Annotated in this window: 49 protein-coding genes and 1 tRNA gene; 25 read left to right on the forward strand and 25 right to left on the reverse strand. The window is 36.1% G+C overall.

The genetic code is table 11. From position 1 onward, the window contains the following. Positions 1 to 1,045: 1,045 nt before the first annotated feature. Entirely contained in the window at positions 1,046 to 3,919 is a 2,874-nt protein-coding gene (locus ACHZAX_RS17140; protein WP_320019958.1) for a tetratricopeptide repeat protein, read from the reverse strand. A 436-nt stretch (positions 3,920 to 4,355) separates the two neighbouring features. On the opposite strand from ACHZAX_RS17140, the gene ACHZAX_RS17145 reads away from it, so the two are divergent. Beyond that, positions 4,356 to 5,018 carry a phosphoadenylyl-sulfate reductase gene (locus ACHZAX_RS17145; protein WP_101308069.1) on the forward strand — a complete coding sequence of 221 codons (663 nt, stop codon included), beginning with the start codon at positions 4,356 to 4,358 and terminating at the stop codon, positions 5,016 to 5,018. 39 nt (positions 5,019 to 5,057) lie between these two features. Continuing rightward, positions 5,058 to 5,975 carry an NAD-dependent epimerase/dehydratase family protein gene (locus ACHZAX_RS17150; protein WP_101308068.1) on the forward strand — a complete coding sequence of 306 codons (918 nt, stop codon included), beginning with the start codon at positions 5,058 to 5,060 and terminating at the stop codon, positions 5,973 to 5,975. A 93-nt stretch (positions 5,976 to 6,068) separates the two neighbouring features. Here the strand turns inward: ACHZAX_RS17150 and ACHZAX_RS17155 are convergent, their stop codons facing one another. From ACHZAX_RS17155 to ACHZAX_RS17185, 7 genes are all read right to left on the reverse strand, one after another. Then, positions 6,069 to 7,169, reverse strand: coding sequence for an AI-2E family transporter (locus ACHZAX_RS17155; RefSeq protein WP_101308067.1), 1,101 nt, complete (start codon positions 7,167 to 7,169; stop codon positions 6,069 to 6,071). Between the two features lie 125 nt (positions 7,170 to 7,294). Beyond that, positions 7,295 to 9,748 carry an endopeptidase La gene (lon, locus tag ACHZAX_RS17160; protein ID WP_101308278.1) on the reverse strand — a complete coding sequence of 818 codons (2,454 nt, stop codon included), beginning with the start codon at positions 9,746 to 9,748 and terminating at the stop codon, positions 7,295 to 7,297. A gap of 189 nt (positions 9,749 to 9,937) precedes the next feature. Next, the gene (locus ACHZAX_RS17165; RefSeq protein WP_101308066.1) at positions 9,938 to 11,128 is read right to left on the reverse strand and encodes a GlmU family protein; all 1,191 of its coding nucleotides are present in this window, start codon (positions 11,126 to 11,128) and stop codon (positions 9,938 to 9,940) included. Positions 11,129 to 11,230: 102 nt separating this feature from the next. Next, complete coding sequence (locus tag ACHZAX_RS17170; protein WP_101308277.1) at positions 11,231 to 11,494, reverse strand: type B 50S ribosomal protein L31; 264 nt, start codon at positions 11,492 to 11,494, stop codon at positions 11,231 to 11,233. Between the two features lie 86 nt (positions 11,495 to 11,580). After that, positions 11,581 to 12,795, reverse strand: coding sequence for an N-acetyltransferase (locus ACHZAX_RS17175; protein WP_180327165.1), 1,215 nt, complete (start codon positions 12,793 to 12,795; stop codon positions 11,581 to 11,583). Positions 12,796 to 12,844: 49 nt separating this feature from the next. Further along, positions 12,845 to 13,594 (reverse strand): Bax inhibitor-1/YccA family protein, encoded by a 750-nt coding sequence (locus ACHZAX_RS17180; RefSeq protein ID WP_320019959.1) that lies wholly within the window; start codon positions 13,592 to 13,594, stop codon positions 12,845 to 12,847. Between the two features lie 129 nt (positions 13,595 to 13,723). Beyond that, positions 13,724 to 14,398: a DNA alkylation repair protein gene (locus tag ACHZAX_RS17185; protein WP_320019960.1), complete on the reverse strand. Its 675-nt coding sequence runs from the start codon at positions 14,396 to 14,398 to the stop codon at positions 13,724 to 13,726. A 135-nt stretch (positions 14,399 to 14,533) separates the two neighbouring features. On the opposite strand from ACHZAX_RS17185, the gene ACHZAX_RS17190 reads away from it, so the two are divergent. Then, a tRNA-His gene (locus tag ACHZAX_RS17190) sits at positions 14,534 to 14,609 on the forward strand. A 526-nt stretch (positions 14,610 to 15,135) separates the two neighbouring features. Here the strand turns inward: ACHZAX_RS17190 and ACHZAX_RS17195 are convergent. Continuing rightward, a complete protein-coding gene (locus tag ACHZAX_RS17195; RefSeq protein ID WP_101308063.1) occupies positions 15,136 to 15,405 on the reverse strand; it encodes a hypothetical protein in 270 nt (89 codons plus the stop codon). A 142-nt stretch (positions 15,406 to 15,547) separates the two neighbouring features. On the opposite strand from ACHZAX_RS17195, the gene ACHZAX_RS17200 reads away from it, so the two are divergent. Then, positions 15,548 to 15,940 (forward strand): terminase gpP N-terminus-related DNA-binding protein, encoded by a 393-nt coding sequence (locus tag ACHZAX_RS17200; RefSeq protein WP_156195621.1) that lies wholly within the window; start codon positions 15,548 to 15,550, stop codon positions 15,938 to 15,940. A gap of 360 nt (positions 15,941 to 16,300) precedes the next feature. Here the strand turns inward: ACHZAX_RS17200 and ACHZAX_RS17205 are convergent, their stop codons facing one another. Together ACHZAX_RS17205 and ACHZAX_RS17210 are read right to left on the reverse strand one after the other, a co-directional pair. Further along, positions 16,301 to 16,525, reverse strand: a complete 225-nt coding sequence (locus ACHZAX_RS17205) for a helix-turn-helix domain-containing protein (RefSeq protein ID WP_101308061.1) — start codon at positions 16,523 to 16,525, stop codon at positions 16,301 to 16,303. 12 nt (positions 16,526 to 16,537) lie between these two features. Further along, a complete protein-coding gene (locus tag ACHZAX_RS17210; protein WP_101308060.1) occupies positions 16,538 to 17,176 on the reverse strand; it encodes a DUF2975 domain-containing protein in 639 nt (212 codons plus the stop codon). Positions 17,177 to 17,556: 380 nt separating this feature from the next. Between ACHZAX_RS17210 and ACHZAX_RS17215 the strand changes: the two genes are divergently transcribed. The 10 genes from ACHZAX_RS17215 to ACHZAX_RS17260 all read left to right on the forward strand — a co-directional run bounded on the left by ACHZAX_RS17215 (position 17,557) and on the right by ACHZAX_RS17260 (position 29,880). Continuing rightward, on the forward strand, positions 17,557 to 18,063 hold the full coding sequence (locus ACHZAX_RS17215; RefSeq protein ID WP_101308059.1) for a YkgJ family cysteine cluster protein: 507 nt from the start codon (positions 17,557 to 17,559) through the stop codon (positions 18,061 to 18,063). Between the two features lie 55 nt (positions 18,064 to 18,118). Beyond that, on the forward strand, positions 18,119 to 19,144 hold the full coding sequence (gene porQ, locus ACHZAX_RS17220; protein ID WP_320019961.1) for a type IX secretion system protein PorQ: 1,026 nt from the start codon (positions 18,119 to 18,121) through the stop codon (positions 19,142 to 19,144). A 148-nt stretch (positions 19,145 to 19,292) separates the two neighbouring features. Beyond that, the gene (cmk, locus tag ACHZAX_RS17225; protein WP_320019962.1) at positions 19,293 to 19,985 is read left to right on the forward strand and encodes a (d)CMP kinase; all 693 of its coding nucleotides are present in this window, start codon (positions 19,293 to 19,295) and stop codon (positions 19,983 to 19,985) included. A gap of 23 nt (positions 19,986 to 20,008) precedes the next feature. Continuing rightward, a complete protein-coding gene (gene pfkA, locus ACHZAX_RS17230) occupies positions 20,009 to 21,856 on the forward strand; it encodes a 6-phosphofructokinase (RefSeq protein WP_101308056.1) in 1,848 nt (615 codons plus the stop codon). Between the two features lie 95 nt (positions 21,857 to 21,951). Beyond that, positions 21,952 to 24,426 carry a replication restart helicase PriA gene (gene priA / locus ACHZAX_RS17235; protein WP_101308055.1) on the forward strand — a complete coding sequence of 825 codons (2,475 nt, stop codon included), beginning with the start codon at positions 21,952 to 21,954 and terminating at the stop codon, positions 24,424 to 24,426. A 137-nt stretch (positions 24,427 to 24,563) separates the two neighbouring features. Then, positions 24,564 to 25,565, forward strand: coding sequence for a bifunctional heptose 7-phosphate kinase/heptose 1-phosphate adenyltransferase (locus ACHZAX_RS17240; protein WP_218972978.1), 1,002 nt, complete (start codon positions 24,564 to 24,566; stop codon positions 25,563 to 25,565). Positions 25,566 to 25,780: 215 nt separating this feature from the next. Further along, complete coding sequence (locus ACHZAX_RS17245; RefSeq protein ID WP_101308054.1) at positions 25,781 to 26,584, forward strand: ParA family protein; 804 nt, start codon at positions 25,781 to 25,783, stop codon at positions 26,582 to 26,584. 15 nt (positions 26,585 to 26,599) lie between these two features. Next, the gene (locus ACHZAX_RS17250; RefSeq protein ID WP_320019963.1) at positions 26,600 to 27,478 is read left to right on the forward strand and encodes a ParB/RepB/Spo0J family partition protein; all 879 of its coding nucleotides are present in this window, start codon (positions 26,600 to 26,602) and stop codon (positions 27,476 to 27,478) included. 29 nt (positions 27,479 to 27,507) lie between these two features. Further along, complete coding sequence (locus ACHZAX_RS17255; RefSeq protein ID WP_143470804.1) at positions 27,508 to 28,167, forward strand: DUF5683 domain-containing protein; 660 nt, start codon at positions 27,508 to 27,510, stop codon at positions 28,165 to 28,167. Between the two features lie 9 nt (positions 28,168 to 28,176). Continuing rightward, on the forward strand, positions 28,177 to 29,880 hold the full coding sequence (locus ACHZAX_RS17260; RefSeq protein ID WP_320019964.1) for a lytic transglycosylase domain-containing protein: 1,704 nt from the start codon (positions 28,177 to 28,179) through the stop codon (positions 29,878 to 29,880). A gap of 383 nt (positions 29,881 to 30,263) precedes the next feature. Here the strand turns inward: ACHZAX_RS17260 and ACHZAX_RS17265 are convergent, their stop codons facing one another. The 3 genes from ACHZAX_RS17265 to ACHZAX_RS17275 are packed head-to-tail and all read right to left on the reverse strand — an operon-like array spanning position 30,264 to position 33,444. Then, complete coding sequence (locus ACHZAX_RS17265) at positions 30,264 to 31,778, reverse strand: GldG family protein (protein WP_320019965.1); 1,515 nt, start codon at positions 31,776 to 31,778, stop codon at positions 30,264 to 30,266. A gap of 10 nt (positions 31,779 to 31,788) precedes the next feature. After that, positions 31,789 to 32,508, reverse strand: coding sequence for an ABC transporter permease subunit (locus tag ACHZAX_RS17270; RefSeq protein WP_101308049.1), 720 nt, complete (start codon positions 32,506 to 32,508; stop codon positions 31,789 to 31,791). A 6-nt stretch (positions 32,509 to 32,514) separates the two neighbouring features. Next, a complete protein-coding gene (locus tag ACHZAX_RS17275) occupies positions 32,515 to 33,444 on the reverse strand; it encodes an ABC transporter ATP-binding protein (RefSeq protein ID WP_320019966.1) in 930 nt (309 codons plus the stop codon). 168 nt (positions 33,445 to 33,612) lie between these two features. Between ACHZAX_RS17275 and hxpB the strand changes: the two genes are divergently transcribed. Continuing rightward, positions 33,613 to 34,266 carry a hexitol phosphatase HxpB gene (gene hxpB, locus ACHZAX_RS17280; protein WP_320019967.1) on the forward strand — a complete coding sequence of 218 codons (654 nt, stop codon included), beginning with the start codon at positions 33,613 to 33,615 and terminating at the stop codon, positions 34,264 to 34,266. Here the strand turns inward: hxpB and ACHZAX_RS17285 are convergent. From ACHZAX_RS17285 to hpt, 6 genes are all read right to left on the reverse strand, one after another. Further along, positions 34,253 to 34,765 (reverse strand): shikimate kinase, encoded by a 513-nt coding sequence (locus ACHZAX_RS17285; RefSeq protein WP_101308046.1) that lies wholly within the window; start codon positions 34,763 to 34,765, stop codon positions 34,253 to 34,255. The genes hxpB and ACHZAX_RS17285 overlap by 14 nt on opposite strands. A gap of 48 nt (positions 34,766 to 34,813) precedes the next feature. Continuing rightward, positions 34,814 to 37,414 (reverse strand): DNA gyrase/topoisomerase IV subunit A, encoded by a 2,601-nt coding sequence (locus ACHZAX_RS17290; RefSeq protein WP_320019968.1) that lies wholly within the window; start codon positions 37,412 to 37,414, stop codon positions 34,814 to 34,816. A 50-nt stretch (positions 37,415 to 37,464) separates the two neighbouring features. Next, a complete protein-coding gene (locus ACHZAX_RS17295) occupies positions 37,465 to 39,297 on the reverse strand; it encodes a DNA topoisomerase IV subunit B (protein ID WP_101308044.1) in 1,833 nt (610 codons plus the stop codon). A gap of 380 nt (positions 39,298 to 39,677) precedes the next feature. Continuing rightward, a complete protein-coding gene (obgE, locus tag ACHZAX_RS17300; protein ID WP_320019969.1) occupies positions 39,678 to 40,667 on the reverse strand; it encodes a GTPase ObgE in 990 nt (329 codons plus the stop codon). 16 nt (positions 40,668 to 40,683) lie between these two features. Continuing rightward, positions 40,684 to 41,289: an adenylate kinase gene (locus tag ACHZAX_RS17305; protein WP_320019970.1), complete on the reverse strand. Its 606-nt coding sequence runs from the start codon at positions 41,287 to 41,289 to the stop codon at positions 40,684 to 40,686. After that, the gene (gene hpt / locus ACHZAX_RS17310; protein ID WP_101308041.1) at positions 41,290 to 41,832 is read right to left on the reverse strand and encodes a hypoxanthine phosphoribosyltransferase; all 543 of its coding nucleotides are present in this window, start codon (positions 41,830 to 41,832) and stop codon (positions 41,290 to 41,292) included. 294 nt (positions 41,833 to 42,126) lie between these two features. Between hpt and purE the strand changes: the two genes are divergently transcribed. From purE to ACHZAX_RS17330, 4 genes are all read left to right on the forward strand, one after another. Next, complete coding sequence (gene purE, locus ACHZAX_RS17315) at positions 42,127 to 42,633, forward strand: 5-(carboxyamino)imidazole ribonucleotide mutase (protein WP_101308040.1); 507 nt, start codon at positions 42,127 to 42,129, stop codon at positions 42,631 to 42,633. A 286-nt stretch (positions 42,634 to 42,919) separates the two neighbouring features. Then, entirely contained in the window at positions 42,920 to 43,732 is an 813-nt protein-coding gene (locus ACHZAX_RS17320; protein ID WP_320019971.1) for a PorV/PorQ family protein, read from the forward strand. A 99-nt stretch (positions 43,733 to 43,831) separates the two neighbouring features. Further along, positions 43,832 to 45,781: a helix-hairpin-helix domain-containing protein gene (locus tag ACHZAX_RS17325; protein ID WP_320019972.1), complete on the forward strand. Its 1,950-nt coding sequence runs from the start codon at positions 43,832 to 43,834 to the stop codon at positions 45,779 to 45,781. A gap of 125 nt (positions 45,782 to 45,906) precedes the next feature. Beyond that, positions 45,907 to 46,380 carry a PaaI family thioesterase gene (locus ACHZAX_RS17330; RefSeq protein ID WP_101308037.1) on the forward strand — a complete coding sequence of 158 codons (474 nt, stop codon included), beginning with the start codon at positions 45,907 to 45,909 and terminating at the stop codon, positions 46,378 to 46,380. Positions 46,381 to 46,382: 2 nt separating this feature from the next. Here ACHZAX_RS17330 and ACHZAX_RS17335 read toward each other — a convergent pair whose 3' ends face one another. Further along, the gene (locus ACHZAX_RS17335) at positions 46,383 to 47,288 is read right to left on the reverse strand and encodes an RluA family pseudouridine synthase (RefSeq protein WP_320019973.1); all 906 of its coding nucleotides are present in this window, start codon (positions 47,286 to 47,288) and stop codon (positions 46,383 to 46,385) included. Between the two features lie 362 nt (positions 47,289 to 47,650). Between ACHZAX_RS17335 and ybaK the strand changes: the two genes are divergently transcribed. The 6 genes from ybaK (at position 47,651) to ACHZAX_RS17365 (ending at position 52,538) form a co-directional block, all read left to right on the forward strand. Continuing rightward, on the forward strand, positions 47,651 to 48,139 hold the full coding sequence (ybaK, locus tag ACHZAX_RS17340; RefSeq protein ID WP_320019974.1) for a Cys-tRNA(Pro) deacylase: 489 nt from the start codon (positions 47,651 to 47,653) through the stop codon (positions 48,137 to 48,139). After that, the gene (locus ACHZAX_RS17345; RefSeq protein ID WP_320019975.1) at positions 48,136 to 48,774 is read left to right on the forward strand and encodes an HAD family hydrolase; all 639 of its coding nucleotides are present in this window, start codon (positions 48,136 to 48,138) and stop codon (positions 48,772 to 48,774) included. Before ybaK ends, ACHZAX_RS17345 begins: the two co-directional genes overlap by 4 nt. A gap of 51 nt (positions 48,775 to 48,825) precedes the next feature. After that, on the forward strand, positions 48,826 to 49,479 hold the full coding sequence (locus tag ACHZAX_RS17350) for a DUF5020 family protein (protein ID WP_101308033.1): 654 nt from the start codon (positions 48,826 to 48,828) through the stop codon (positions 49,477 to 49,479). Between the two features lie 24 nt (positions 49,480 to 49,503). Further along, a complete protein-coding gene (locus ACHZAX_RS17355) occupies positions 49,504 to 50,826 on the forward strand; it encodes an NCS2 family permease (RefSeq protein WP_320019976.1) in 1,323 nt (440 codons plus the stop codon). A gap of 841 nt (positions 50,827 to 51,667) precedes the next feature. Continuing rightward, the gene (locus ACHZAX_RS17360; protein ID WP_320019977.1) at positions 51,668 to 51,976 is read left to right on the forward strand and encodes a hypothetical protein; all 309 of its coding nucleotides are present in this window, start codon (positions 51,668 to 51,670) and stop codon (positions 51,974 to 51,976) included. Continuing rightward, positions 51,966 to 52,538: a hypothetical protein gene (locus ACHZAX_RS17365; protein ID WP_320019978.1), complete on the forward strand. Its 573-nt coding sequence runs from the start codon at positions 51,966 to 51,968 to the stop codon at positions 52,536 to 52,538. The genes ACHZAX_RS17360 and ACHZAX_RS17365 overlap by 11 nt, the downstream gene beginning before the upstream one ends. A gap of 98 nt (positions 52,539 to 52,636) precedes the next feature. Here the strand turns inward: ACHZAX_RS17365 and ACHZAX_RS17370 are convergent, their stop codons facing one another. The 4 genes from ACHZAX_RS17370 to lipA all read right to left on the reverse strand — a co-directional run bounded on the left by ACHZAX_RS17370 (position 52,637) and on the right by lipA (position 57,437). Beyond that, entirely contained in the window at positions 52,637 to 53,869 is a 1,233-nt protein-coding gene (locus ACHZAX_RS17370) for a uracil-xanthine permease family protein (protein ID WP_320019979.1), read from the reverse strand. Between the two features lie 226 nt (positions 53,870 to 54,095). Beyond that, positions 54,096 to 55,805 carry a single-stranded-DNA-specific exonuclease RecJ gene (recJ, locus tag ACHZAX_RS17375; protein WP_320019980.1) on the reverse strand — a complete coding sequence of 570 codons (1,710 nt, stop codon included), beginning with the start codon at positions 55,803 to 55,805 and terminating at the stop codon, positions 54,096 to 54,098. Between the two features lie 23 nt (positions 55,806 to 55,828). Beyond that, on the reverse strand, positions 55,829 to 56,533 hold the full coding sequence (gene lipB, locus ACHZAX_RS17380) for a lipoyl(octanoyl) transferase LipB (RefSeq protein WP_156195645.1): 705 nt from the start codon (positions 56,531 to 56,533) through the stop codon (positions 55,829 to 55,831). Then, entirely contained in the window at positions 56,526 to 57,437 is a 912-nt protein-coding gene (lipA, locus tag ACHZAX_RS17385; RefSeq protein ID WP_320019981.1) for a lipoyl synthase, read from the reverse strand. Before lipA ends, lipB begins: the two co-directional genes overlap by 8 nt. Between the last annotated feature and the right edge of the window lie 234 nt (positions 57,438 to 57,671).

The raw sequence follows: 57,671 nt of genomic DNA on the forward strand, positions 1-57,671 counted from the left end.
GTATGGTTAGATGTTCTACACTTTGATTATCTGACACTTAACTTTTTGGATTTTGACATAAAACAATTATTCTCTACTTCCATAGGGGATCTAATTAAGAGAAGAAATAAGCTTGCTGGTAGCGGAGAAACCTATTAATCAAAAGGTGTTTTAAACAATAAAAAGATAGAGTTTACAGGCATTACCGCCGATAGGAGATTTGTTTTTCGGGGCTTGATGTTCCCTTAAATCTGGATTTAGAATTGCACGAATGAAAACATCAGTATAAGAAATGTTCCAAAATCTGCTATGAATGTTCCAATAGTAGTATAACCTTCTGATAATATGCTTTATATCATCTAAATATAAAACAACTTATTCTTTAAGATTGTAGTGCTTTGTGTTTTAAATATTCGCAAAAACATCTTTTACCGATAATTTTTATTTTTTTCATTTAAAAGGAGGCTATTTTAAAATGTGAAATTTGGCTTGAAGATAGGCAAGTGGTAAAATTTAGGTAAGTACAATTCACAGTCTACTTTCTCGAGTTGCCTACTGCATAATTCCCTTACGAAAAAAAACAATCCGAGTAAGTCATTTTGCTTTCCTAGTTCAACTCTGCAAGCGAATTCCCTTACTCGTGAATATAAAAACTCTACTCGGATACTCGAACCATTAACTCGTAAGCAAAAAACAGCTACTCGCTCTACTTATTTATTACTAGGCTTACAATTTAGCTTACTCGATAAATGAAAATAAATACTCGCTAAGTAGATTGCCTCGCCATACTATAAAACTTTTCTTTAAAAGCGAAGGCTATTCCATTTTAAATCGATCATAAACTATTACGAACATTATAGGTATAATGCCTTGTGAAGAAAGAAAAATAAAATGAGGGTGTCCAAAAAGTATAGTTCCATTGTCATTCTGAGCTTGCCGAAGAATCTTTCACTCTGAAAAACAGATGTTTCGACTTCGCTCAACATGACAATCCGATACAAAATATTACTTTTTGGACACCCTCAGTATTATACTATTTAGTGTCGCACCTAGCTTATTATCGAGTTTAGATACATGTTTCGCTATGTGATTTCACATATTCAGAAGGAGTGCAGCCTTGAATCTCTTTAAAACATTTGGAAAAATACGAGGTGTCGTTAAATCCGGTGGCAAAACAGATATCACTAATAGTCACATCTGGCTGTAATAGCATTTCCGCTGCCACTTTTACCCTTTGAGTTCGAATAAAAGCGGTAGCCGACAGTCCGGTTAATGCTTTTAGTTTTCGATGAAGTTGAGTTCTACTCATAAGCGCAAGTTCGCAAAACTGATCGACACTAAAATCGGGATTCGCTAATTGATCCTCCAAAACTTGCTGTAATGTTCTGGCAAATTTTTCTTCTTCGGATGGAAACACAATATTTAAAGGACTGATAACTATTTCATTTTGATACTTTTTCTGCATCTCTTTTCTTGTGGCAATTAGTCTTTCCACCTTAACGATTAAAGCCTGAGCATTAAATGGTTTTACGATGTAATCATCTGCGCCGGATTTAAGACCATCCAATTCATTGTCATCACCAACTTTGGCAGTCAATAAAATAATGGGTATGTGATTGGTTTTTACATCTGCTTTTAAGCAGGAACAAAGTTCAACACCACCAACTTTTGGCATCATTACATCCGAAATAATCAAATCAGGAATATATTCGATTGCCATCTTAACACCAATTTCCCCGTCATCAGCTTCTAAAATTTTGTATTTATGAATAAAGTACGTTTTGATGTATTTCCGCATATCTAAATTATCCTCAACAAGCAACAATACGGGCAAATCTTCAATTTTCACCTCGTTTTCTTCTTCCGGGTTCAAATCTGAATTTACTTCATAAAACTGCTCCTCTTTTTTTGCCAGAGGCAAAAGTGATATTTCGTTTGCCTTAAAATGATCTTTAGATGTTGGCAACAACAATTCAAATTGAATGATTTGATTATTGGAACAACTAACCTTTATGGGGGCGCGGTAAAGAGTACACAGTTCCTTCACTAAAGAAAGTCCAATTCCCGTTCCCTGCGTTTCATTTTCACCGGCACGGTAAAAACGATCAAAGATATGCGGCAATTGCTCTTTGGTTAATGTGCAGCCTGAATTACTTACGGTGATTTTAATATGATCATTAAACGCAGCAAGCTTCAGTTCCACATTGCCATTTCCAGGAACAAACTTAAATGCATTGGATAATAAATTGGTAATTATTATTTCGACAATATTCGTATCGAACCAAACATCTCCTGATTCATTTATTTCCAATTGATAATTTATCTTTTTCTCAGATGCCTGATAAGTAAACGAATTTGAAATTCCTTTTAGTAATGTTGACAAATTGCCTTCCTGCGCAGCAATAGCAAAATGACCTGCATCAATTTTAGAAAGGTTTAACAGTTGATCGACCAATGCAAGTAATCTATTGGTGTTACGCAGAATCAGTTTCATCTCTTCCTGCTCCTCATTACAATGAGGCCTTGCCAAGTGCTTTTCTACCGGACCTGTAATTAAGGTTAAAGGTGTTCTAAATTCATGGGAGATACTACTAAAGAATTTTGATTTCATCTGGTTAACAATCTGTAACTCTCTTGAAACCTTTTGTTTGTTCTTGTATAAATAATAAAAAAATGCAGCCAATCCTCCAAAGAGCAACAGCAGAACTCCAAACTGATTTCTCTGCATTTTTTTTGATTCTCCAATCAATTGATTTCTGGTATTCAACAGCTCAATCTGGTGTGTTTTATTTTCCGATTGATATTTAAACTCCAAATCGTTCATTACCCGAACAGATTCGCTGTTGTATAACGAATCGGTATAATTTTTATGCAATAACAGAGCATCACTTGCCTCCCTATATCTTCCTGTTGCATAATAGATTTCATACAAAATCTTATTCGCAAACATGAGATTATCAACAGAATGAATTTCTTTTGAAATTAATCTTCCTTCCAACAAATTCTTTTCAGCTTCCTTGTATCGTTTTAACTTCGAACAAACATTACCATGTTGAATTAGTATCGTACTTAAGTAACGCTTATCATTTCTTGTTCGTTGCAAAGCGAGTGCCTGCTCAAAATACACATAAGCTTTCTCATATTCATTTTGAAACATTTTCACTTGCCCCAAAAGCTGATAACAAATTCCCTCACCAATAGGATTCCCACGTAATTTTGACAGCTCCAGCGATTTATTAATATAGTAATTGGCCGAATCAGCTTCCTGCAAATCAAGATAGGCTTCGCCAACATTCCCATAACTAATCTCTAAATGATATTTATTGTCGCTGCTTACTCCATATTTTAAAGATTCCCGAAAATAGGATAAGGCCTTTTCATATTCTTTTTGCACCAAATAGATATTTCCAATTCCATTTTCGGCAATTGCCTTCCCATATAAATTGTTAGTAAATTTTGTTGTGCTGATTGACGAAACAAAATAATTAAGAGCCTCTTCGTTACGATCGGTTTTTCGACAGACAACCCCCAACTCATTATAGATTCTGCCTAATTTATAGTAATCTTTTATTTTATGAGCAAAGGGCAGTGACTTTTGATAGTAATATTTAGCAGAATCGTAACCGTGTGTATATCGATGGTTTACTCCTATCCGATAATAAATTTCTGCCAGGCCTGTAGTATCCTCATCAGTTTTAATTTTATTCAACAGCAGATGCAAATAAGACGGATATTCATCTTTTAAAATTTTCCGGTTATCAGATACAAGGCCAATTACACTATCAGAATTTTTCATGTTTCCTTCAACCATAACCAGCCCATTTATGGTTGCTTTCAAGCTGTCTAAATCATGAAACCGGGCTTTCTTATAATCATCCTTAGCATAAGCTTCAGTAATTAATATCGTGAAAAGAAAGAAAAGAAAAATTTGTTTTATCATATTATCAATTATAAATCCTCATGAAAAAAAAACGACAAAAAATATCCGTTAAATATAACACCAATCCTAAAAAGCAACCAAACTCCGTAAAAAATTGCCCTAAACATTCTGAATGAGTGAATTTAAGCCAAAAATAATGCACATGCAAATATATCACAGAACTTAACAAAACAATAATCTTAACGTGAATTTTAAACCTAAAATATTCCAAATTCATCAAACATTAATCCCAATTAAATATTTACCCCACTACTTTTAATAAAATTGACTGAAACCTTACACTGCAACTTATTTTATAAGTTCAGATTTTACCGGTTACCCGAACTTACTCTCCGATCAAAATCTCCCTGATTTGGAATATTTATTAGTATCTTTACCATCCTTTACATACACATTTACCCGCCTTAGGATTTAGCAAGGCAAAAGGATTTTTACAATGGATTTTGAAAGCATAAAAAGGAAACTGAAACAATACAAAGCCGAAGGAAAGACGATGTTTACCACATCTTCTTTTCAATCGCACAGTCTTGTTTTACTTCATATCATCAGCCGAATAGACAATACAATACCTGTTTATTTTATCAATACCGGATTTTTATTCCCTGAAACCATTCAGTTTAAAGATCAAATCGCCGAAGAATTTGGATTGAAAATTATCGATGCAAAATCTTCAATACCAAAAGCACAACAAAAAGATGCAAAAGGAAATTTTCTTTTCACCTCTGATCCTGATTACTGTTGTTTCCTAAATAAAGTGCAACCTCTGGATGGTGTTTTGGCTGATCACGATGTTTGGATCAATGGTGTTCGGGCAGATCAGTCGGCTGTTCGAAAAGCGATGAACATAGAACAGGATGCTCCTCATGGTGTCATCCGGTTTCATCCGATGTTAGACTGGAGCAAGCAGGAAATTTACAAGTACATTAAAGAGCACAATCTTCCCCGTCATCCGCTCGAAGCAAAAGGTTACGACAGCATTGGCTGTGAACCCTGCACACGAAAAATGACTTTGGGAGATGATCGGTCGGCACGATGGTTTGGAATGAAAAAAACCGAATGCGGTTTAAATACCGATTTGGTGATTAAAAAAGACAAATAATAATTGAAGCTAATAATCCGAAATTAAAACACAGATACAATGAGAGTATTAATTACAGGTGGTGCCGGTTACATTGGCACCGAATTATGCATAAAATTGAATCAGAATCCTGATGTAAAAGAAATTATTGTATTGGATAATCTGCATCAGGCCAACTTCAATCTGTTTTTACACTCCCAAATAAAACCTGGTAAACTAACTTTTGTTAGAGGTGAACTTTTGGATTCAAGAACTCTCGATAAAATTATTAAGGATGTAGATGTTGTTTATCATCTTGCTGCTGAAAATTCGGACAACGATAAGCTTCATCATCTTCATGAACAGGTTAATAACTGGGGAACCGCTGAGTTGGTTTATGCCATAGAAGAAAGCAACGTAAAACAGTTGGTATACGTTAGTTCAACAGCTGTTTACGGTTATTCTGATAATGAATTTGATATTTACTCAATTCCTGAACCAACTACTTCGTTAGGAAGTTCTACTTTAAGAGGCGAACAGCATGTTGAGCGAATCATGTCGAAAATAAACACTCAGATTATTCGTTTGGGAAATGTTTTTGGTTACGGCGTAAGCATGAATATGAAAGGGATTCTAAACAGCTTACTTTTCGATTCTCACTTTGTTGGTCGTATTTCTATCCACGGAAGCGGGAACCAAAAACGTCCGTTTATTTCTTTGGAAAAAACCAGTAGTATTTTAGCCAACCTTTTGGGTGGAAAATTAGATTCAGGAGTTTACAATTTGGTGGAATACAACAAATCAATTATGGATTTAGTGGAAGTGATGCAAGTGCAAAATCCAGACATGGAAATGATTTTCACCAACCAGCATCTTGAACTGCCACAACAATTGGTTACTGTTGATGAGCGAATTATGAAATTGTACGAAGGAGAAAAATTAGGATTTGAAGAAGAACTAAAAATACTAAAAGAGCATTTTGAGGCTTCAAGCCTTTAAAAGCTATTGATATACTTTTGTTGTCAGATACAAAAAAGCTTGATTCGAGAATGAATCAAGCTTTTTTTGTTTTATGGATAACCTGCATCCCAACTAAATTTTTTCCGTCAGTTTCTTTACAAACCGGTATTTGTTAAAAAACTCTTTTGCAATAACACGCATAATTGTGTAAGATGGTATTGCCAGCATCATTCCTAAAATACCTGCCATACTTCCTGCCATGATAATCACAATAAATATCTCGAGAGGATGAGCATTTACACTATTGGAATAAATTAAGGGCTGAAACAAAATATTATCGATCACCTGAACCGTTGCAAATACAATCGCCATATATCCTAACAAAGGAACAATTCCTGTATAAAAATCAACATCTAAATTGGTCGCAATTCCGATAATCATACCAAAACAGGCTCCGATGATTGGCCCAATGTAAGGAATCACATTCATGATACCTGCAAACAAGCCGATTACAACTGCGGTACTAAAAGGCAAACCAACAATGGTAAGACCAATGGTTACCATAAAGCCAACGAGTATCACCTCAAAAAACAATCCTACAAAATAGCGCATTAACAATTTTTTGATCGAATCCAATACATGGCGAACGCCTTCTTCGTTGCGGGCCGGAACCAAAACCACAACTCCCTCGGTAAACAAACTGCTGTCCTTCAAAAAGAAAAAAGTAATGAAAGAGATCGAAAACAAAGCAATAAATGCATTTCCCAAAGTACCAACCAGCGAACTAAAAATATCTGAAACATCAGATATTTTCACAAATGATGAAATATTTTTAACCAGAACTGCTTTCAGGTCAAAAGCCTCGCCATTAGCAGAATACTTTACCACAAATGCTTCTATTCTTTGCATTGGTTCTTCAAGACTTTGAACTGCCGCATTCACATCTATATTTGATAGATCCTGGGCCTGCGATGCAATCATTGGAATGAAGGTGCGGAAGAACATGATCATGACCATCCACAAAAGAATGAGTGTTATCCCCGCCGATAAAACCGAAGGGAATTGCCATTTCTTAATTTTTAAACCATTTAAAAAGTCGACAACCGGACGTCCGATGAAAGAAAGAACAACCGAAATTAAAACGTAAGTTACTATGTTACTGAAATACCAAAACAATAGCCCTAACAAGATTAAACCAAGAGCTACAATAAAATATTTTCCTTTTTCATTCATAGGTAGACAATGTGTTTTGAAATTAAATTGGTATATCAGTTTAAAAGTAAGAAATTTTATGGTTTCAAGGAACCGAAACAAAAAAAGGCTTTCTTTCGAAAGCCTTTTTCTAAATCTACTCCAAATTATAATTTTATGGGATTATCTACCTTTTGCTTCATCAAGGCAATATCCAAAACTTCCATAATCTCATCAACAAAGTGGAATTTAAGACCTTTTAAATAAATCTCTTTAATTTCCTCAATGTCTTTTTTATTCTGGTTACAAAGAATAATTTCCTTAATTCCGGCTCTCTTAGCTGCCAAAATTTTCTCCTTAATTCCTCCTACAGGCAATACTTTTCCGCGAAGTGTTATTTCACCTGTCATAGCCAGATGTTTTTTCACTTTACGCTGTGTGAAAATTGAAGCCATTGCAGTTACCATAGTCACACCAGCCGAAGGTCCGTCTTTTGGAATCGCCCCTTCGGGTACGTGAACATGAAGGTTCCACTCATCAAAAGTTTCCTTTTTAATTCCCAATGCACCACAGTGCGCTCTCAAATATTCTTGTGCCAGTAGTGCCGATTCTTTCATTACATCGCCCAAGTTCCCGGTAAGGGTTAATTTCCCTTTTCCAGCCGACAGACTCGATTCGATGAACAAGATTTCTCCGCCAACCGAAGTCCAGGCCAAACCTGTAACTACACCGGCATATTCATTCCCTTGATATTTATCGCGGTTAAAGATTGGTGCACCTAAAAATTCTTTCAGATCTTCAATCTTTATGTTAATATCATATTCTTCGTCCATTGCCACCTTACGGGCAATACGCCTCATTAACTTGGCAATTCGTTGATCCAATGCTCTTACACCCGACTCACGGGTATATTTATCGATGATTTCGGCAATTACCTCCTTCGAGATTTTAATATTATCAGCAGTAATCCCATGATTCTCCATTTGCTTTGGAATCAAATGAGTCTTGGCAATCTGTACTTTTTCTTCCTGAATGTAACCACTTACATCAATCATTTCCATACGATCGCGAAGAGGAGCTGAAATCGCCCCAATATTATTGGCCGTTGCTACAAACATCACATTCGACAAATCGTAGTCTACATCCAAAAAGTTATCATGAAATGCACTATTCTGCTCAGGATCAAGAACCTCCAACAAAGCCGAAGATGGATCTCCTCTAAAATCATTACTTACTTTATCAATCTCATCCAAAATAAAAACAGGATTGGATGAACCGGCTTTTTTCATTCCCTGAATAATTCTTCCCGGCATTGCACCAATATATGTCTTTCTGTGACCACGAATTTCTGACTCATCATGCAATCCGCCTAGAGACATTCTGGCATACTTTCGATCCAAGGCTCTCGCAATTGATTTTCCTAAAGATGTTTTACCTACGCCCGGAGGTCCGTACAAACATAAAATCGGTGATTTTAAATCCCCTTTTAGTTTTAATACAGCCAAATGCTCAATAATTCTGTCTTTTACTTTTTCCAAACCAAAGTGATCCTGATCTAGAATTCTTTGAGCTCTTTTCAGGTTAAAATTATCCTTGGTGCATTCGCTCCATGGTAAATCAAGCAACTCCTCAAGGTAATTTAATTGCACCGAATATTCTGCAGAAGCAGGATTCAGACGCTGAAGTTTATTCAATTCTTTTTCAAAAACAGCAGCAACTTCGTCGGTCCATTTTTTTGTTTGTGCCCTTTCTTCCAACTCTTCTACATCCTGATCGTTTGGCCCTCCGCCCAATTCATCCTGAATGGTTTTCATTTGCTGGTGCAGCAAGTATTCTCTTTGCTGCTGATCCATATCGGTTTTCACCTTGGTCTGAATATCATCTTTCAGCTCCAAAACCTGCACTTCACGAACCAATAACTCCAAAAGTTTCATTGCTCTGCCGGCAATCTCCTCAATCTCAAGCAACTTCTGTTTCTGGTTGTGCTTAATCTCAGAATTACTTGAAATAAAGTTGATTAAAAAAGAAGATCCTTCGATATTCTTGATTGCAAAACTAGCCTCATTAGGAATGTGCGGCGACAATTTGATCACCTTAACGGCCATATCCTTAACAGAAGATATAAGAGCTTTAAACTCATTATCTTCCTCAACAGGACGAATATCTTTCAGCGTTTTAATCTTAGCAATGTGGTAAGGCTCCTCTGAAATTATTTCCTGCAACTCAAATCTCTTTTTACCTTGTAAAATAACTGTGGTAGAACCATCAGGCATTTCCAAAATTTTGATAATTTGAGCTACCGTTCCAATTTTATAAATATCATCGAAATGCGGATCTTCAACACTCAAATCTATTTGAGTGGCTGCTCCCAACATCCCCTTCTTGCTGTATACTTCACGAACTAATTTCAAGGATTTCTCTCTTCCTACCGAAATAGGAATTACTACGCCAGGAAATAAAACCGTGTTACGAAGAGGCAAAATTGGCAAACTGTCAGGAACAACTAGTTCGTCCAGCGCATTTTCATCCTCATCGGTTATAATTGGAATAAAATCTGAATCTTCGTCCATCATATTCGTCAATGCGATATCACTTATATTGATTTCAATCTTTCTGCTCATTATTTCGCTTGTCATGTTCTCATTACTCACTATAAAGAAAACAAACTTATGTCCTGTAAAAAATGACAAAATGTCTGTTTCCACCAAAATTAATTGGTCACTGTTTACTTGGCAATAGCTATGCCAAAATAAAAAATGAGTTCTATCAGTTAACAGAAAGAACTCATATTAATATAATAAGGATTTGTGCTAAAATGATTTCCGATACTCTTTGGTCATTTCAAATACGTTTGTTAATATATTTTTCTCCACCTCATTAAATTCCAAACCTCTGCGCTGCATTACCAAATCAGCAACTTCGAAAGTTGCTTTTAAGCGATATTCCTTAAAACCATGATTGCCGCCCATTGCAAAAGAAGGAATAAAATTGCGGGGGAATCCGGCTCCAAACACATTGGCACTTACACCAATAACAGTGCCGGTATTCAACATGGTATTAATTCCGCATTTAGAGTGATCGCCCATAATAGTACCACAAAACTGCAAGCCTGTTTTTTCAAAACTTTCACTTGAGTAGTTCCACAACTTCACTTCCGAATAATTGTTTTTCAAATTTGAATTATTCGTATCAGCACCAATATTACACCATTCGCCCAATACTGCATTTCCTAAAAAACCATCATGTGCTTTGCTCGAATAACCAAACAACACCACATTATTTAATTCTCCGCCACATTTGCAGTAGGGACCTAATGTAGTTGCACCATACACTTTGGCACCCATTTTTAATTCTGCATGTTCGCACATGGCCAAAGGACCACGCACCAAACATCCTTCCATAATAACTGCATCTTTTCCAATGTAAATTGGGCCGTCAACAGCATTAAGACATGCAAATTCTACTTTTGCTCCTACTTCAAGAAATATATTCTCCTTTCCAAGAACATTTACCGTATCACTTATCGTCTGCGATTGTCTTCCTTTGGTCAGCAATTCAAAATCGGCACGAAGAGCCTTGTCATTACTTCCAAATATATCGTAAGGCATTGCGATTCGATCAACAGCCTGTTTATACACAACTTTAACTTTTGCTTCAATTCCTTCCTTGTTCACTAACTCAAGGTCAGCAGCCAAAAAATTAGCAGCCAGAATAACTCCATCCTTTGCAAGATACTCTCCCACTTTTAAATTCCAAATTGCATCTTTCAACCTCTCATCCGGAAGTACCGAACCATTAATCAATACATTTTGTTCCTGAACAAAGATTGGATATTTTACAGATAAATAATCCTGCGTAAAATGACTTAAGCTGGCTGTAAGATATTTCTCCCATTTTTCACGAATGCTTAAAATGCCAACCCGAATCTCGGATACCGGACGGGTAAATGTGAGTGGACGCAGATCATTCCAAGTCCCATCATCAAAAAGAATATAATTCATTGTAGTAGTAATTTAAATCCGAAGGATTTTTATGTATGATCAAAAATAAAAAAAAGCCTCGAATAATCGAGGCTTTTTCTTAATATGGTAGATTTTTTAATCTTACTTCTTGTTACCGTCCATGTGTTTCTTGTAACGATTCATGAACTTATCAACACGACCAGCAGTATCTACTAATGTCATCTTACCTGTGTAGAAAGGGTGAGATGTATTAGAGATCTCAAGCTTAATAACTGGGTACTCAATGCCTTCGAACTCAATAGTTTCTTTAGTTCTAGCAGTCGACTTAGCAATAAAAACAGTTTCGTTTGACATGTCTTTAAAAGCTACAAGACGGTAATTTTCCGGATGTATTCCTTGTTTCATTTTAATATCCTTTAGTTTCTTATAATCTACTTCCAATAGGCTGCAAAGGTAAATATTGTAATCTGTTTTGCAAAAGAATAAATAAATTATTCTCCTCTTTCCACTACTTTTTTCTCTTTTGCCTTACTTCCCCTGTTTTCCAGAGGGATAATAGGTGTCCGTTTAAAAGGTTTATTAGGGTCAAAAAGCAAACGATAGGTATAATGCGTTTTCATTTTCACACCACCAACCGACTCATAAATAGAAATCATTTTCGGATTAAAGTCTCCCACCCACGAAAGTTCCACTTCTTTATAATGCGGTTTTCTCTTCATCACTTTATCCATGTGCCAGAAGATTGCCGACTCCACCCCAAATCTTTGATATTTAGGAACAACACCCATTATTGAGATTCGAGCGCGGGTAATTGCTTTCTTTTTTAAATTATATAAAAATTTCAGTTTACTCCAGAAATTAAATTTACCATCCATCTTTATCAAGATCTGATTGATATCCGGCATCATCACAAAAAATGCAATTGGATTTCCTTCATGATAAGCAAACCAAATGAATTCTTCCTCGACTACTCCTTTTCCATCAAGAGCCATTTTACGGATATCCTCAGGATCTATCGGCGAGAAATTATCATGAAATTTCCATGCTTCATTATAAATTGCAATTAAATCCTGAATGTATTTTTCCGATTTTGCATATGAAAAATGCTCAAAAGTAAATCCCGGCTTTTTAGCAACCCACTCTGCAATTTTCCAAAATCGTTCAGGGAAAGGCTTTTTTAAATCAAGATGATAGCTATACTGCTCGAAGAACACCTTAAAGCCATACTCCTCGAAAAATACCTTGTAATATTTTTGATGATATGGCATTCCGTATCCCTGAGGCATAAAACCATCAACCAAAAGTCCCCAATGATTATCATTTTCGCCAAAATTCACCGGACCATCCATGGCTTCCATACCACGCACAGTTAACCACTCTTTTGCTGTATCAAACAAAAGAAAAGCTGCCTTCTTGTCATTTACACATTCAAAAAAACCACATCCGCCTGTCGGCTGATCAAAAGAAAAAGCTTTATTGGTGTTAATAAACGCAGCTATGCGGCCAATTACTTTTCCTTCATCGTTTTGCAATATCCATCGACCTGCCTCACCATGCTTAAAGAATGAATTTTCCTTCGGATCAAATATTCCTTCAATCTCAGCATCCAACGGACACGCATAATTGGAATCATCCTTATAAATGGTTCTGGCAATATCTAAAAAATCTTTTTGATGCGTCTGATCTAAAACTTCAACTATCCTCACTCGATTCGTTTTAATTTAAGTTTTGTAATTTGGGGTTTCAATGTAAATTTTATCGTCTTGCCAATTTCGAGAGCAATCTCAACAATTCAACATACAACCAAACCAATGTTACCATCAGCCCAAATGCACCATACCACTCCATATATTTTGGAGCTCCGGATTGGGCACCTTTTTCAATAAAATCGAAATCTAAAACCAGATTAAGTGCAGCTATAACAACAATAAACAGGCTGATCCCAATACTTAGTAAATCAGAACCATTTGCGATATTTAAGCCAATGCCAAACATGCTCAAAATCCAGTTCAACATGTAAAATATAAAGATACCACCTGTAGCAGCAATAACTCCAGACTTAAATTTTTCTGTTGCTTTAATTAATCCTGATTTATAGGCAAAAAGCATTGCAAACAAAGTGGCAAATGTTAAGCCAACCGCCTGCACTACAATACCAGGATAGGCCGAATTCATCATTGCTGATAAACCTCCCAACATTAAACCTTCGGCTAAAGCATAAAAAGGAGCTGTGTAAGGAGACCAAGCCGGCTTAAAAGCAGTAGCAACAGCAAGAATTAAGCCTGCAATAGCTCCACCTATTAACCACGGCATTACCACCGATGAATCCATAGAATCATTGTATAATCCCCATGTATAACTTGCTGCAGCTACAAGGAAAAACAGTAACAAACCAACTTTATTTACGGTTCCGTTTACCGTCATTGCTTCACTGTACGATCCACTTCTTGAAGCGTAAAAAATCTTTTCGCTTAGAACAGGATTTGAACTTTTTGTATATCCCATATGTGTTAACTATTAATCTTTAAAATCTATTCTTAAATGTTGCAAAAATTTGTCTCAAATTTACTTTGTTTAATTTTCTTTTCCTAGATGTGAATGCCATATCACATCATAAAATATCTTAAAAAACACTTACAAATTAAGTTCATATTGAAGATCAGCCCAAATCTCTTTCCAATCCTCATCCTCTCTCTTTAATTCGCAAACCAAAGCAACAAGCTTATTTACAACAACATCTCCTCTTCGGGCAATTTTTCCCAAGGCTCTTTTTACCTGATTCAAAAAGTAAGCATCCTCGAATTTCTTTGGAAGCATTTCTATAAAATCGATGAACAGCCTGTCACTCTCCTCATTTTTATCCATTGCCAGGCGTCCAACAACCATTACTGCACACACCTGTTTTGAGGCATCCTCACTTTTCACCCACTCTTTAACAAGCTCTTTTATATTAGGCAGATACTGAAAAAGATTCATACTTGCCTGCTCCAATAATTCATTTGAATCCATCTCGGCGAACCAACGCTCTAACTGATCTCCTGTCACTTTTTCCGGTTCTTCGAGAAGAGTTGCCACAATTTTCGATTCGCGAAAACCTTTTGTCCACAATTTATGCGCTAAAAGATGATCCTTCTGATAATCTTTCCCAATTTCCCGCAAATTTACAATTGTTGCTCCCAATGATTTTGGGTATTTCAATCCAAATTTTTTCATTTCATGATGTGTCTCACCATTACGAAGAATTTGAATTTTCTTGAAAATTTCCTGAAACAATTCTTCTGTTTCTTTTCTATCGATAAAAAAATCCATTTTACTAAAATTAGTTAACTGCCTGCAAAGGTAGAGTTTATAATCCTTTCAGAATATATTTTTATATTTTTTTCATTAAACACTTGGATAATAATTAAAGATTTCTCTATATTTGCACCGCATTAGAGCAAAAATGGTGATTGTAGCTCAGTTGGTTAGAGCGCTGGATTGTGGTTCCAGAGGTCGCCGGTTCGAGACCGGTCTTTCACCCAAAGTAAAACGCAAATAACAGTATTCCTGTTGTTTGCGTTTTTTATTTTTTGCCCGTTACAGATCTCGTACCAAAAAATGGGACAAGAGGAAAAGTTGAGGGATTTAATTTTAAGTATTTTTTATCGTCAAAAAAAACTCAACATATCTATACTAAAATCTATCTAGAACAACACAAAAGGTAATTGTTTTGAAATCAGGTAATTATAGTCACTTCTGTTAAAAACTCATCCTACAACTCCAGAAACGAAACCTGTAATTGTTAAAATAATATTTCATCGGAATTCTCTCGCTACACTTCTACATTGTCTTTTGTTATTGGCAAGAAATTGAAGAATTCAATGATAAAGTCCAAGAATAAGATAACCAAACCCAATATACAGCCAACAATAATATCACAAAAAATAATACAACCAAGAGTCTGTCAATCATTTTGGCTCTTGTACTAAAAACATCATAATTATTCATCTTAATCATACTTACATTACAAAAACACGAAAAAAAGCAAAAGTGCGATTTTTAATTTCTCAGTCATGTTCTACATTAAACAACTCTTTTTTATTTATTGGCCTGGGTGGAGTATTATATAAATCTTCAGGATTACATTCAAAAAAATCAGCAAGCCTTATAATTACTTCAGAAGGAAAATCTTTTGATGAACCCTCCGGCGCATTAAGAATTCTGCTAACATGCTCTCTTGTTCTACCCATCATTAGTGCAATTGCTTTTCTGAGCGCAGCTCCTTCCTTGGCTTTTAAATTCCCCAATCGATCATTGATGTTAAATTTTTTTTGCATTGAATACCGCTATTTTAAAACTATTGCTTAATTTGTGCGCTAGAGATCACATAACTCTTATTCTATTTCATAATAAAGATTATAAATTTCACAAAGCTGTCCAAATTAAATAGACACTTTTTGATTAAATAATTCACACCTCATGTCAAAAGGCGATATTATAAAAACATTAATTACGGAATCGGGGTTGCCAATTACTGAAATTGCAAGAAGAATTAATGTTGACAGGCGAACAATATATGCCTATATGAAGAAAGACAATTGGAAACCTGAGACCTTAAAACAGATTTCAATTGCCTGTAATAAAGATGCCAACTATTTGCTAAAAAAAATATTGGACAGCAACACTAAGCAAGGAGAAGACAAACAGATAAAAATAGAAGAACCAGATGTAATTTATCACAATACAAAAAAAATAAACGATCTTTTAAACGAAAATGCAGTCCTCCTGCACAAATTGGTAGAATTACAGGAGAAACACATTTTACTGCACGAGGAGTATTTACAATTAAAAAAAAACAATTCCGCCAAGTAATAATTCGCACAGACCATTTCCTCTAAATTCAATTCTAAAACAGATATTTTAGAAACTCAACACATTGAAAACATTAGTCTGAAAGAGATTATTAATTACATCGAGGCAACCAACAACAACTCCACCTACGCTTAGGACTTAAAAATTTTAACTGACTCAAACCTGACAGACATATTTTTTAGACATAAGAATATTGGAGCTATTGCAAACACCAATTATGAATCTCGTAAACAATTATAATTTTATTGCAGAATCTCTTACCAACAACAAACCTGCAGAAACGGCTTAAAGCTAATTTTTTAGTTTTTATTCGAAAAATAAAAATCACGTAAATTCCATCAATGAAAATTTCAACCCATATTAATTTGGGGAATTATCTTCACACGGTATATAATCCAAAATATCAGCTGGTTTGCAATGGAGTTCCCGACAAATAGCTTCCAATGTAGAAAAACGAATGGCTTTCGCTTTACCACTCTTCAGAATAGATAAATTGGCTACCGTTATCCCAATTCGATCTGCAAGCTCTTTCGAACTCATCTTTCGCTTGGCCAGCATCACATCTAAATTTGTTATTATAGGCATAATTGAAATTCCTTAGATGACTAAATCACTTTCTTCTTTCATTTCAATTCCTGCTTTATACACTTGAGCAATTGCAAGAACTATCAAAGCTGGAAAAATCCCAAACAATACACTAAAATCAGGATTAACATGTATTGCTATATCCATAACATGCAGGTCTTTCAAAAAAAGATATGAATAAATAGTGGATTCAATAAACATATAAATACAAAAAATAATTAAAACTAGCCCAACCCTCTTAATTCGAGTGTAATTTTTACGAACAAAGAACAGATTACTCTTTGAAGCCAATGATATTGATTCAAACACCTCCTTTAATTGCCTTGTTAAGAACACCGCAACACCAAACAACATAAACTGATCTAACCAACTTAGAATCCAATAACTTAGATTATCTATTTCAAGAACACGTGGCAAAATATAAAACTCACCCACACCATTAAACTTACTACCATCAAGCATTGTAAAACTAGTCGGAAGTTCTACAAAACTTGAAATAACCTTAAATCTCATTTCTACCGCTCCATCCCAATCAAAAATTAAATCCATAAAAAATGACAACACAGCACCAACCAAGCCTAAAAGACTGATTATGTAGAATAAATAAAAAGATGATGCTAAATGCTTTAAAACTCTTCGGTTACTTTTCATAGCAATAATATATTAAATAATGAACATACGAATTTAAGAAATATATTTCTGTTTTACAACTATTTATTATCGTTTATCAGTAATTTGTCATTAAAATACAAGCACAATGCTTTTTAATTTAACATGCCACTACATTAAATGCGCAACCAAAAGCCAAAGAGTAAATTACCTTACCACAACCTAAGCTATTCGCATCCGCTTCGGCTTACATCTCATTAGAATTACTAAAACCAATAATCTCATCCATGTAATTCCGATTTTTACGGCTATTTTTGTACTCATTAAAATTCTCAATTTCCAAAGAAGAGTTGAGATATCTATTATTAGCGGATTATTTCTCTCGCAAACGAAACTGAAACTTCAAAAAATAGAATTAGATAATGGGCAAAATAAAGATCGATTTGGAGTTGTTGAAGCAGAATGCAAAAAATACCGAAACTGCTACCAAAGAATTATTCACCAGACTTAAAAAAAAGAAACCCAAACAATTGGATTCTATTGTTCACACACTTCATGATGAAGTATTCGAAGATCTGGATTGCCTGGAATGTGCCAATTGCTGCAAGAGCATTAGTCCGATTGTTATCGATAAGGACATTGAACGCCTGGCAAAACAGTTTAGAATGAAACCTTCCGAGTTCATCAATCAATATTTATATATGGACAATGAAAACGATTATGTGTTTAAGGAAACCCCTTGTCCGTTTTTGATGCCAGACAATTACTGCATGGTTTATGAAAATCGTCCCCGTGCCTGCCGCGAATATCCGCATACCGATCGCAAACGCTTTTATCAAATACTCGATCTTACATTAAAAAATACACATTACTGTCCTGCAGTTTACGAAGTAGTCGATCGCCTTAAAAAGAAAAAAGAACAACTGTAAGCAAGAATCTTTTCATTCGGATTTCTATCTTTAGGATGCCTAAGCCATCAATTCTATGAATAAAACAGCAATTCTAATCGTCATTTCTCTTCTTGCAAGTCTTACGCTGAAAGGCCAAAGTGGTGGAGAAAACATATACGAATTCCTGAATTTAGGAAGTTCAGCCAGAGTTGCTGCCATGGGAGGAGATCAAATTGCATTAAGCGATGTTGATGCAGATTACTCTTTTTACAATCCTGCAGCCCTCCATCCCGATTTGGATCAAAAAGTGGCATTGAATTACGTAAATTACCTAACTGATATCAATTACGGATACGCTTCCTACACCAAAGATTACGCTAAAATCGGCACCTTTTCATTGGCAATGCATTACGTAAATTATGGAAAATTTACCGAAGCAAACGAATTTGGAGAAATAACCGGCAATTTTAAAGCTTCCGATTACGCGCTGATTATTAGTTATGGCAGGCAATTGAATAAGAATATTCGTGTGGGAGCTTCAATTAAACCAGTTTATTCGGCCTTGGAAAAATACAGCTCTTTTGGTTTGGCTGCCGATTTGGCCTTGATCTACGACAGTTCCGATGAACTATTCAGAGCCTCGATTGTGGCACGAAATTTTGGTTATCAGATAAAAGCTTACTACGGATCGCATCGGGAAGATCTTCCGAATGAAGTATTAATTGGAATGAGCACTAAACTGCAGCATGCTCCTTTCCGTTTTGCAATCAACTACCGCCATCTTGAAGAATTTGATCTGACTTACGAATCCGAATTAAATAGCACTGACGATTCTTTTTCAAAATCAGGCAAAGACAGTTTCTCCGACAAAGCTCTGAAACACTTTATTTTAGGTACAGAGTTTTTGCCATCGAAGAACTTTAGTATTCGGCTGGGGTACAACTTTCAGCGAAGAATGGAACTTAAAGTTGATGAAAAAACTTCGACTGTTGGATTCACCTGGGGATTTGGAGTTAAAGTATCGCGTTTCCAGGTTAGTTTTGCCTCGGCAAAGTATCATTTGGCAGGTGCAAGCAATCATTTTTCAATCAGCACCCGATTAAGCGACTTTAATTTCTAAAAAAAATAATTCAAATTGCGCATTTCAATCGTTTACAGGAGACTATAATCTTTTACACCCCCTATTTTTAGTTCCAAATCTCATATTTTGATCGATTTTCTTTATACTTTTGTACCCAATTGCACAAAAAAATCGAGCAATAAATAGAATGGATATACCTGAAAAGAAACTAATTATAGCAATCGACGGACATTCGTCGTGCGGAAAAAGTACTGTTGCCAAGGATTTGGCAAAAAAAATTAAATACACTTATATTGATAGTGGCGCAATGTACAGAGTGGTTACTCTGTTTGCCATGAGAAACAACTTAATTTCCGGCGACAAAGTAGATGAAAATAAGCTGGCTCATTTAATCGATCAGGTAAACATCTCTTTTCAGTACAATACTGAAAAACAGCGTCACGAGACTTATTTAAATGCTGAGTTGGTTGAAGATGAGATTCGCCAAATGGCTGTTTCGAACAACGTAAGTCTGATTGCGAAAATCAAATTTGTGCGTGAGAAAATGGTGGCTTTTCAGCGTGAATTAAGCAAGGAAGGTGGAGTTATAATGGACGGCAGGGATATTGGAACTGTGGTTTTCCCAAATGCCGATTTAAAAATATTTATGACTGCCGATGTGGAAATAAGAGCCATTCGCCGTTATAAAGAACTAAAAGATAAAGGAGAAAACATTTCATTGGACGAAATCAGAGAAAACGTTTCAAAAAGAGATTTTATCGATGAAAACCGCGATGAAAGTCCGCTCCGAAAAGCTGAGGATGCAATTGTACTTAACAACAGCCATTTGACTCCGGACGAACAATTGGATTGGATTGTTGATCGCATGAATGAGCTGTAAGTAATCAACAGACAGGATAAAAAATGAATATTGAAATTGATCCTAACGCCGGATTCTGCTTTGGTGTTGTAAATGCCATAAATAAAGCGGAAGAAATACTGAAAGAGGACAATCAACTCTTCTGTATTGGTGATATCGTTCACAACAATATCGAAGTTGATCGTCTTAATGCTCAAGGGTTACAAGCCATCAATCACGATCAGTTTTCGAAACTATCAGGAAAAAAAGTTTTATTTAGAGCACATGGAGAGCCTCCAACCTCTTACGAAACAGCAAAAAATCAAAATATTGAAATTATTGATGCTTCGTGCCCGGTAGTTTTAAACCTGCAAAAAAAGATAAAAAAAGCATACCGGGAGATTAAGAAGTCAAACGGTCAAATAATTATATACGGTAAAAAAGGTCATGCCGAGGTAAATGGTTTAGTCGGTCAAACCGAAGGCAAGGCAATTGTTGTTGAAAATACAGATGATTTAAAATTGGTGAACTTCAGCTTGCCGGTTGTTCTGTTTTCGCAAACAACAAAAACCATTTCAGGCTTTGCCGAAATTTCAGAATATCTGAAAAAAGAATGCAAAAACAGCCTTAGCATTAATGATACAATTTGCAGGAAGGTATCGAATCGTGTTCCCTTACTTAAGGATTTTGCAGGCAAACACGATGTGATCATTTTTGTGAGCGGAAAAAAAAGTTCGAACGGAAAATTACTGTTCGATGTCTGTAAAAGAACAAATCGGAACAGTTACTTTATCACTTGCCCTGATGAGTTGAATATGGACTGGTTTGCGAATGCGAAATCGGTTGGTGTAAGCGGAGCAACATCCACTCCCACCTGGCTGATGAATGATACAATTGAAAAAATAAAACTTGAAAATAAAAACGATTTAAGCATGTCTAAAATTAAGAAAATTGGAGTTTTAACTTCAGGAGGCGATGCTCCGGGAATGAATGCAGCCATCAGAGCTGTTGTTCGTGCTGCTATCTATAACAAAATTGAAGTTGTAGGTGTACTGCAAGGATACGAAGGCTTAATTCATGGTGATTTTAAGAAAATGAAATCTCATGATGTAAGCAACATTATTCAAAAAGGCGGAACCATTCTTCGTTCGGCCAGAAGTGAAGAATTCAGAACTGTTGAGGGAAGAAAAAAAGCACATGAGCAAATGATTGCCAATAAAATAGATGCTCTTGTGGTTATTGGTGGTGACGGTACATTTTCCGGAGCCCGAATTTTTACACAGGAATTTGATATCCCTGTAGTGGGAATTCCAGGTACTATTGACAATGATTTGTTTGGTACCGATTACACGATTGGTTACGACACGGCAATCAACACAGTAATTGACGCTGTTGATAAAATCCGCGATACTGCGAGTGCTCACAACCGTTTGTTCTTTATTGAAGTAATGGGCCGTGATGCTGGTTTTATTGCTTTGCGAAGTGGAATTGCAACAGGAGCTGAAGCTATTTTAATTCCTGAAAAAGAAACCCACACTCAGGAATTGCAAAAATATCTTGAAAAAGGATATAAAGAACACAAATCAAGTGGTATTGTAATTGTAGCCGAAGGTGACAAATCTGGTGGCGCTTACACAATTGCAAAGGAAATTGGAAAAGAACATCCTGAGTACGACATTAGAGTATCTGTTTTGGGACACATGCAAAGAGGTGGTTCTCCATCGGCTTTCGACCGTGTAACTGCATCTACTTTAGGTGTTGCCGCAGTTGAAGCCTTACTGGATGATCAAAAGAGTATTATGGTTGGAATTGTTAACGGTGAGGTTTCGCACGTTTCATTCAACAAAACCATTAAAAACAAGAAGAAAGTTAAGGATTCACTGATGAGTCTTAACGATATTCTTTCTATCTAAATTTTCTGAAAACGGTGGTTTTTGTTCATGCTTATTTTCCAGTTATGATGAGATTCTAATCAGAACTCATAACTTTGGGGAAAAAGAACACACGAATGAACAAAACTACCAAATTTGCAGATATCATACTGCCACTTCCATTGGCCCGGCTTTTTACCTACTCTATTCCCGAGGAACTAAAAGCTGATTTGGCCATTGGAAAAAGGGTAGTTGTTCCTTTCGGCAGTAAAAAGTTCTACACCGGAATTGTAAAAAACATTCACAACACAGCTCCTGCAGATTATTCAACCAAGGACATTATTACCTGTCTCGATGAATCTCCGATTATCAATTCATTTCAATTCAATTTTTGGGAGTGGATATCACAATATTACCAATGTACTTTAGGTGACGTTTTTAAAGCGGCACTTCCTTCAGGATTAAAGCTGGAAAGCCAAACAAAGATAACTGCAAACGAAGATTTTCAGACTTTGGAAGCTCTTAGCAAAACCGAGGAGCAAATTTTGAATGTACTAAAGCATTCAAAAGACGTGAATATTTCTGCCTTAAATCAGGCCACAGGATTAAAAAATACGCTTCCTCAAGTAAAATCACTACTCGAAAAAGGAGCCGTTTCCATCGAAGAACAAATTATTAACCATTACAAGGAAAAGAAAAAGGAGTTTGTTCGATTGGCATCTGATTTTAGCGAATCGGAAATGGGCGATCTGATTAATGACTTAAAAAGAGCAAAAAAGCAACAGGAGATACTCCTCTCCTATCTTAATCTTTCCAAACACTACTTCGAAGAAAATGCTCTAAAAGTTTCAGTCCCCGAACTTTTAAAGTCAACAGCAGCTTCCAAAAGCGTTTTAAAAAGTTTGGTGGAAAAAAGCATTCTTGAAATTTACCATGAGAAACTGGATAGAATCGATCTGTCGCATGCCGAAACTTCAGGACTTAAAGAATTGAATGAATATCAGGAAAAAGCAATTGCTGAGATCCGTGAAAACTTTGAAGAGAAGAACTGTGTACTGCTCCACGGAGTCACCTCAAGTGGAAAAACAGAAATATACATCCATCTAATTCAGGAGCAGTTACAACTTGGAAAACAGGTACTTTACCTGTTGCCGGAAATTGCTTTAACAACTCAGATCATCAATCGGCTGCGAACTGTATTTGGAAATAAAGTAGGAATCTACCATTCAAAATTCAACGATGCCGAACGGGTAGAAATCTACAACAATATCAATCAAAACAATCCTGATACTGCCTATCAGGTAATTTTAGGTGTTCGTTCATCAATATTTTTGCCTTTCAAAAATTTAGGCTTAATAATTGTCGATGAAGAACATGAAAACACGTACAAACAATTCGATCCGGCTCCACGATACCACGCACGAGATGCTTCTATTTATCTGGCTCATTTGCATCAGGCAAAAACTTTATTGGGCACTGCCACACCCGCAATAGAAACCTACTACAATGCCAAAACGGGCAAATACGGTTTGGTAGAATTGTTTCAGCGTCACCAGAATCTGGAAATGCCTGAAATAATTATTGCTGATGTAAAGGAAGCCAAACGGAAAAAACAGATGAAATCGATGTTCTCTCCTGAGTTGATGCAAATGATGGAGACTTGCCTGAAAAATAAGGAACAGATTATTTTATTTCAAAACAGAAGAGGATATTCACCCTATCTGGAGTGCAAAAGCTGCGGGTGGGTTCCTCATTGCCCAAACTGTGCTGTAAGCTTAACATACCACCGATTCAACAATCAGTTGGTTTGCCATTACTGTGCTCACAGTATTCATCCGCCAACCAGCTGTGAACATTGCAGTTCAACCGAAATTGAAGACAAAGGTTTTGGAACTGAAAAAATTGAAGAGGAATTAACGGGTTTCTTTCCTGATGCAAGAATTGCAAGAATGGATTTGGATACCACCCGAAAAAAGATGGCCTATGAAAAGCTCATTTACAAATTCGAAAATCAGGAACTCGATATTTTAGTGGGCACACAAATGGTTTCGAAGGGGCTCGATTTTGATAATGTGAGTTTGGTTGGTGTGCTAAATGCCGACTCAATGCTAAATTACCCGGATTTTCGTGCCTACGAACGGAGTTTTCAGATGATGGCTCAGGTTTCCGGACGTGCCGGACGAAAAAAGAAAAGAGGCAAAGTACTGATACAAACTTATACTCCCGAACACCCAATCATAAAAAATGTAATCGAAAACGATTATATTTCGATGTACTCCGATCAATTGGCAGAAAGAAAAGAATTTATTTATCCGCCTTTTTACCGCTTAATCAACATCTGTTTAAAACACAAAAACCAAACTCTGGTAAATCAGGCGTCAGAAACCTTGGCAAAATCTTTACGGAAAATTTTTGGCATTCGTGTATTTGGGCCTCAATCGCCTGTTATTAACCGAATTCAAAACTTATACATCGTTAACATCCTTTTAAAAATAGAGAAGAAAAGTTCCCCATCTAAAGCCAAATGGATTTTAAATCAACATGCAAATCATCTAAAAAGCATGGATCAATTTAAATCTATTCAAATTAATTTTGACGTCGATCCGATGTAAACGACATCGGTTTCAGGCATTTAAAATTTGTAATCGAACTTCCCAAATGTGTTAAAAATACATAAGGAATGTGCTAAAAATTCGCGAACACACGAATTTGTTTATCTTTGCTGACATAATTCAAAAACCAGGAAATAGTGAATAAAATTGAATTAGAACAAACATTCGAATCCTTCTCCAAATTAAATGTGCTGGTTATCGGCGACGTTATGGTTGACGCCTACGTTTGGGGTAAAGTAGATCGGATATCACCAGAGGCACCGGTACCAATTGTTTCTTGCGTTAAACACGAAAGCAGATTAGGTGGAGCGGCAAACGTAGCTCTAAACATCAAATCGTTAGGTGCAAGCCCTATTCTTTGTTCAGTAATTGGTGAGGATGAAAAAGGCAAAGAATTTCTAAATCTTTTAACTGAGATTGAAGAAGAGCAATATGGAATAGTTGTTAGCAACAAACGGAGAACAACGGTAAAAACGCGCTTCATAAGCAACAACCAACACCTTATTCGTGTTGATGAGGAAGATACTCATGAATTAGCGGATGAAATAGAAACTGAGTTTATTGATCACATCAAAAGCTTAATCGAGAAACATGAAATTCATGCGATTATTTTTGAAGATTACGACAAAGGTGTGATCACCAAAAACCTGATTGATGAAATCACCAATCTTGCTAACAGTAAAGCAATTCCTGTTTTGGCAGATCCTAAAAAACGTCATTACAACGACTATAAAAATGTAAGCCTTTTCAAACCAAACTTCAAAGAATTTGTGGAAGGTTCCAATCTTCTGCTTGAAAAAGGAGATATTCAAGGATTATTCGACGAAGCCAAGAAGTTTCAGAATAAGATGGGCATTAAAAAACTATTTATTACTTTATCAGAGTTAGGCGTTTTTATCAGCAATGAAAAAACCTACGAACACATTCCGGCAGTAGTTAGACAAATTGCTGATGTTTCAGGAGCCGGCGATACTGTAATCAGCGTTGCGGCCTTGTGTTTGGCCACCGGTATGAATGCAAGACAAATTGCTGCAATCTCGAACCTTGCAGGAGGAATTGTATGTGAAATTCCTGTTGTTGTACCTATTAACAAAGATCAACTTTTAGCTGAAAGCAGTAAGATAATCGACAAACTTTAGAAAAGCGTACAAGTTATTTTTCAATTATGAAAAGCGTTCATCCCCAAGGAGTTCTGTTTCCTTATGGTTTTAGCCTTGCAGCACTATAATATGTTGATAATTCTCTTGCATTTGTTACTATTTTAGATCGCTTCAAAATTTTAAATATGCTTTAAAATAGTATCTTTGGAACAAGTTCATTTTTATAATATAAAACCTTGTAATCAGAATTGTTTATGGCTAAAATAATTGCTCTGGCAAACCAAAAAGGAGGGGTTGGAAAAACCACTACAGCAATAAATCTTGCTTCAAGTCTTGCTGTTTTGGAGTATAAGGTTTTAATTGTCGATGCTGATCCGCAGGCAAATTCGACCTCAGGCATTGGCTTTGATGTTCGAAACATTGAAAAAAGCATTTACGAATGTATTGTTGATGGAATTGAACCTAAAGAAGCCATTTTGCATAGCGAGATTGAAGGATTTGATATTCTTCCTTCGCACATTGACTTGGTAGGTGCTGAAATTGAGATGTTGAATCTTGCAAATCGTGAGCAAATCTTATTGAAAGTTCTTGAAAAATTAAGTCCTGATTATGATTTTATTCTAATTGACTGTTCGCCTTCACTTGGTTTAATTACCGTGAATGCGCTGACAGCAGCTAATTCAATAATCATTCCTGTTCAGTGTGAATATTTTGCATTGGAAGGTTTGGGAAAACTTCTGAATACGATTAAAATTATTCAGAACCGTTTAAATCCGGATTTGGAAATTGAAGGATTTCTTTTGACGATGTATGATAGCCGTTTACGATTATCTAATCAAGTTGTAAGTGAAGTTAAAAAACACTTTCAGGATATGGTTTTCGAAACAATCATTCAGCGTAACACTAAGCTAGGTGAGGCTCCAAGTTACGGTAAACCAGCAATTCTTTACGATGCAGAATCGGCCGGAGCAGTTAATTACTTAAATTTGGCTCGTGAATTATTGAAAAATAATAACCTGACAAAAACAAACACCAAGGCAAAACTCATTAGCGAATAATATTGAAATAGTAAGATGGTAAAAAAGAGCGCATTAGGAAGAGGATTAGGAGCACTTATTAATGATATCGATGATGTTCAGGCAAGACCTGAAAAAGATTTAAGTAACGAAATCGAGATCTCAAAAATTGAAGCAAATCCCTATCAGCCAAGAACTAAATTTGATGAGGAAGCTTTGAATGAATTGGCTCAATCTATTAAAGAATTAGGAATTGTTCAGCCAATTACGGTTCGAAAAATTCATAATAACTCCTACCAGCTTATTGCCGGAGAAAGACGTTATCGGGCAGCTAAAATTGCCGGACTAACAAAAATTCCAGCTTACGTTCGATTGGCTGAAGATGATAAAATGCTGGAACTTGCCTTGGTTGAAAATATCCAACGTGAAGATCTTGATTCTATTGAAATTGCCATTAGTTACCAAAGATTAATTGAAGAGTGCAAACTGACACAAGAGAGTTTATCTGACCGTGTTGGCAAAAAACGCTCTACAGTTTCAAATTATTTACGACTCCTAAGACTACCTGCTGAAATTCAAAAAGGAATTCGCGAGAAAAAACTACTTATGGGCCATGCCCGCGCATTGGTAAATGTTGATGATCCAAGAACTCAACTGGAAATTTTTCAAGTAACCGTTGAAAATGATTTCTCAGTTCGAAAAGTTGAAGAATTGGTTCGTAATTTCAACCAAACAACTGAAGAAAAACCTGCTCTGGAGAAAGCGACAGCGCTTCCTAAAGAGTATGAATCTTTAAAAGATCACTTAGCCAATCATTTTAGTGCAAAAGTTGATCTTAAACGCACCAAAAACGGCAAAGGAAAAATCATTATCCCATTTACATCCGATGACGATTTAGAACGTATCCTAGCAGTATTGGATCAAATGAAATCATAAGTTAGTTGAAACTTTTAAAATTTTAAACATTGAATAATTTGCGCCTGGTAATTATCCTTGGGCTGATCTTTCTTATGCTTTTTGGCAAGTCAAACAATGCCATTTCTCAGCAATTAGTAGAAGCAGACACTGTAGCGGTAGAATCAATTGTTAAAGTTCATTCTCCTCATAAAGCAACCATGTACTCTGTTATATTTCCTGGTTTAGGACAAGCATACAACAAAAAGTACTGGAAGATACCTATTCTATACGCAGGGATTGGGGTAACAGTTTATGCCATTAACTGGAATACCAAAAATTATAAAAAATACAAAAGTGGCTTTAAAGATTTTTCTGAATTTTACGATTGGAAAGCTCTCTCTGAAGAAGAAAAACTAGTGACCGAAAAACCTACTGCGGATAGTTACCAGAAAATTCTGGAAAATGATTGGGAAGAAACGGATTCACGTACAGATACCTGGTTTAAAACCACTTTGCAAAATGGTAAAGACTCTTACAAGCACGATCGCGATCTTAGCTATATCATTTTGGTCGGAGTTTACGTACTAAATATTGTTGATGCTGCGGTTGATGCACATTTTACCAATTTTAATGTGAACAATGACTTGACTATTAAAGTAGAACCAGCGGTTAGTTATTCTGCTTTTTCGGGCAATTCTCTTGGCTTTAGATGCCAAATTACCTTTTAAAAAACAATGATGAAAAGAAAACAATATATTTTACCCCTTATTTTTTTAGGGACAGCATTTGCTTGCAGCACTACCAAACAGTCAAGTTCGGAACAAACATTCAAGACAGAATCTGAAATTGAACAAGTAACTCTTTCTGAAATTGACACCTTATCGAAAGTTGCAGAAAATGTAATTGAGGAAACTGAAAAGGACTCTTTGGATTTTCTGAAAATTAATCCGGTGGATGTTCGCTGGGATTTGAATGACAGTATCAATACAACCTTCTCAAACAACTTAGACAGTCTGCTTTATTCATGGTACGCAAAAAATACGTTTAAAACAAGAAAATACGTTCAGGACTCCATTTCGGTTCAAACAGAAAAAATTCCCGATTCCGTTTATATCAAACGATTGGAACAAATTCCTTCCATAATCGATTTATCTTACAATAAAATCGTGCGAAACTACATCGAATTGTATTCGCAAAGAAGAAGATCTCAGGTTGAAATGATGATGGGAATGTCAGAATATTATTTCCCGATTATCGAAGAGATTTTGGACAAAGAAGGTCTGCCTCAGGAATTAAAATATTTACCCATCATCGAATCGGCTTTAAATCCAAAAGCACTATCCAGAGCCGGAGCCAGTGGTTTATGGCAATTTATGTATGGAACCGGCAGAATGTATAAGCTTGACATTAATACTTTTATTGATGAGCGAAGAGATCCTGTAAAAGCCAGTTATGCCGCAGTAAAATATCTGAAGGATATGTACCGGGTTTACGGAAATTGGCATTTGGTAATTGCTGCCTACAACTGTGGCCCAGGAAATGTTAATAAAGCAATCAGACGAAGTGGCGGTAAGAAAAACTATTGGGATATCTATTTTCATTTACCAAAAGAAACAAGAGGATATGTACCTGCATTTATAGCCGCTCTTTATACTTTTAATTACCACAAAGAGCATCAGTTATTCCCGCAGCCATCAAATTTGCCTGTTGCATGCGACACATTGCTTATTAGTGAACAACTTCACTTTGATCAGGTTGCCAACGTAATCAACATTTCAAAAGAACAATTAAGAGAATTAAATCCTCAATACAGAGCTGATATTATACCTGCTAGTAAAAATGGTTATGCATTAAAAATCCCTCTGGAATACACCTCTAAGTTTATAGATAATCAAGACTCTGTTTTTGCTTACAAAAAGGAGTATTATTTTAGCATGAAAGATAAAGTGGTAAATCCTAATGACCGTTACCAAAAGTTTGCCCACGTTACACCCAAGGATAAAGCCAAGGTGTATTACAAAGTAAAATCGGGTGATGCCATAGGACTTATTGCTTCCTGGTTTCACGTTAGAACGTCGGATCTCAGATATTGGAATAACGTAAGAAGAAACTTAATTAAAGTTGGCCAAAAACTAGTGCTGTATGTTCCTAAAGGAAAAGAATCCTATTATAGTAGTTTCAATACAATGAGTTACAGTCAGAAACAAGCTACATTGGGCAAAACAGTTGCATCAACAACACAAACCAGTGCGAAATCAACTCCTACTGCTAACAGTAACGAATCATACATTTATTATACCGTGAAAAGAGGTGACAACTTCTGGACTATCGCCAAGAAATTTCCGGGCATTTCCAACTCCGACATTATGAAAATTAATAATATAAAAGATGATGGAAGTCTTAAAGTGGGGCAAAAATTGAAGATTCAACCCAAAAGCTAAAAATTAATCCTGTTAAAACAATATAAAATAAAAAAAACGAAGTACTTGCTTCGTTTTTTTTATGTTGTTTTATTAACAATACTAAATGTTTTATTAACAACGATTAGATGTCTTTATTTTAATTCCATTTAAATAACACTACTAAAAAGCGCTGTACATCCATATTTTGCAGACCAACAACATTTTTATCACAACAAACAATTCAAACATTAATCAAAAAATTTTGATCGGAAAGGAATATATAATTAAATTGCAATTAATAAATAAAATCAGACTCGATCTGACTTATTTATCCCGATTTATTGATATGCTAATAAGCTTCTGGTATATTCTTTCCCGGAATTGCCAGAAGCCGGGATAAAACAACTCTTCCTACACCCGTTCTACTTTATAAAACCGGGTTTCATTCTTTTAGTTCGCTTCCTTCGTCTTCTTTCAAAACGGAACAAACCATATGCAATTATTAGCACAAGTGGAAGTAAGAAATTAAGATATTTTAAAAAGAAAACTCTGGCATCGGTAATTTCTTTTATTGGGCGTGAAGAAACGCCTTTTGTTCTTAACGACATCAACCCGGTATCATCACTTAGCCAATCTACCGCATTCGCTAAAAAATTAATATTATCTCTCTGAATAGCAATTTTACTGGCACCTAAACCATTCACAATAAAATCTCCATCACCTACAACACAAATTCGCGCTTCTTTTTCACCACCCATATTTCCTCTTATTGTAGCCGCAACGGTTAAATCCGGATAAAGAAAATCCTGTGCACGCCATATTCTTCCAATATTAAAACTAATTGGTGCTTTTAATTTCCCCGAAATGTCGGATGTAAAGGCAAGAGGCTGATAGTTCATCGTACTATCACCTATGAAACTAATCGGGCTTGCAAACTGCAACACAACCGTTTCTATACCATCTGTAATAGTATGGTTTGAAAATTTTGATATCACAGGCAAAAAAGGAAAATTAATTTGCTGTGGATAGGAAAAATATCCTTGCTGCTGAACCGTTACGGTTCCACATTTTTTATCCACAATAAAAGAATCATCTACATACAAGCCTTTTGTTTGCAGCCATGTTTCCAAACCGGTATTTACCGAAACGCCAATTCCATCATTCAACATGCCGTTTACCCGCTCGATAGCTATAAATAAATTCCCACCGCCAGCTAAATATTTATCCAGACGTGATAATTGTGTTGATGAAATGGTTGCCATGGGCCCAATTAACATCAAAGACTTGTAATTCGAAAGATCAGGCTCAGATAACAAATGAATCTGCTTAACATCGTACAAAATGGATAGTTCGGCAATGGCCTGTTCCAATTTTCCAAGTGCAGGCTCACCGTGTCCAACAATGTAGCCAATTTTAGGTTTATCCTTAATGGTTAGTCTTTTAATTAAGGTAGACAAAGTATATTCCATAACTATTCCAGGTTTAATTAATGGAATAATTTCTGACTTATCTCCAACTTGAATAGACATTCCCAAAAAGACTCTTTGCACCTTAATCTGATCTTTTTCCCGAACTTCCAGCGGCACTGGATTGATTCCGGCCTCGATGGCCTCTTGTTCCAACTCCTCATTTACATTGGGGTTGATAAATTCAAAATCAATTTTCTTCTTACTGTAATTATTATATTCTGTTAAAAGGTTTTTCAGATCCTGTACCGTCCGGTTAACGTCCGGAGGCAGATTATCTGACACATACAAAGTTATTATAATAGGTGTCTCCACCTCTCTTAAAATACGTTTGGTTGATCGATCCAATGTATATCTCTTATCCTCGGTAAAATCAGCCCGAAAGAAAAAAACCGAAGAAATAAAATTCAGGATGATTAAAATTCCTGCTACAACTAAACTGCTATATATTATATTTTTTCTTTTAGTCATAAATCAGGATTTACAGATTGCGATTTGATAAAATCATTTTTGACGTAAAAAGACAGAAAAACACAAGAGAGAAGAAATAAATCAGATCTTTTGTATCAACAACACCTCTTGATATTGATTCAAAATGAGTTGAAAGACTCATATAACTAAAGAAACTCCCAAGGAAACCAACAAAATTCGAAGCCAACACATCAAAAATAATGTGAAAGAATATGCCTATAGATAAGGCTGTTAAAGAGGCAATTATTGGATTGGAGGCAATACAGGAGGCAAGCAATCCAATACTAATATAAACCATACTCATAAGCAATAAACCCACGTATCCCAATAAAATTGCCGAATGATCTACCGGACCAATTGCCCATAAAGTGAAATAATAAATTACTGTTGGAGCCAGAGCTATTGCAATTAGCAGCAAAGTGGACAAAAACTTACCAAAAATTAATTGCCAATCGCTCACGGGTTTAGTAAGAAGGAGCTCAAGTGTTCCTGCCTTTAATTCCCCCGCAATTGAACGCATAGTAAGAGCCGGAATAAAAATAAACAAACTCCAGTAAGCAACAGTAAAAAATGTATTGAGATTAGCTTGCCCTACAAAAAAGACATCTGCCCCGTAAATCCAAGTAAAAAAACCACTAAATCCTAAAAAAATAACGATTAATACATAAGCTGTTAATGAATCAAAAAAGGTGCTTAGCTCCCGGCTGGCAATGTGTAAAATCTGTTTCATAAAAATCTAATGAAGGGTTAATATCCGAAATATATCCTCCAGTTTTTTTTCTGTAGGGGTCAGCTCAGTAATGTAATAATTATTTCGAACACAGGTATCGAATATAGATTTAACCGATGTTGTATTGGGCAAAGACTGGATCTCAAACAATTGTTTATCAACATCAATAATATCAATAGAATCGATGGTTTCAATCTTAAATAAGGATTCAAAAATATGGTCAATATCGCCTCCTTGTACTCCCAATTTCAGGATCTCATTTCCCTGAGCTTGCTTCCTTAATTCTGCAGCGGTTCCGTCCACAACAATTCTACCATTATTAATGATTAAAATACGATCGCAGGTAGCTTCAACCTCTGCTAAAATATGAGAACTTAAGATAACCGTTTTTTCCTTTCCAATACGCTTGATAAGCTCCCGAATCTCAACAATCTGGTTTGGATCAAGCCCAGTTGTCGGCTCATCAAGAATTAAGATATCCGGATCATGAATTAAAGCCTGCGCCAACCCTACTCTTTGCTGATAACCTTTTGACAGCTCACCAATTAATTTGTGTTTTTCCCCTTCTAAACCACATGTCCGAATCATATCCAATATCCTTTCAGGAATAAGATATTTAGGTATCCCATGAATTTTCGCAATGAATTCCAGAAAATCGATAATGTTCATTTCCTGGTACAATGGATTATTTTCGGCCAGATATCCAATATTTTTCTTAATGATTTCGGGATGATCATGAATAGAGTAACCACCAACCAATATGTCTCCTTCTTCAGGTTTAATAAAACATGCCATTGCTTTCATGGTAGTGGTTTTTCCTGCTCCGTTAGGACCCAAAAAACCTAAAACCTCTCCTGCTTTCACACGAAAAGATACATTATCAACAGCCTTTTGAGGACCATATCTTTTGGTAAGATGTTCAACAACAATATCCATATACGAAAAATCTAATTGTATCTAACAAATTTAGAAAAAAGCCCATCTATCCAACTGAACTGTCAGCGATTTAACAATTATTAACAGTAAATAATCAGATGTGATTGCTGCCTTCTCTATCGTATACTTAAAATAAGTATTTTTGCAAGCTAAATGTAAAATGTAACTATGATTAAAGCAGTAATTTTTGATATGGATGGTCTTTTGATTAATTCAGAACCATTCTGGCAGGAGAGTGAAACAAAAGTATTCTCTTCACTTGGACTTGATGTTAACAATAAAATGTTTGAACAGTTCATGGGAAAAAGAATAGACGAGGTAGTTGAAGTAATGTATAAAATGACGCCCTGGAATCATGTTTCGAAAGAGAAAGTTACAGAAGATATTGTTGAAAATGTTATTCGTTTGGTATTGGAAAAAGGAGCTTGTTTGGATGGCGTGAATAAAACTCTGAAAAATTTACAACAGGCTTCCTTTAAAATTGGACTTGCCTCATCCTCGAAAATGAGAATTATCTCAGCTGTTTTGGAAAAACTACAACTTCAAGATTATTTCGAAGTAGTTCATTCGGCCGAATTTGAAAAATATGGAAAACCACATCCACAGGTTTTTATAACAACAGCGGAATTACTCGGCATTCATCCTTCAGAATGTGTAGTTTTCGAAGATTCTTTAAATGGCGTAATCTCTGCTCTTGCAGCAGGTATGAAATGTATTGCAGTTCCTGAGAAAGATGCCTGTAATTTTGATAAATTTATCATCGCAAATAAAGTTCTTGGTAGTTTGAATGATTTTGAGATTCCTCAACTTACGGATTTATAATTGGATCTAGAATTACGATAAAGTCTTCTAATTCCAAGTTACCAGAGACCATTTTATACTGTGCCTTTTCGTAAAAAGGCATTCTGGTCTTTAAATGCCTTACTATGTAGTCCAGAAGTTCATCCTGTGAGAAATTTTTCACCAAAGGACGCTCGGTATCTGAGTTCGTAATTCGCTCCCGAAGCAACGAAGGACTGCATTCGATAAACAAAGTAACCCCCAAGCGATTCATCTCCTCCATGTTGTTGTTGAAACATGGAGCTCCGCCACCGGTAGCTACAATAAGATTTTCTGTATCGGAAATTGATTTCAGTGCATCATGTTCCCGTTGCCGAAAACCTGATTCTCCGAATTTTTCGAAAATTTTTGGGATCGTTAAATTCTCTCTCTTTTCAATCAGAGTATCAAGATCTGCAAAATGAAAACCATAATGAGCCGCAATCATCTTACCCCAGCGTGATTTACCACAACCCATATATCCAATCAAAAAAATCTTCATTTCAAAATTTTAAATAAATCAAGGAATAAGAATTCGCTGAAAAGAAAATTAATCTTGATTATTTTCATCGTTATCATCAACCTCAACGCCTTCAACATCTTCAATATTTTCATCTTCCTCTTCGCGAGGTAAAGGCTCAATTTCTTTGATTTCAGAAATTTCGTAAATTGATAATCTTTTTCCTCTTGCTTTGTATGATTTTACACCTATAAACTCATCTCCATCTACAATTTCATTAGGCCGGTCTTCATTTTTGCCACCATATGAAATTTCGAATCTTGGATACTGCTCATCGGTTAAGCAAACAAGTCTGTTAGCAGGATTTTCACCTAAGAAACTTACCTCTTTACCATTTCCTTCCATGGTAAAGCGTTTTAGGTAGTAATAATCCTGATCAGCATCAAAAAAGACAGCAGACCAAATTTTTTCATCGTCGTATTTTTCAATAATACTGATGTTATCAGGATAGTGATTGCTTAAATCGAAGCTTGTAAAATGAAACGATGATGCTCTTGTTACAACAAGAATTTTGTCATCTCCTGTAAATTCGCCAATAAAATCACCTCTTTGATCTGTATTTATACGTAAAACATCCGGATCAAACCATATTTTTCGTCCCCCCAAAGTAGAAACCCCTTCTTGTTTCAGAGTAATCTTATGAACATCATTTCTGGATAATATATTCCCCATTGAAGCTCGTCCCTTAACAGCCAATTCAGCAAAATCAAATTCAAAAACTGTTTTTTTCAAACGAGCCTTTGGCTTTAAAACAACGCGAATAACTTCAGCCTCACCATTTGGATTCGCACTAAAGTACAGAATTCGTGAACCATCGGTAGATTTGGTGATATCGTACTCCTTGTCACGAGTAATACTGGTAACAGAAAAACGTTTTACGTAAGAGTTTCCAGCCTTGCCATCCCGATAAGCTACATTATAAATAGTTCTTTTATCGTTCTTTCTGAACACTGCAATGTGCAGCAGGTTCTTTCCAACAAAACACTTATCAGCAACCTTGGTCACAAAATAAGTACCGTCTTTTCTAATCACAATAATGTCATCGATATCAGAACAATCACAGATGTACTCATCCTTCTTCAGACCTGTTCCAATAAAGCCTTCCTCTCTGTTAACGTATAATTTTTCGTTGGCAACCACTACTTTGGTTGCTACAATATTTTCGAAACTTCTAATTTCAGTTTTTCTTTCCCGCCCAATTCCATATTTTTTCTTTATGGATTTATAGTACCTGATTGTGAAAGGAATAATATTTGCCAAATGAACTTCGATTTCCGCTATCTCATCTTCAATAGATTGAATAAAATCCTTGGCTTTATTAATATCGAATTTAGAAATTCTTTTAATTTTAATCTCAGTCAACCGTACAACATCATCACGGGTTACAGCACGCATTAAGTGTGCCGTAAAGGGTTTTAAACCAGTATCGATGGTTTCAATAACCTCTTCCCATGTTTCACACTCCTCAATGTCCCGATAGATTCTGTTTTCAATAAAAATTCGCTCCAAAGAAGCATAATGCCATGACTCTTCGAGTTCATTTTTGCGTATTTCAAGCTCGAGTTTCAGTAAAGCAACCGTATTATCGGCAGCCCGTCTTAAAATTTCGGCAACACCAATAAATTTCGGTTTATCATTCTCAACAATACATGAATTGGGAGAAATAGAAATTTCACAATCTGTAAAAGCATAAAGAGCATCAATGGTATTATCAGAAGAAATACCATTGGCCAAATGAATCTGGATTTCTACAAATTCAGCCGTATTGTCATCAATCTTTTTGATCTTAATTTTCCCTTTATCATTTGCTTTGATAATGGATTCAATTACGCTTGATGTTGTTTTTCCAAATGGGATTTCCGTGATTTTAAGAGTCCGGTTATCGAACTTTTCAATTCTAGCTCTCACTTTCACCGCACCACCACGCAAACCATCATTGTAACGGCTTACTTCAACCAATCCAGCTGTTGGGAAATCCGGATAAAGTTCAAACTCCTCACCACTCAGGTAGGACACACAAGCATCAATTAATTCGTTGAAATTATGTGGTAAAATTTTGGATGCCAGTCCAACCGCAATACCTTCTACCCCTTGCGCCAATAATAATGGAAATTTTACCGGAAGCGTTATTGGTTCTTTGTTACGCCCGTCGTAAGATTGTTTCCAATTGGTTGTTTTTGGATTAAAAAGAACCTCCAAAGCAAATTTGGATAAACGTGCTTCAATATATCTTGGTGCAGCGGCAGAATCACCGGTAAGAATATTTCCCCAGTTTCCCTGCATATCAATCAACAAATCTTTTTGTCCCAGCTGAACCAGCGCATCTCCAATTGAAGCATCGCCATGAGGATGATACTGCATGGTGTTACCAATAATATTGGCTACCTTATTGTATCGCCCATCATCCAGTTGCTTCATGGCATGCAAAATTCTTCTCTGAACAGGCTTTAACCCATCATTTATATAGGGTACAGCTCGTTCTAAAATCACATAGGATGCATAATCCAGAAACCAATTTTGATACATCCCTGAAAGATATGTCACATTCCTCATTGTTTCGGAGTGCACGCCATTCACATCATTATCCATTTCCTCTGGGATTTCCATACCATTTGTCTCGTCGTTACTCATAGAGGTATTTGGGTTTATTTAGTTCTAAAAAATCGATTGATGAAATTTGCTTAAAGCTCATCTCTTTCAATATGAAGATTACCGATGATAAATTCTTGTCTTAAAGGAGTATTTTTTCCCATGTAGAATTCCAGCATGTCCGGAACAGAATCATCTTTCTTCATCACAACAGGATCAAGCCTGATGTCTTTACCAATAAAGTGTTTAAATTCACTTGGTGAGATTTCACCTAAACCTTTAAATCGGGTTATTTCAGGGTTAGCACCAACACTTTTCATTGCCTTCACTCTTTCCTCTTCGGAGTAACAATAATGAGTTATTTTTTTATTCCGAACGCGAAACAGCGGTGTTTGTAAAATATACAAATGTCCGCTTCTAACAACATCAGGGAAAAACTGCAGAAAGAAAGTAATCAACAACAAACGAATATGCATTCCATCTACATCGGCATCGGTTGCAATAATCACATTGTTATAGCGCAGACCTTCCAATCCATCCTCGATATTTAATGCTGCCTGCAACAGATTGAATTCTTCATTCTCGTAAACAATCTTTTTCGTTAATCCATATGTATTTAAAGGTTTCCCTTTTAAACTAAAAACAGCCTGAGTATTTACATCCCTGGATTTGGTGATTGATCCACTTGCCGAATCTCCCTCGGTAATAAAAAGAGAAGCTTCTGATTTTTGTTCGTGTTTTGTATCAAAATGAACCCGGCAATCACGTAATTTTTTATTGTGTAAGCTGGCTGTTTTTGCTCGTTCTTTGGCAATTTTTTTTATGCCTGAAATGGCCTTTCGCTCTTTTTCTGACTCAATAATTTTCTGGAGAATAGCCTCGGCTACACTTGGGTTTTTATGCAGATAATTATCCAAATTAGAAGTCACGAAATCCATTATAAAATTCCGAACAGACGGTCCTTCCGGACCTATATCTTTAGAACCCAATTTTGTTTTCGTTTGTGATTCAAAAACCGGCTCCTGTACTTTAATACTAATTGCTGATATAATAGAAGTCCTGATATCTGATGTATCAAAATCCTTTTTAAAGAAATCCCGAATCCCTTTCACCAAGGCTTCTCTAAATGCAGCAAGGTGAGTTCCCCCTTGCGTTGTATGCTGTCCGTTTACAAAAGAATAGTACTCTTCGCCATACTGTCTGCCATGGGTCATAGCAACTTCGATATCCTCACCTTTCAAATGAATGATATCATATAATCCTTCCGAATTCATATTCTCATTCAAAAGATCAAGCAATCCATTTTTCGAAAAGAATCTTTGACCATTAAAGTAAATAGACAGTCCTGCGTTTAGATAAACGTAGTTTTTAAGCAGTGTTTCTATATATTCCGAAATAAACCGATAATTTAAAAACAACTCCTCGTCAGGATGAAAAACAATTTTCACACCATTTTTTTCCTCGGTAGGCTGAATGTCATTTTCCTCAACAAGAACACCTCTTGAGAAAACAGCTTTCTTAACCTCTCCTTCGCGAAAAGATTCAATAATAAACTGATCGGACAAGGCATTTACGGCCTTTATCCCCACTCCATTAAGACCTACGGATTTTTTAAATACTTCAGAATCGTATTTTGCTCCTGTATTCATTTTAGAAGTTACATCAATTAACTTCCCTAGGGGAATACCCCGGCCAAAATCACGAACAGTTACGTTCCTGTCTGTAATACTAACTTCGATTGATTTGCCCACTCCCATAGCAAACTCATCAATTGAGTTATCAATTACTTCTTTCAATAAAATATAAATACCGTCATCATGAGAAGATCCATCGCCAAGTTTCCCGATATACATACCAGGGCGTTTGCGAATGTGTTCTTTCCAATCTAATGTGCGGATTGAGTCTTCAGAATATTTTGCAGTCATGAAAAATCGCGTTTTTACAAATATAGTTAAAAGAACCATTCGTTAGGAAGTAGTTTATCAACAGCCTGTTGAAATGCCCTTACTTAAAGCAATATTCCGGAAATAAAGCCATTCCTATTTCCCTAAAAATCAATGAAAAAAGATATTGCAATACCCAGTAATTCAGAACAAACACAAATAAAATTCAATCTAAAAAACTTAATTGTATTGACTATTGCCTTTTTTTTTAGTTTTGCTAAATCAAAAGAAAGACAAAGGAATAAAGAAAATAAACACTGGAAGAATTGAAAACAATGCAAAATTACTGATGTAAAAAAAGCTTCTTTCTCATCAGTAATTGGAGAAAGAAGCCCTAAGTTATTTTAATGCTGTAAAAGCTATTACTCGTTAATAGCTTTCCAAAGCATATCTTTTAATTCGGTAAGTCCTTTTTGAGCCACTGAAGAAATAAAAACATGAGGTATTTCAGGTAAATCCTGTTTCATCTCATCAATCAACTCCTGATCCAACATATCTGATTTTGTAATTGCCAGCAATCTCTGTTTGTCCAGAAGTTCCGGATTAAACTGTTTTAGTTCGTTCAACAGAATTTTGTATTCATTATGAATGTCGTCGCTATCGGCAGCTACCATAAACAGAAGAACCGAATTTCTCTCAATGTGCCGTAAAAACCGCAATCCAAGTCCACGCCCTTCGTGAGCACCTTCAATAATACCAGGAATATCTGCCATCACAAATGAGCGATTATCACGGTAAGACACGATACCTAAATTAGGAACCAATGTGGTAAAAGGATAATCAGCAATTTTAGGTTTTGCCGCAGATACTACAGAAAGCAAGGTAGATTTACCTACACTTGGAAAACCAACTAAACCAACATCTGCAAGAACCTTTAATTCTAGTATTACCGGTCGTTCCACTCTTTCTTCTCCGCTTTGAGCATAACGAGGTGTTTGATTTGTTGAAGATCTGAAATTCCAGTTTCCAAGACCTCCACGACCACCTTTCACTAAGATTTTCTCTTCACCATCTTCGGTTACATCAAAAATAACTTCACCGGTTTCAGCATCGCGGGCAACAGTACCCAATGGCACCTCAATCACCTTATCCCCTCCTTCCTTACCTGTACTTCGGCTCTGTCCACCATCGCCTCCATCACCAGAAAAGACGTGGCGACTGTATTTTAAATGCACCAGAGTCCAAAGCTGCTTGTTTGCACGTATGATAACATGTCCTCCCCGGCCACCATCACCACCATCCGGTCCACCGGTCATTGTCAACTTATCCCTGAAAAGGTGAGTTGACCCGGCACCTCCTGCACCCGAACGACAAAATATTTTTACGTAATCAACAAAATTAGACCCAGCCATAATATATATTTTTAATCTATTGTACTTCAACAGGAACTAATTGTCCCGCTAAACATTTTTCCAGCAATAAGCTAATTCGTTCAAGTACATCATCTAATGATCCTATTGCATCGAGAGAGTGATATACACCTTTTTCTTTATACCGCTTTGCAATCGGAGCAGTAACATCTTCATAAATCCGAAGGCGTTTTTCAATTACTTCTCTTCCTGAATCATCCGGCCGACCGGAAGATTCGCCTCTTTTTAAAAGCCGTTGAATTAATTCTTCTTCTTCCACTTTTAATTCGATAACTATATCAACAACACTGTCCCTTTTAGCAAGCATTCCGTCAAACACATCAATCTGACCTTCGTGACGCGGCATGCCATCGTATACAAAACCCTTTGCTTCTATATTGCTGTCTAAAAATTTCTCAACAATTCGATAAGCTAATTTATCCGGAAAAAAATTTCCTCCATCAATCAATCTTTTCGCTTCCAATCCTTCGGGTGTTGCCTGCTTAATTTCTTCTCTGCACACATCGCCTGTAGAAAGGTGAATCAACCCATATTTTTTCTGAAGCAACTTAGATTGAGTTCCTTTTCCCGAACCTGGAGGTCCAAACAAAACAATGTTCAACATTTACTTTTCAATTACAGTATACACATCCGGAAGGTTTCTACCCATTCCATCGTAATCCAATCCTCTTCCAACAATAAAATCATTCGGTATTTCCATACCTACGTAATTTAATTTCACATCACGAATCAAAGCATCTGGTTTAAACAACATGGTTGCAATCAAAACTTCTTTGGCTTCGTAATCTTTAATTTGTTCCAGTGTATTTGTGATCGTAATTCCTGTATCAACAATATCTTCCAACAACACAACCGTTCTGTCTTTTAAATCTTCTGTAAAACCCATTAGTTTTTTCACTTTCCCAGTTGTTCCCATTCCATCGTATGAGGACAATCTCATAAAAGTAATCTGAGCATTTTCAACAGTTATCTGCTTCATCAAATCTGATGCAAACATGAAAGAACCATTTAAAATACAAATAAATAAAGGATTGGTCCCAGCAAGATCCTTATTCATTTTTTCAGCCATTTCGGCAATTACATTGTCAATATCCTCAGAAGGAATAGACACTCTAAATTCTCGATCCAGAAGTTTTACAGTTTTCATTGATTCAATTTTTGTCTTAGTTGTCCGATTTCCCCCAACAAGATTTCCCTTGAAATATCGGGCGTTTAAGGCAATGCCCTAAAATATCGTAAAATAAATATGTCTCACTCTAAAAAAACAGAAATAAAAAATGTTCCAATTCCACAGTGCTACATACATATTTTTTTTTCAATTTTACGTTTGAAAAAATAGTCAACAATGCAAGCAACATTGGAATTAAAACAATTCCTTAATTTTTGCTGCAAAAGTACAATTTTTTGTCATTTTATTTACCAAATCCACGAATAAAACCATATGAAAGCAAAAGTAAGTATCATAATGGGAAGTACATCTGACCTTCCGGTTATGGAAAAAGCCGCCAAAGTCTTAAACGACTTCAAAATCCCTTTCGAGATTCATGCATTATCTGCTCACAGAACACCTGAAGAAGTTGAAAAATTTGCCAAAGGAGCATTCGATCGTGGAATAAAAGCCATTATTGCCGGAGCAGGAATGGCAGCACATCTGCCTGGTGTAATTGCTGCAATGACACCAGTACCGGTAATTGGAGTACCAATCAATGCATCCTTAGATGGTATGGATGCGCTTTTAAGTATTGCTCAAATGCCTCCGGGAATTCCTGTTGCAACAGTTGGCATTAACGGTGCTATGAATGCAGGTATTCTTGCCGGACAAATGCTTGCCATAGGGGATAGCGAATTACAAAAAGATGTTATCGCGTTTAAAGAAAGTCTTAAAGAAAAAATCGTTAAAGCGAACGAAGAATTATCTTCTGTCAAATACGAATTCAAGACCAATTAGGAAACAAAATAAAAATTTAAAAATAAAACCACAAAACATAATTCTATTTTGTGGTTTTTTTTATTATATTTATCACCGATGTAATTCTGATTAACATTTAAACAATGCAATTCAGCTTATAACAAACAATCAGTGCTTATAAGATCACACAATTACTATTTTCAGCAATAATATTATTTCATAGATTCAAGAGTATCAATACATTAAAATTATTTCGAAACAGATAATGATCATAAGAGAAAAGGTGTTCATTTACTCTTTCTATGACTTGGACAATAATCTCAGGATGAAAAAAACGTATCTGCTTCTTCTTCTTTTACTCCCAATTCATTTATTCGCATCAAATGAAAATCATTTAGCTGGTGCCCGCTCGCATGCAATGGGAAATTCAAGTGTTGCATTATTAGATATTTGGGCAGGTTTCCACAATCAGGCAATACTGGCAAAATTGGATGAAAAATCTTTTGGAGCGTACTACGAAAATCGGTTTGAAGTAAAAGAACTAAGCACGAAAGCATTTCATTTTAACTATCCGACTCAACTGGGAACTTTCAGCATGACTTATACACAATTTGGTTTTAATCTATATAAAGAAACCAAAATTGGTATCGCTTATTCCCGTGCTTTAGGGAAACACTTTTGGGCAGGATTGCAATTTGATCAAATCCGACAAGAATTGAATCAATCCTACGGATCACAGAGCAAATACACATTCGAAGCTGGAATTCTCGCAGAAATATTTCCTGATATTTACTTAGGCTTTCATATTTTCAACCCAAGTCAAACAAATTTCACCACTGCAGATTATGAAGATAAAATTCCCTGTACTGCAAGATTTGGTCTTTCGTGGAAGTTGTCCGATCAAACGATTATCACCTCTGAAATTGAAAAGGATTTGGATCATGATATGAGAAGCAAATTTGGCATTGAATACGAAATAACTGAAAAAATATCTCTACGCGCAGGAGTCTACAATCATCCGAATTCAATCAGCATGGGAATGGGATTTTCTTTTAAAATTGTGAAAGCCAACATTTCCTTTTCCCGGCATCCGGTGTTGGGTTATACTCCTTCGGCTGATATCAATATAACCTTTTAGTTTGTGCGCATGAATTCCTCAAAACATTTAATAATCCTCTTGTGTTTACTTTGCTGCGCACTAATAACCAAATCACAAAATACAGCGTCACAAAATGATTTGATTGAAAATTTAATTGAATCAATTGCAGAACAAAGCGAAGAAGATTTGGATTACTCGAATCTGCTCGACGAATTAAACATCCTTTTAACTGATCCAATAAATTTAAATAGTGCGAATGAAAGTGATCTTAACAAGCTGTTTATTCTCAATAAAAATCAAATCGCCAATTTCATTAAATACAGAGAAAGTACCGGCCAAATATTTAGTCTTTATGAATTACAGCTAATACCCGGATTTTCATCGGAAACTATTCGAACCATTGCTCCATTTGTTAGTCTAAAACAAATGGCACAAGACACTCTCAGCAGAAGAAAAAAAGCAAAGCACATTCTACTTTTAAAATCAGAAAGAACAATTGAGGAAGAAAAAGGCTACACTACTGAAAATACAAACTCAAGATATCTTGGAAACCCATGGAAATATTATTCGCGCTACCAATATACATCTCCTGAAAAAAATGTCTCTTTTGGTTTCACCTCCGAAAAAGACAAAGGAGAACCGTTTTTTGAAGCAAAAAATAAGAATGGTTTCGATTTTTACTCAGCCTACATTCAATACAATTCCAAAGGGATTTTAAAACAAGTAAATCTTGGTGATTATCAGATCAAATTTGGACAAGGACTGAGCATTTGGTCTGGATTGGGAGGTGGCAAATCCTCTTTAACAACCCATAACGCATATAAATCTCAAGGAATTAAAAGCTATAAATCTACTGATGAAAACCAGTTTCATCGTGGCATATCGTTACTATTAGAACCTCTTAAAAATGTAAATTTTGCGCTGTTCACCTCCTACAAAAAGAAAGACGGCACTCTTCAATCCGATTCCATAAAACCTTTTATATCCAGCATTGTAAACACAGGCTTTCATAGAAATTCCAGCGAATTTGAAAAAAAACACAAATTGGAAGAAATGATTTTTGGCTCCTATTTATCAGCCAATCTGAAAAAGATAGAACTGGGAATATCTTTTCTGCAATCTAAATATACACCTGAAATAAAAGGAACCGATGCTGCTTACAATTTTTACGGCCTTAAGGGAAGTGACAACCGTAATATTAGTCTTTACTACGAAACTCAATTTCGATCGATACACTTATACGGAGAAATAGCTCAAAGCAAATCCGGAGGCAAGGCCCTTTTGCAAGGGGCAAATATACAGGCTCACCCACAGCTTAACTTCGAACTGATCTACCGAAAATACGATCCGGATTATCATGCCTTATTCTCGAATGCATTTGCAGAACAAAGTAAAACTCAAAACGAAGAAGGTTTTTACATGGGCGTAGAATTTCATCCTTATCCAAAATGGACGCTAAAAGCTTATTACGATCAGTTCGAATTTCCATGGCTGAGATATTCAGCCAACTCGCCCAGTGAAGGACATGAATATTTCTCACAACTTGAATTTACTCCTAACAATTCGGTTTCGGTTTATTTTAGGTACAAGCAGGAAAGCAAACCAGAAAACGACAGCTCAGGTGTTATCAAAAGTCTGGTCGACCAGAAGAAAAATCAATACCGTCTTCATTTATCGGCAAAACTGAATGAGAATTGGGAAATTAGAAACCGAATTGAAATCTCACAATACCAAAAGGAAAATATCATTGAAAATGGTTATCTCCTTTATCAGGATTTAATCTATCACTTTACAAACAAACCTATTTCCCTGAATCTTCGTTACGCTTTATTCGACACAGATTCTTTTAATTCGAGAATTTACGCGTACGAAAATGACATTCTTTACGCCTACTCCGTGCCCGCCTGCTATCTAAAAGGAAGTCGTTTTTACATCAATTTTAACTGGGAATTAAACAGGCATCTTAAATTATACGCGAGATATTCTCAAACAAAATATTCCAACCAAACAAGCATAGGCTCCGGCAATTCAGAAATCAATGGCGACACAAAATCAGAAATCAAATTACTCCTCAAATTTCGTTTTTAAGACCGATAATTAAATGAATTGCACGACAAGTTTGTTGCACTCCTTCGCTTTGTTCATTTATACATCGGCAATAATTTCGCAATTAAAGAATCCTTTCTTACTTTCGAACCCCAAATTCAATAAGCATGAAAAAAATAATCAATCCTTATATTGAAACCGAAAATGGAAACTGCTTTGGCTGCTCCTCAAAAAATGAACAAGGTTTGCAAATGGAATTCTTCGAAGATGGCAATTTTATTGTCTCACACTGGAATCCGAAAGCTCATTTGTCGGGTTTCAAAAATGTATTGCACGGAGGAGTTCAGACTACAATTCTTGATGAAATTGCTTGCTGGGTAGTATTTGTAAAATGCCAAACCAGTGGAGTAACCACAGCCTTAAATGCAAAATTCAGAAGCTCTGCTTTTACAGATAAAGGATTGCTGACAGTGCGGGCTCAATTGATTTCTCAAGAAAAGAAATTTGCGAACATTCATGCAGAAATATTGGATGAAAATGGAAAAGTCTGCTCTGAAGCCGAGGTACAGTATATGATATTTCCTCCTGAAATGGCAAAGAAAAAGTTTGGGTATCCAGGAATCGAAGCATTCTATGAGTAAAATTACACCAGATTAAAATCGTCTTTGTATTTCTCCCATCGTTTTTCTTCCATCTCCATAAAACGGCCGAACTTATAAGGTGGATCTATCGATATATCCATCTTCTCGTTTGTAACCGGATGATGAAACTGAAGCCCTGTTGCGCACAGGAACAATCCTTTCCTGCGCAAAATCTCACCTTCACTTCCATATAGTTTATCACCCAAAATTGGAGTTCCCATTCCTGCCATATGAATTCTCAACTGATGAGTTCTTCCTGTTTTTGGAAACAAATGAACCATATTTAAGGTTTGATTGCGAATCGAATTATTTCTTTGAATCACCTGAAATGAACTAACCGCATCCTTACCATCAACAGGCATATCAACCTTACCTTTATCAGGCAAACTGCCGATAACTACTGCTGTATATTGCTTGCTGACAGTTCTATTTTCGAATTGCGCTCCTAAGCACTTAATTGCATGGGATGTTTTTGCTATCAATAACAATCCACAAGTAGGATTATCCAAACGATGAACCGGACGAAAAACCGTCAAAGCATCAATACATGTTGAAAGCTTTAAATTAAACGGCAAAGTATTCTGTATAGTACGAAATAAATTTCCACTTACCGAAATGCCGGCAGGTTTATTAATCACAGCAATATGCTCATCTTCATAAATTACCTCGAGTTCCAATTCAAATACCTTTGCCGGAGGCAATTCCAAATCACACATGTCAATTCGTTGCCCTGATTCTACCCACAAACCAGTTTTTGCAACAACTCCATTCACCAGTACCATCCCCTTCTTTATTGCCTTTTTCATTCCCTGATGAGATGAAACTGAAACAAAAACAGAAGGAGCATAATCCTGCAAACGAATATCGCCTATACCCTCTGGAACAATATGCGTTTCGATTACTTTCACAATATTTTAGTATAAGTTTCTATACCTGAAAGATAAAACAAAATCAGGACAGTATTTGCCTTAGATCGACACCCGATAAAAAATTGTCATAATTCTGTAACAACACGATTCAAACACCTAATCTGCTTTCTCTTAAATATGTAATTTTAATTCTTAACAAATTAAAACAATACTATTATTTCCTCCTGCAAACCTTTGTTTCTGACAAATATCAGTTTTTTAATGAGCAGACAAAAAAGTTTTTAATTTTGAAATTTAAAAATTTTACTACTTTTGCGCCTTATTATAAAGGCATCATCTGGGAAACTGGTAGTTTCCAGTAAAAAAGCAATTGTTTTTTTAACTGGCCAAAAAACAAAAGGATGAAAAAGACAAATGCGGCCCGCATTTTAGATCGGGCAAAAATTGAATACGAAATTATCGATTACGATGTGGATCCAATAGAATTGGGAGCCGAACGCGTAGCTGAAAAAACAGGTCAGCATATTCAATTTATCTTCAAAACACTTGTCCTTACCGGAGATAAAACTGGCACAATTGTCGCTTGCATTCCCGGAGCCTCCGAACTTGATCTTAAAGCATTCGCAGCTCTTAGCGGCAATAAAAAATGTGCAATGGTTCCCATGAAAAATATTCAGGAACTAACAGGCTATATTCGTGGTGGCTGTTCTCCGCTGGGAATGAAAAAAGATTATCCTATCTTTATGGATATGAGTGCTCTTAAGCTTGACTACGTGTTAATCAGTGCCGGAATCAGAGGCAAACAACTAAAGCTAAATCCACATGATCTGCTAAAAGTATCAGGTGCAGTAACCGGAGCGATAGCTACCCTAAAATCCCAAACTACATGATAAAAAATAAAGCGATTATTTGGGATTACAACGGAACACTTTTGGATGATCTGTCGATAGGACTTAAAAGTATCAACGAAATGCTGATAAAAAGAGAGCTTCCTATATTAAGCAAGGAAAGCTATAGAGACGTTTTTACTTTTCCGGTAAAAAAATATTACGAATCTGTTGGATTCAATTTTGAAAAGGAAGATTGGGACATGGTTGCAACAGAATTTATCTCCAATTACAAATCCTTACTACCTGAATCAAGCATATTTCCTGAAGCTATTCAGCTTCTTTCCCATTTTTCGTCCTTAGGTAAAAAACAATTTATCCTGTCGGCAATGGAACAGAACATGCTGAACGCTTCGGTTGCAAGTGAAAATATCAGCAATTTTTTCTCCGAAATTTCAGGCATTGATAATATTTACGCCAGTTCGAAAATTAAGAACGGAATAAAAATGATCGAAAATCATCAGCTTACTCCGAAAGATGTTTGCCTGTTTGGTGACACGACCCACGACTACGAAGTTGCTCAGGAATTAGGCTGTAGTTGTATATTAATTGCTGCAGGTCATCAATCCATCAAAAAATTAAAAGAGACAGGTTGCCCTATTGTGGTCAATCACCTTAACGATATTATAAAGAATTAAAACAACCATTTTTAGTAACTACTATTTTCAAACCTAAACAATCATTTTAAGATGAAAAAATTACTTGTAATCTTCGCTGTTCTGGCTTCCTTCGCAGTGAATGCTCAAAACTTTCAGTTGCACCGCGATTTCGACAGAGATCAATTCACGTCTACTTTCGAAATGTTTAAAATGGACAAATGGGGTAACACGTTTACTTTCGTAGATTTTGATTACGATGCAGAAAACGGAATCAACCAAGGTTATTTTGAGATTGCCCGTGTATTAAAAACAGAAAAAATGCCTTTCGGTATTCACATTGAATACAATGGTGGTGTTGGAAATGCAGAAACTCCAATTGGAGATTTTGGGTACACAATTAACAACGCATGGATTTTAGGTTTAAACTATGCAAAAGGTGGTGCAAAATCTGGATTCTCAACTTATGCAGGTTACAAAGCAATTAAAAATGCTGACGAGGCTAACTTCCAAATCACTGGAACATGGTATGTAAACTTCTTAGAAGGTAAAATGACTTTCTCAGGATTTGCAGATCTTTGGACTGAAAACGGTTTATCTGATGACACTGTATTCTTAACTGAGCCTCAGATTTGGTACAACGTTTCTAAAAACTTATCTCTTGGTAGTGAGGTAGAGATCTCAAACAATTTTGCCGGTGACGATTTTAAAGTTCGCCCTACTTTAGCTGTAAAATGGAATTTCTAATCGAAAAACTAATTATAAACAACCATGTTAGATAAATTTTTTAATATCACCGGGCAAGGTTCAAACATGAAGACAGAGATTGTCGCCGGTTTAACCACTTTTGCCACTATGGCCTATATTTTGGCTGTAAATCCATACTTTCTCTCCGTTGCAGGAATGGATTATGGTGCTGTAATGACTGCAACTGCATTATCTGCAGTGATTGCTACATTAGTTATGGCATTGGTTGCTAAACTTCCTTTTGCTTTGGCTCCGGGAATGGGACTAAATGCCTTTTTCGCATTCACCGTATGTGGTGTAATGGGATGCAGCTGGCAGTTAGCTCTTACCGCAGTATTTGCAGAAGGTATCATCTTTCTTTTACTTACGTTCTTTAACGTTCGCGAAGCCATCATCAACTCAATTCCTACCAATATTAAACATGCTATTTCGGTAGGTATTGGTTTGTTTATTGCTTTTATCGGATTAGCGCATAAAGATGTTGCAATTATTGTACAAGGACAAGGAGTTCCTGTTCACTTGGGAAATCTTCATTCTGCAGGGGCATTGCTTTGTATTTTAGGCATCATTGTAATTGGTATACTTTTGGTTCGTAACGTAAAAGGTGCAATTTTAATTGGACTTCTTGCTGTAACTGTTGTTGGATTGATTCCAGGATTAGATGTTACCAGCCTTCCTAAAGATGGTGGTTTAGTTAGTCTTCCTCCATCATTAGAGCCTATCTTTTTCAAATTTGTAGGATTTGAGGAGGTTCTATCCTGGAAGTTTGTTTCGATTCTATTCGTTTTCCTTTTTGTAGATATGTTCGACACTGTTGGAACTCTTGTTGGTGTATCTTCAAAAGCAAATCTTTTGGATTCAGAAGGAAGAGTACCACGTGTTAAGCAAGCTCTTTTTGCTGATGCTATTGGTACTACTGTAGGTGCAGTATTGGGAACATCAACTGTAACAACTTACGTTGAAAGTGCTGCCGGTGTAGCCGAAGGCGGAAAAACTGGTATGACCTCATTGGTTGTGGCATTCATGTTCTTTCTGGCCTTATTCTTCACGCCGCTTTTCACAATGATTCCTGCAGCTGCAAGTTCATCAGTTCTTGTAATCATCGGTATTTTCATGATGAGTCCAATCACAAAAATTAACTTTGATGATTACTCAGAATTCATTCCTGCTTTCCTTACCATGATTATGATGCCTCTTGCATACAGCATTGCAGAAGGTATTGCATTCGGTATGCTTTCCTATGTAATTTTAAAAGTACTAACTGGTCGTTACAAGGAACTAAACATTGCAATGATTTGTATTTCCTTTTTATTTGTACTGAAATACATTTATAATATTGGTGAGTAATCGCAGTTTCTCATATTCTAAAACCCTTTTCACTCTTAGGTGGAAAGGGTTTTTCTTTTGCCAAAATTCCGGATCGGATCAAACCAGTTTCAGCAATAGCAAAATTCTATTACATCCTCTTGTCAACCATTCCCCCACCGTAATAATGCAAGTTTTTTTTTTGATTTCGAGAACAAACACCAACCCCCCTCTAAATTATGGTTGTTAAAGGTATTAGTCAGCCGTTTACTTTGAAAAAGATCCTTCACTACCAATCGAAATGATTTTTTAGTTGAAAAATCACCTTGAATGACCGATCAGAACAAAATCGACCTTGAAAAATGACTTTGCACAACAGTTCATTCGAATTTTCAGTTGGTAAATTAACCGCACTATCAGTAGAGGCGATTTTTTAATTGAAAAATCGTCTTGCATAACAAGCAATGTTAAAAGTCATCTTGAAAAACGGCTTTGCTCATCAATCAAGTTGATTTTTTAAGGCCAAAAAGGACTTTGCACAACGTGCAAACACATTTACCAAAACTCAAACTCTCAATATTTCTTGTTTACTCTCATTTTGAGATTCCCGATATTGGAACAGAGGATTTTTGTGCATATTCTCAAACCCATCAAAGAGCTCAATCAATTCTCAAAACCATGTAAAACATTTACAATTCAATCAGTCTAAATGCCTAATTCAACAAACTCTACCTCAAAGTGAATTCATCACACGGGCACAACAAACATCATCTGTTTACACCATAAATTTCATCATTCAAGCAAACAATAGTGATGTTAGTCAAAACAATTTTATTCTTTCCTCGTAAAAAACAACATGTTACATCCAAATTAAGCTGAAGATATGAGAACGAAAATATTCTTAGGTTGGGCATTTCTTATTATACCAGGAATAATTTCCTGTTCCACATCGGAAGAAGATATGAATATGGAGATTCAAATTACCAATTCTGTGAATATTGAAGAAAATGCGATGGTGAACTGCATTTTAGAAGACCTTCTTTGCGAGGTGGAAAAAAATGTGATTGCAACCGATTATGGCACAAAGACGAAAGACAACACCAAAAGAGATTCAATTCCAGTTATTAAAGTAAGCGGTGACGATGAACCTCAAACTTCCACAAAAACAATAAGTATCAACTATGGATCATAGTAATCATACCGATCATCTGGGAAGATTAAAGCGTGGACAAATACACAACGAAATTACAGGAAGATACATGACGAATCAGACTCTTCAATCTATTCATTTCGAAGAATTTTGTATTAATAATTTAAAAATAGAAGGTCGTATTGAAATTACATCAAGCGGTTTGAACGAATTTGACCAACTTAGCTTCACTATTTCATACGACAGTATTGTTTTCACCTCTTCAAACGGATTACAATACAGCATATCAGGTACTAAAACAAAAGAATGGATTGACGGATACAGCACCCCGGAAAACCCATGGGATGATCAATTTCTGGTTTCCGGTGAATGCCATGGAATCAATTCTGAAAACAGGGAATATCATTCAAAGATATCAACACCATTGTTAATAAGTCGCTCGTGCGAGTTCATTTTAGCCGGCGAAACTGAATTTCAAGTAGAAAATGAATCGGTATTTTATAGTTTTGGAGATAGTATGTGCGATAATAAGGGATGCTACATCCGAAATGGCGAAACAAATAATTTTGAATTTGGAAGATATTCTTTTAGAGAAAAAAAGTAAACCCATAAATTTCTTGATGCATAAATGGTAATTTAGTTAGTATCAGACAAGAAAAGCCCCAAATTGGGGCTTTTTATTTATATCATTGAGATTTTTATTTATTTTTCCTTGCTTCCTTTTATTGGCCTGGAAGTATCTGGTAAAATTAAATTCAATATAACTCCTACCAAAGAAGCAAGACCAATTCCTGCTAAGGAGAAAGTTCCATATGAAATTTGTGCTCCACCAATTCCTACGGTTAGCACAATAGAAATAATCACCTGATTTCTGGTTTTTGAGAAATCTGTCTTGGCATCAATTAATGTTTTGATTCCAATACTGGCAATCATACCGAACAACAGCAGCATAATTCCACCCAAAACGGCTTGTGGAATTGTTTTAAGAAATGCACTTACTTTTCCGATAAGGGAAAATACTACTGCCGTAATTGCAGCAATTCTCAATACTCGCGGATCGGTAACTTTAGTTAATGCTATTGCTCCGGTTACCTCAGAATAAGTTGTATTTGGTGGTCCGCCAAAAAATCCAGCGAAAGCTGTTGCAATACCATCACCAAGCAGAGTTCTGTGCAAACCCGGATCTTTAACAAATTTTTTATTTGCCACTCCACCAATAGCATACATATCACCTACATGTTCTATAATCGGGGCAAAAGCAACAGGAAGCATATATAATACAGCTCCCCAGTTTAATTCCGGACGAACAAATTCTGGCAACGCAAACCATGCAGCATCATTAATCGACGTAAAATCAACTTTTCCTAATACTATAGAGAGAATGTAACCAACAATAATTCCCACAAAAATAGGAATCAGCTTAATCATTCCTTTGCTGTAAACCACAATTAAAACTGCAGTTAATAAGGAAACAGAAGAAATAATCCAATTCGTTTTTGCCATATTTACAGCAACAGGAGCCAGCGAAAGACCAATAATCATGATTACAGGCCCCACCACAATAGAAGGAAATATTTTCTCGATTACGCCTAAGCCCCAAACTTTTATTATTGCAGAAACAACGCCATACACCAAACCAACGGCAATTAAACCCGAAAGAGCTCCCGGCAAACCATACAATTCCGTAGCGGCTACAATTGGGGCAATAAATGCAAAACTACTACCCAAAAAAACAGGAACCTTACCTTTTGTGATTAAATGAAAAATCAAGGTTCCGATTCCTGCTGTAAATAATGCGACTGATGGGTCAATACCGACTAATAACGGGACAAGGACTGTTGCGCCAAAGGCAACAAATAAGAACTGAATCCCGATAATAATTCTTTTCGCGGGACTATCAAAGTTCGGTGTGCTGGTTTCTTGAGACAGGATCATAAAATAGGTTTAGATTTTTTACAAATTGGCGCAAATATAGCAAGGATGCCTCGAAGAACAAATCCGAATAGTTGTTTTTAAAGAAGCTCTCTTTATGACGATCATGTTCAACATTCAATAAAACCAAGTGTTTCAAACACTCAGGTTATCGAAATAAAACAATCAAAAAAAATGGAAATAAATTAATGAGCGGGAAGAAGCCAATTCCTGATAAATCTAAAATTATTTAGAACTTGATATCACGAACCATTAACTGAGTTTCAACTTTTCCCATGTACTCATTCTCCTGAAGTGAGTAACAGACATCAAATGGAACACCACTCGAAATTTTAGGATACAAATTCCCCATTGAAAAAGCAATACCTGCTTTTACATCTCCTTCGCGAATATCGTCAACAACTGAAAGTTTAAGATGCTCCTTATTTCTTCCTACCGGACGACTATAACCGTAATCGAGAACTTGTTCGCTCACAAAAACCGGGGTCATATTTTTTGGCCCGAAAGGCTCAAACTGTTTAATAATCCGGAAAAATTTAGGTGTAATATCAGATAATTTTATATTTGCATCAATCTTAACCTGAGGAACTAACATATCTTCTGAAATGTTATTTACCACATAATCTTCGAAACGTTTTTGGAACTCTCCAACATTCTCTATTTTCATAGTTAAACCTGCAGCATACTTGTGACCACCAAAGTTTTCCAGTAAATCACTGCATTCCGAAATTGCATTGTACAAATCAAAACCGTCAACCGAACGAGCACTTCCAGTAGCAAAACCATTCGATTCGGTAAGAATTACTGTTGGTTTATAATAATTCTCAATCATTCGAGAAGCAACAATACCAATCACTCCTTTGTGCCAGTTCCGATCAAAAAGAACAGTGCTTTTTTTAGCAAGCAACGCGCTGCTTTTTGCAACTCTTTCCAACGCTTCATCCGTAATACTATGATCCAATTCTTTGCGGTCTTCGTTCATCACATCAATTGTATCTCCTATTAATATGGCAGATTCCTCAGTATCAGCAATCAGCAATTGAACTGCCCGGTTGCCCGATTGAATTCTTCCGGCAGCATTAATTCTTGGGCCAACTTTAAAAACAATATCGTTTACTGTCAGATCTTTGTCAACTCCGGCTAAATTTAATATTGTTTTCAGTCCTAATCTCGGAGAATTATTTAGTTGTATCAATCCAAAATGGGCCAACACTCTATTCTCGCCGGTAATTGGGACAATATCCGAAGCTATACTAACAGCCAATAAATCCAGTAATGGCATTAACTCCTCAAATGGCCATCCCATTTTCTGAGCCAATCCCTGCATTAATTTAAAGCCAACTCCGCAACCCGATAACGCATCACAAGGATAATCGCAATCCAATCTTTTAGGATCGAGAACTGCAATCGCCTCTGGCAAAATATCGCCTGGTGTATGATGATCGCAAACGATAAAATCGATGCCTTTTTCTTTCGCGTATGCAATTTTACCAACGGCCTTAATACCGCAGTCCAATGCAATGATCAATTTAAAATTGTTATCCGCGGCGTAATCAATCCCTGCTGTCGAAACGCCGTAACCTTCCGAGTACCGGTCAGGAATATAATAATCTATAAAATCGAAGTGTTTTTTAAGATAAGTGTAAACAAGAGAAACAGATGTGGTTCCATCAACGTCATAATCACCATAGACCATAACTCTTTCTTGTTTCTGAATTGCTGTCTCTATTCTTTCAACAGCTTTATCCATATCTTTCATTAGGAAAGGATCGTGCAGATCATCGAGGCTGGGACGAAAAAACTTCTTTGCCATATCGAATGTAGTAATCCCACGCTGCACCAGCAAATCAGCGACTAAACGGTCAACACCAAGTGATTTCATAAGTGTTATAACCGTTCCTTCATCTCCCGGCTCATTGATTACCCATCTCTTTTCCATATTCTAGAATTTGGCTAGCTAAATTAGTCAATTTCAAGCGTCATATCAAACAGTTTAGTGATATGGCTCTTCAAATTATGTTTTACTTCTTCAATATCAAGCTCTTTGCCCAATTCTTTTTTTAAGGATGTTACTCCTTTATCAACAAATCCACACGGATTGATGTACTCAAAATATTTTAAATCGGTATTTACATTAAAAGCAAAACCATGCATGCTTACCCATCTGCTGATTCGCACACCAATAGCACAAATCTTGCGAACAGTAGGTTTCCCTACATCCAACCAAACTCCTGTCGCTCCTTCCAGCCGCGTTCCAACAATTCCATAATCGGCAATACAATTAATAACAGCTTGCTCCAGAGTTTCGATGTATTTTTTAATTCCCATATCGTAGGTTTCCAAATTTAAGATTGGATACCCAACAATCTGTCCCGGCCCATGATAGGTAATATCACCTCCGCGATTAATTTTATGAAAAGTTGCCTCTTTTGCCTGCAGCTGCAGCAAATCAAGAAGCATATTTTGTTCTTTCCCGCTTTTCCCCAGTGTATATACGTGCGGATGTTCGCAGAACAACAAATAATTGTTTGATAATTTTTTCTGATCAGCCGGAAGATCGGCATTAGCCTGCTTGGATGTCAGAACCTCATTAAACAGGTTCTCCTGATAGTCCCATGCTTCTTTATAATCAATCGATCCCAAATCGCGAAATACAGTCTTAATCATCTTTTAAACTCCTTTTTAAGTTTAACGCATTTACATGACGTTCTGCATGATACGAAGAACGCACCAAAGGTGTACTTTCTACAAATGCAAAACCTTTTTCCAAACCAACAGTCTCATATTTTTTGAACACCTCCGGAGTAATGTATTCCTGAACTTCCAAATGATTTTTTGTTGGCTGCAAATACTGACCAATTGTCATGACTCTGACTCCTACCTCAAGCAAGTCATCCATTACCTGATAAATCTCTTCTTCTTTCTCGCCCAAACCAAGCATTATTCCCGATTTAGCAACTATTCCCGAATCTGAAATTTGCTTTAACACTTTCAGACTAAGATCGTATTTAGCTTTGCTTCGAACTTCACGGGTTAATCTTCGAACCGTTTCCAAATTATGAGAGATCACCTCCGGATTCATATCAATCACTCTTTGAATGTCCCCCTCTTTCCCATTAAAATCGGGGATTAAAACCTCAAGTGTGGTTTCCGGAGTAGTTTCTTTTATACATTTTATGGTTTCTGCCCAAATTCCAGATCCTCCGTCTTCCAAATCATCCCGGTCAACAGAAGTTATTACAGCATGTTTTAAGCTCATTAGCTTAATAGAACGAGCCAATCTTTTGGGTTCTTTCCAATCTGCCTCAAGTGGCTTTCCTGTTGGAACGTTGCAAAATTTGCAGGCACGTGTACAAATATTTCCTAAAATCATAAAGGTAGCAGTTCCATTTCCCCAACATTCTCCAACATTCGGACATTTCCCGCTCGAACAAATAGTATGCAATCCATTCTCCTTTACTATTCCATTCACGTATGCATAATCGTCACCCTTTGGCAACTGTATTTTCAACCAATCTGGTTTTCTTCTTGTCTTCATTTTACTACTGCTTAATTTTTCCTGATGATTCAAAACGCTTTAGACTCTTTTCATCAACAATTTATAACTGATCAAAACACCACAAATAATCAATTGATTTTCAGCAACAAACACTACAGCAAAATTTGATTCCTAAATAAAAATAAATCCACGCAAAGGTATTCGAAACATTTCAACTTTGCATGAAATACCTTATATTTTTGCCTCTTTCGTGAATGTTTCGTTATATTTATTCAATCTAAATACCATTAATTTCATGCAATATTA

The organism is Labilibaculum manganireducens, from assembly GCF_963665805.2.
Taxonomy (GTDB): domain Bacteria; phylum Bacteroidota; class Bacteroidia; order Bacteroidales; family Marinifilaceae; genus Labilibaculum; species Labilibaculum manganireducens.

Excerpts from the sequence above, each read along its gene's own strand:
- lon (WP_101308278.1), bottom strand. The coding sequence starts at position 9,748 with ATGAGCAGAAAGATTGAAATCAATATAAGTGATATCGCATTGACGAAT.
- lipB (WP_156195645.1), bottom strand. The coding sequence starts at position 56,533 with ATGATTAAGACTGTATTTCGCGATTTGGGATCGATTGATTATAAAGAA.
- ACHZAX_RS17145 (WP_101308069.1), top strand. The coding sequence starts at position 4,356 with ATGGATTTTGAAAGCATAAAAAGGAAACTGAAACAATACAAAGCCGAA.
- ACHZAX_RS17215 (WP_101308059.1), top strand. The coding sequence starts at position 17,557 with ATGGGCAAAATAAAGATCGATTTGGAGTTGTTGAAGCAGAATGCAAAA.
- recJ (WP_320019980.1), bottom strand. The coding sequence starts at position 55,805 with ATGGAAAAGAGATGGGTAATCAATGAGCCGGGAGATGAAGGAACGGTT.
- ACHZAX_RS17360 (WP_320019977.1), top strand. The coding sequence starts at position 51,668 with ATGAGAACGAAAATATTCTTAGGTTGGGCATTTCTTATTATACCAGGA.
- ACHZAX_RS17320 (WP_320019971.1), top strand. The coding sequence starts at position 42,920 with ATGAAAAAAACGTATCTGCTTCTTCTTCTTTTACTCCCAATTCATTTA.
- priA (WP_101308055.1), top strand. The coding sequence starts at position 21,952 with ATGAACAAAACTACCAAATTTGCAGATATCATACTGCCACTTCCATTG.
- cmk (WP_320019962.1), top strand. The coding sequence starts at position 19,293 with ATGGATATACCTGAAAAGAAACTAATTATAGCAATCGACGGACATTCG.
- purE (WP_101308040.1), top strand. The coding sequence starts at position 42,127 with ATGAAAGCAAAAGTAAGTATCATAATGGGAAGTACATCTGACCTTCCG.
- ACHZAX_RS17155 (WP_101308067.1), bottom strand. The coding sequence starts at position 7,169 with ATGAATGAAAAAGGAAAATATTTTATTGTAGCTCTTGGTTTAATCTTG.
- pfkA (WP_101308056.1), top strand. The coding sequence starts at position 20,009 with ATGAATATTGAAATTGATCCTAACGCCGGATTCTGCTTTGGTGTTGTA.
- ACHZAX_RS17150 (WP_101308068.1), top strand. The coding sequence starts at position 5,058 with ATGAGAGTATTAATTACAGGTGGTGCCGGTTACATTGGCACCGAATTA.
- ACHZAX_RS17265 (WP_320019965.1), bottom strand. The coding sequence starts at position 31,778 with ATGACTAAAAGAAAAAATATAATATATAGCAGTTTAGTTGTAGCAGGA.
- hxpB (WP_320019967.1), top strand. The coding sequence starts at position 33,613 with ATGATTAAAGCAGTAATTTTTGATATGGATGGTCTTTTGATTAATTCA.
- ACHZAX_RS17180 (WP_320019959.1), bottom strand. The coding sequence starts at position 13,594 with ATGGGATATACAAAAAGTTCAAATCCTGTTCTAAGCGAAAAGATTTTT.
- ACHZAX_RS17275 (WP_320019966.1), bottom strand. The coding sequence starts at position 33,444 with ATGGATATTGTTGTTGAACATCTTACCAAAAGATATGGTCCTCAAAAG.
- ACHZAX_RS17205 (WP_101308061.1), bottom strand. The coding sequence starts at position 16,525 with ATGCCTATAATAACAAATTTAGATGTGATGCTGGCCAAGCGAAAGATG.
- ACHZAX_RS17305 (WP_320019970.1), bottom strand. The coding sequence starts at position 41,289 with ATGTTGAACATTGTTTTGTTTGGACCTCCAGGTTCGGGAAAAGGAACT.
- ACHZAX_RS17270 (WP_101308049.1), bottom strand. The coding sequence starts at position 32,508 with ATGAAACAGATTTTACACATTGCCAGCCGGGAGCTAAGCACCTTTTTT.
- ACHZAX_RS17260 (WP_320019964.1), top strand. The coding sequence starts at position 28,177 with ATGAAAAGAAAACAATATATTTTACCCCTTATTTTTTTAGGGACAGCA.
- ACHZAX_RS17250 (WP_320019963.1), top strand. The coding sequence starts at position 26,600 with ATGGTAAAAAAGAGCGCATTAGGAAGAGGATTAGGAGCACTTATTAAT.
- ACHZAX_RS17345 (WP_320019975.1), top strand. The coding sequence starts at position 48,136 with ATGATAAAAAATAAAGCGATTATTTGGGATTACAACGGAACACTTTTG.
- ACHZAX_RS17185 (WP_320019960.1), bottom strand. The coding sequence starts at position 14,398 with ATGGATTTTTTTATCGATAGAAAAGAAACAGAAGAATTGTTTCAGGAA.
- ACHZAX_RS17170 (WP_101308277.1), bottom strand. The coding sequence starts at position 11,494 with ATGAAACAAGGAATACATCCGGAAAATTACCGTCTTGTAGCTTTTAAA.
- ACHZAX_RS17295 (WP_101308044.1), bottom strand. The coding sequence starts at position 39,297 with ATGACTGCAAAATATTCTGAAGACTCAATCCGCACATTAGATTGGAAA.
- ACHZAX_RS17200 (WP_156195621.1), top strand. The coding sequence starts at position 15,548 with ATGTCAAAAGGCGATATTATAAAAACATTAATTACGGAATCGGGGTTG.
- ACHZAX_RS17290 (WP_320019968.1), bottom strand. The coding sequence starts at position 37,414 with ATGAGTAACGACGAGACAAATGGTATGGAAATCCCAGAGGAAATGGAT.
- ACHZAX_RS17365 (WP_320019978.1), top strand. The coding sequence starts at position 51,966 with ATGGATCATAGTAATCATACCGATCATCTGGGAAGATTAAAGCGTGGA.
- porQ (WP_320019961.1), top strand. The coding sequence starts at position 18,119 with ATGAATAAAACAGCAATTCTAATCGTCATTTCTCTTCTTGCAAGTCTT.
- hpt (WP_101308041.1), bottom strand. The coding sequence starts at position 41,832 with ATGAAAACTGTAAAACTTCTGGATCGAGAATTTAGAGTGTCTATTCCT.
- ACHZAX_RS17140 (WP_320019958.1), bottom strand. The coding sequence starts at position 3,919 with ATGATAAAACAAATTTTTCTTTTCTTTCTTTTCACGATATTAATTACT.
- obgE (WP_320019969.1), bottom strand. The coding sequence starts at position 40,667 with ATGGCTGGGTCTAATTTTGTTGATTACGTAAAAATATTTTGTCGTTCG.
- ACHZAX_RS17210 (WP_101308060.1), bottom strand. The coding sequence starts at position 17,176 with ATGAAAAGTAACCGAAGAGTTTTAAAGCATTTAGCATCATCTTTTTAT.
- ACHZAX_RS17350 (WP_101308033.1), top strand. The coding sequence starts at position 48,826 with ATGAAAAAATTACTTGTAATCTTCGCTGTTCTGGCTTCCTTCGCAGTG.
- ACHZAX_RS17330 (WP_101308037.1), top strand. The coding sequence starts at position 45,907 with ATGAAAAAAATAATCAATCCTTATATTGAAACCGAAAATGGAAACTGC.
- ACHZAX_RS17245 (WP_101308054.1), top strand. The coding sequence starts at position 25,781 with ATGGCTAAAATAATTGCTCTGGCAAACCAAAAAGGAGGGGTTGGAAAA.
- ACHZAX_RS17165 (WP_101308066.1), bottom strand. The coding sequence starts at position 11,128 with ATGAATTATATTCTTTTTGATGATGGGACTTGGAATGATCTGCGTCCA.
- ybaK (WP_320019974.1), top strand. The coding sequence starts at position 47,651 with ATGAAAAAGACAAATGCGGCCCGCATTTTAGATCGGGCAAAAATTGAA.
- ACHZAX_RS17370 (WP_320019979.1), bottom strand. The coding sequence starts at position 53,869 with ATGATCCTGTCTCAAGAAACCAGCACACCGAACTTTGATAGTCCCGCG.
- ACHZAX_RS17355 (WP_320019976.1), top strand. The coding sequence starts at position 49,504 with ATGTTAGATAAATTTTTTAATATCACCGGGCAAGGTTCAAACATGAAG.
- ACHZAX_RS17195 (WP_101308063.1), bottom strand. The coding sequence starts at position 15,405 with ATGCAAAAAAAATTTAACATCAATGATCGATTGGGGAATTTAAAAGCC.
- ACHZAX_RS17285 (WP_101308046.1), bottom strand. The coding sequence starts at position 34,765 with ATGAAGATTTTTTTGATTGGATATATGGGTTGTGGTAAATCACGCTGG.